General features: G+C 59.3%; 48 protein-coding genes (3 of these 48 only partly in view). 20 read left to right on the top strand and 28 right to left on the bottom strand.

The window, feature by feature from the left end; all coding sequences use genetic code 11:
- Positions 1 to 811: the 3' portion of a DegQ family serine endoprotease gene (locus AB3G35_RS21055; RefSeq protein WP_083369602.1), read on the top strand. It extends 611 nt beyond the left edge of the window; only the last 811 of its 1422 coding nucleotides appear in the window; the start codon falls outside the window, past its left edge; its stop codon occupies positions 809 to 811.
- 139 nt (positions 812 to 950) lie between these two features.
- Here AB3G35_RS21055 and AB3G35_RS21050 read toward each other — a convergent pair whose 3' ends face one another.
- The 12 genes from AB3G35_RS21050 to arcD (AB3G35_RS20995) all read right to left on the bottom strand — a co-directional run bounded on the left by AB3G35_RS21050 (position 951) and on the right by arcD (AB3G35_RS20995) (position 15505).
- Positions 951 to 1439, bottom strand: coding sequence for an RDD family protein (locus AB3G35_RS21050; protein ID WP_016782051.1), 489 nt, complete (start codon positions 1437 to 1439; stop codon positions 951 to 953).
- 94 nt (positions 1440 to 1533) lie between these two features.
- A complete protein-coding gene (locus tag AB3G35_RS21045; RefSeq protein ID WP_016782052.1) occupies positions 1534 to 1746 on the bottom strand; it encodes a cold-shock protein in 213 nt (70 codons plus the stop codon).
- A gap of 376 nt (positions 1747 to 2122) precedes the next feature.
- Entirely contained in the window at positions 2123 to 3247 is a 1125-nt protein-coding gene (gene gcvT / locus AB3G35_RS21040; protein ID WP_095040041.1) for a glycine cleavage system aminomethyltransferase GcvT, read from the bottom strand.
- A gap of 17 nt (positions 3248 to 3264) precedes the next feature.
- On the bottom strand, positions 3265 to 4641 hold the full coding sequence (locus AB3G35_RS21035; protein ID WP_106117192.1) for an L-serine ammonia-lyase: 1377 nt from the start codon (positions 4639 to 4641) through the stop codon (positions 3265 to 3267).
- 152 nt (positions 4642 to 4793) lie between these two features.
- Entirely contained in the window at positions 4794 to 7652 is a 2859-nt protein-coding gene (gene gcvP / locus AB3G35_RS21030; RefSeq protein WP_369782055.1) for an aminomethyl-transferring glycine dehydrogenase, read from the bottom strand.
- Positions 7653 to 7662: 10 nt separating this feature from the next.
- Positions 7663 to 8046 carry a glycine cleavage system protein GcvH gene (gene gcvH, locus AB3G35_RS21025; RefSeq protein ID WP_086798446.1) on the bottom strand — a complete coding sequence of 128 codons (384 nt, stop codon included), beginning with the start codon at positions 8044 to 8046 and terminating at the stop codon, positions 7663 to 7665.
- 458 nt (positions 8047 to 8504) lie between these two features.
- Complete coding sequence (locus AB3G35_RS21020) at positions 8505 to 10013, bottom strand: sigma-54-dependent transcriptional regulator (protein ID WP_083369863.1); 1509 nt, start codon at positions 10011 to 10013, stop codon at positions 8505 to 8507.
- Positions 10014 to 10197: 184 nt separating this feature from the next.
- The gene (locus tag AB3G35_RS21015; RefSeq protein WP_016782057.1) at positions 10198 to 10557 is read right to left on the bottom strand and encodes a DUF5064 family protein; all 360 of its coding nucleotides are present in this window, start codon (positions 10555 to 10557) and stop codon (positions 10198 to 10200) included.
- A gap of 55 nt (positions 10558 to 10612) precedes the next feature.
- Positions 10613 to 11542 (bottom strand): carbamate kinase, encoded by a 930-nt coding sequence (arcC, locus tag AB3G35_RS21010; RefSeq protein ID WP_016782058.1) that lies wholly within the window; start codon positions 11540 to 11542, stop codon positions 10613 to 10615.
- Between the two features lie 157 nt (positions 11543 to 11699).
- Positions 11700 to 12710: an ornithine carbamoyltransferase gene (locus AB3G35_RS21005; RefSeq protein ID WP_016782059.1), complete on the bottom strand. Its 1011-nt coding sequence runs from the start codon at positions 12708 to 12710 to the stop codon at positions 11700 to 11702.
- 77 nt (positions 12711 to 12787) lie between these two features.
- Positions 12788 to 14044, bottom strand: coding sequence for an arginine deiminase (arcA, locus tag AB3G35_RS21000; protein ID WP_016782060.1), 1257 nt, complete (start codon positions 14042 to 14044; stop codon positions 12788 to 12790).
- Positions 14045 to 14077: 33 nt separating this feature from the next.
- Entirely contained in the window at positions 14078 to 15505 is a 1428-nt protein-coding gene (gene arcD, locus AB3G35_RS20995) for an arginine-ornithine antiporter (RefSeq protein ID WP_029611554.1), read from the bottom strand.
- A 454-nt stretch (positions 15506 to 15959) separates the two neighbouring features.
- On the opposite strand from arcD (AB3G35_RS20995), the gene arcD (AB3G35_RS20990) reads away from it, so the two are divergent.
- Positions 15960 to 17387 (top strand): arginine-ornithine antiporter, encoded by a 1428-nt coding sequence (gene arcD / locus AB3G35_RS20990; protein ID WP_369782051.1) that lies wholly within the window; start codon positions 15960 to 15962, stop codon positions 17385 to 17387.
- A gap of 152 nt (positions 17388 to 17539) precedes the next feature.
- Here the strand turns inward: arcD (AB3G35_RS20990) and AB3G35_RS20985 are convergent, their stop codons facing one another.
- From AB3G35_RS20985 to gap, 7 genes are all read right to left on the bottom strand, one after another.
- On the bottom strand, positions 17540 to 17941 hold the full coding sequence (locus AB3G35_RS20985) for a YbaN family protein (protein ID WP_016782063.1): 402 nt from the start codon (positions 17939 to 17941) through the stop codon (positions 17540 to 17542).
- A 57-nt stretch (positions 17942 to 17998) separates the two neighbouring features.
- Complete coding sequence (locus AB3G35_RS20980) at positions 17999 to 18607, bottom strand: biliverdin-producing heme oxygenase (protein ID WP_095029877.1); 609 nt, start codon at positions 18605 to 18607, stop codon at positions 17999 to 18001.
- 112 nt (positions 18608 to 18719) lie between these two features.
- A complete protein-coding gene (locus AB3G35_RS20975) occupies positions 18720 to 21317 on the bottom strand; it encodes a TonB-dependent receptor (RefSeq protein WP_095004595.1) in 2598 nt (865 codons plus the stop codon).
- 118 nt (positions 21318 to 21435) lie between these two features.
- Positions 21436 to 22404, bottom strand: coding sequence for a FecR domain-containing protein (locus AB3G35_RS20970; RefSeq protein WP_016782066.1), 969 nt, complete (start codon positions 22402 to 22404; stop codon positions 21436 to 21438).
- A gap of 51 nt (positions 22405 to 22455) precedes the next feature.
- Entirely contained in the window at positions 22456 to 22974 is a 519-nt protein-coding gene (locus AB3G35_RS20965) for an RNA polymerase sigma factor (RefSeq protein WP_106117187.1), read from the bottom strand.
- Between the two features lie 235 nt (positions 22975 to 23209).
- On the bottom strand, positions 23210 to 23674 hold the full coding sequence (locus AB3G35_RS20960; RefSeq protein ID WP_016782068.1) for a methylglyoxal synthase: 465 nt from the start codon (positions 23672 to 23674) through the stop codon (positions 23210 to 23212).
- Between the two features lie 4 nt (positions 23675 to 23678).
- Positions 23679 to 24680 (bottom strand): type I glyceraldehyde-3-phosphate dehydrogenase, encoded by a 1002-nt coding sequence (gene gap / locus AB3G35_RS20955; protein WP_086798440.1) that lies wholly within the window; start codon positions 24678 to 24680, stop codon positions 23679 to 23681.
- A gap of 209 nt (positions 24681 to 24889) precedes the next feature.
- Here gap and edd point away from each other — a divergent pair, with 209 nt between their 5' ends.
- The 4 genes from edd to AB3G35_RS20935 all read left to right on the top strand — a co-directional run bounded on the left by edd (position 24890) and on the right by AB3G35_RS20935 (position 29979).
- Positions 24890 to 26716: a phosphogluconate dehydratase gene (edd, locus tag AB3G35_RS20950; protein WP_016782070.1), complete on the top strand. Its 1827-nt coding sequence runs from the start codon at positions 24890 to 24892 to the stop codon at positions 26714 to 26716.
- Positions 26713 to 27669: a glucokinase gene (locus AB3G35_RS20945; RefSeq protein WP_016782071.1), complete on the top strand. Its 957-nt coding sequence runs from the start codon at positions 26713 to 26715 to the stop codon at positions 27667 to 27669. The genes edd and AB3G35_RS20945 overlap by 4 nt, the downstream gene beginning before the upstream one ends.
- 128 nt (positions 27670 to 27797) lie before the next feature.
- Positions 27798 to 28529, top strand: a complete 732-nt coding sequence (locus tag AB3G35_RS20940; protein ID WP_016782072.1) for a response regulator — start codon at positions 27798 to 27800, stop codon at positions 28527 to 28529.
- Positions 28519 to 29979 carry an ATP-binding protein gene (locus AB3G35_RS20935; protein WP_029611556.1) on the top strand — a complete coding sequence of 487 codons (1461 nt, stop codon included), beginning with the start codon at positions 28519 to 28521 and terminating at the stop codon, positions 29977 to 29979. The genes AB3G35_RS20940 and AB3G35_RS20935 overlap by 11 nt, the downstream gene beginning before the upstream one ends.
- Here AB3G35_RS20935 and AB3G35_RS20930 read toward each other — a convergent pair.
- Complete coding sequence (locus AB3G35_RS20930; RefSeq protein WP_106117185.1) at positions 29948 to 30595, bottom strand: AP2 domain-containing protein; 648 nt, start codon at positions 30593 to 30595, stop codon at positions 29948 to 29950. The two genes, AB3G35_RS20935 and AB3G35_RS20930, sit on opposite strands and share 32 nt — an antisense overlap.
- A gap of 351 nt (positions 30596 to 30946) precedes the next feature.
- Here AB3G35_RS20930 and AB3G35_RS20925 point away from each other — a divergent pair, with 351 nt between their 5' ends.
- The 6 genes from AB3G35_RS20925 (at position 30947) to AB3G35_RS20900 (ending at position 37625) form a co-directional block, all read left to right on the top strand.
- A complete protein-coding gene (locus AB3G35_RS20925) occupies positions 30947 to 32236 on the top strand; it encodes an ABC transporter substrate-binding protein (protein WP_029611557.1) in 1290 nt (429 codons plus the stop codon).
- Between the two features lie 105 nt (positions 32237 to 32341).
- Positions 32342 to 33250 (top strand): carbohydrate ABC transporter permease, encoded by a 909-nt coding sequence (locus tag AB3G35_RS20920; protein WP_016782076.1) that lies wholly within the window; start codon positions 32342 to 32344, stop codon positions 33248 to 33250.
- The gene (locus tag AB3G35_RS20915) at positions 33243 to 34079 is read left to right on the top strand and encodes a carbohydrate ABC transporter permease (RefSeq protein WP_016782077.1); all 837 of its coding nucleotides are present in this window, start codon (positions 33243 to 33245) and stop codon (positions 34077 to 34079) included. The genes AB3G35_RS20920 and AB3G35_RS20915 overlap by 8 nt, the downstream gene beginning before the upstream one ends.
- Before the next feature lie 3 nt (positions 34080 to 34082).
- On the top strand, positions 34083 to 35243 hold the full coding sequence (locus AB3G35_RS20910; RefSeq protein WP_083369600.1) for an ABC transporter ATP-binding protein: 1161 nt from the start codon (positions 34083 to 34085) through the stop codon (positions 35241 to 35243).
- An 83-nt stretch (positions 35244 to 35326) separates the two neighbouring features.
- The gene (locus tag AB3G35_RS20905; protein ID WP_029611558.1) at positions 35327 to 36664 is read left to right on the top strand and encodes a carbohydrate porin; all 1338 of its coding nucleotides are present in this window, start codon (positions 35327 to 35329) and stop codon (positions 36662 to 36664) included.
- A gap of 97 nt (positions 36665 to 36761) precedes the next feature.
- Positions 36762 to 37625: a D-hexose-6-phosphate mutarotase gene (locus AB3G35_RS20900; RefSeq protein WP_016782079.1), complete on the top strand. Its 864-nt coding sequence runs from the start codon at positions 36762 to 36764 to the stop codon at positions 37623 to 37625.
- 163 nt (positions 37626 to 37788) lie between these two features.
- Here the strand turns inward: AB3G35_RS20900 and AB3G35_RS20895 are convergent, their stop codons facing one another.
- Positions 37789 to 43068: a SpvB/TcaC N-terminal domain-containing protein gene (locus tag AB3G35_RS20895; protein ID WP_106117183.1), complete on the bottom strand. Its 5280-nt coding sequence runs from the start codon at positions 43066 to 43068 to the stop codon at positions 37789 to 37791.
- Positions 43069 to 43480: 412 nt separating this feature from the next.
- Positions 43481 to 44341 carry a MurR/RpiR family transcriptional regulator gene (locus AB3G35_RS20890; RefSeq protein ID WP_169845242.1) on the bottom strand — a complete coding sequence of 287 codons (861 nt, stop codon included), beginning with the start codon at positions 44339 to 44341 and terminating at the stop codon, positions 43481 to 43483.
- Positions 44342 to 44546: 205 nt separating this feature from the next.
- Between AB3G35_RS20890 and zwf the strand changes: the two genes are divergently transcribed.
- Genes zwf through AB3G35_RS20875 form a run of 3 tightly spaced genes read left to right on the top strand, consistent with a single transcriptional unit; the run spans position 44547 to position 47399 of the window.
- On the top strand, positions 44547 to 46016 hold the full coding sequence (gene zwf / locus AB3G35_RS20885) for a glucose-6-phosphate dehydrogenase (protein ID WP_095040032.1): 1470 nt from the start codon (positions 44547 to 44549) through the stop codon (positions 46014 to 46016).
- Positions 46003 to 46716 carry a 6-phosphogluconolactonase gene (pgl, locus tag AB3G35_RS20880; protein WP_106117182.1) on the top strand — a complete coding sequence of 238 codons (714 nt, stop codon included), beginning with the start codon at positions 46003 to 46005 and terminating at the stop codon, positions 46714 to 46716. The genes zwf and pgl overlap by 14 nt, the downstream gene beginning before the upstream one ends.
- The gene (locus AB3G35_RS20875; protein WP_169845150.1) at positions 46713 to 47399 is read left to right on the top strand and encodes a bifunctional 4-hydroxy-2-oxoglutarate aldolase/2-dehydro-3-deoxy-phosphogluconate aldolase; all 687 of its coding nucleotides are present in this window, start codon (positions 46713 to 46715) and stop codon (positions 47397 to 47399) included. Before pgl ends, AB3G35_RS20875 begins: the two co-directional genes overlap by 4 nt.
- 181 nt (positions 47400 to 47580) lie before the next feature.
- On the opposite strand, the gene AB3G35_RS20870 is transcribed toward AB3G35_RS20875, so the two are convergent.
- Both AB3G35_RS20870 and AB3G35_RS20865 read right to left on the bottom strand, forming a co-directional pair.
- Entirely contained in the window at positions 47581 to 48774 is a 1194-nt protein-coding gene (locus tag AB3G35_RS20870) for an aminotransferase class V-fold PLP-dependent enzyme (protein WP_095040030.1), read from the bottom strand.
- A 12-nt stretch (positions 48775 to 48786) separates the two neighbouring features.
- A complete protein-coding gene (locus AB3G35_RS20865; RefSeq protein ID WP_016782086.1) occupies positions 48787 to 49023 on the bottom strand; it encodes a DUF3820 family protein in 237 nt (78 codons plus the stop codon).
- A 208-nt stretch (positions 49024 to 49231) separates the two neighbouring features.
- Between AB3G35_RS20865 and AB3G35_RS20860 the strand changes: the two genes are divergently transcribed.
- Positions 49232 to 49699, top strand: a complete 468-nt coding sequence (locus AB3G35_RS20860; protein WP_083369599.1) for a PA2169 family four-helix-bundle protein — start codon at positions 49232 to 49234, stop codon at positions 49697 to 49699.
- 120 nt (positions 49700 to 49819) lie between these two features.
- On the opposite strand, the gene AB3G35_RS20855 is transcribed toward AB3G35_RS20860, so the two are convergent.
- Both AB3G35_RS20855 and AB3G35_RS20850 read right to left on the bottom strand, forming a co-directional pair.
- Positions 49820 to 50290 (bottom strand): MaoC family dehydratase, encoded by a 471-nt coding sequence (locus tag AB3G35_RS20855; protein ID WP_016782088.1) that lies wholly within the window; start codon positions 50288 to 50290, stop codon positions 49820 to 49822.
- A 77-nt stretch (positions 50291 to 50367) separates the two neighbouring features.
- The gene (locus AB3G35_RS20850) at positions 50368 to 51312 is read right to left on the bottom strand and encodes an alpha/beta hydrolase (RefSeq protein WP_016782089.1); all 945 of its coding nucleotides are present in this window, start codon (positions 51310 to 51312) and stop codon (positions 50368 to 50370) included.
- 222 nt (positions 51313 to 51534) lie between these two features.
- Between AB3G35_RS20850 and fadD2 the strand changes: the two genes are divergently transcribed.
- Together fadD2 and fadD1 are read left to right on the top strand one after the other, a co-directional pair.
- The gene (fadD2, locus tag AB3G35_RS20845) at positions 51535 to 53223 is read left to right on the top strand and encodes a long-chain-fatty-acid--CoA ligase FadD2 (protein ID WP_095040028.1); all 1689 of its coding nucleotides are present in this window, start codon (positions 51535 to 51537) and stop codon (positions 53221 to 53223) included.
- 329 nt (positions 53224 to 53552) lie between these two features.
- On the top strand, positions 53553 to 55244 hold the full coding sequence (gene fadD1 / locus AB3G35_RS20840; RefSeq protein WP_016782091.1) for a long-chain-fatty-acid--CoA ligase FadD1: 1692 nt from the start codon (positions 53553 to 53555) through the stop codon (positions 55242 to 55244).
- Positions 55245 to 55515: 271 nt separating this feature from the next.
- Here fadD1 and AB3G35_RS20835 read toward each other — a convergent pair whose 3' ends face one another.
- Positions 55516 to 55896, bottom strand: a complete 381-nt coding sequence (locus AB3G35_RS20835) for a hypothetical protein (protein ID WP_016782092.1) — start codon at positions 55894 to 55896, stop codon at positions 55516 to 55518.
- A 281-nt stretch (positions 55897 to 56177) separates the two neighbouring features.
- Between AB3G35_RS20835 and AB3G35_RS20830 the strand changes: the two genes are divergently transcribed.
- Together AB3G35_RS20830 and def are read left to right on the top strand one after the other, a co-directional pair.
- On the top strand, positions 56178 to 57131 hold the full coding sequence (locus AB3G35_RS20830; RefSeq protein ID WP_016782093.1) for a YihY/virulence factor BrkB family protein: 954 nt from the start codon (positions 56178 to 56180) through the stop codon (positions 57129 to 57131).
- A gap of 2 nt (positions 57132 to 57133) precedes the next feature.
- Positions 57134 to 57671 carry the 5' portion of a peptide deformylase gene (gene def, locus AB3G35_RS20825; RefSeq protein ID WP_086798432.1) on the top strand. It continues 2 nt past the right edge of the window, so the window shows 538 of its 540 coding nt (coding positions 1-538); its start codon is at positions 57134 to 57136; the stop codon is cut by the window's right edge — 1 of its three bases falls inside, at position 57671.
- On the bottom strand, positions 57627 to 57671 hold the 3' end of the coding sequence (locus AB3G35_RS20820) for a GNAT family N-acetyltransferase (RefSeq protein ID WP_169909384.1). 402 nt of this gene lie beyond the right edge of the window; 45 of the gene's 447 nt are visible here — the last part of the coding sequence; its start codon lies beyond the right edge, outside the window; the stop codon is at positions 57627 to 57629. The genes def and AB3G35_RS20820 overlap by 47 nt on opposite strands.

Genomic DNA, 57671 nt, shown 5'->3' with positions numbered 1-57671 from the left:
GCCGTTTATCCAGACTGACGTGCCGATCAACCCGGGCAACTCGGGTGGGCCGCTGTTCAACCTGGCGGGTGAAGTGGTGGGGATCAACTCGCAGATCTACACCCGCTCGGGCGGCTTTATGGGCGTTTCCTTCGCGATCCCTATCGATGTGGCGATGGACGTGGCCAACCAGCTCAAGGCCGGTGGCAAGGTTAGCCGTGGCTGGTTGGGCGTGGTGATCCAGGAGGTCAACAAGGACCTGGCCGAATCCTTCGGCCTGGAAAAACCTGCCGGTGCCCTGGTGGCCCAGGTACTGGATAACGGCCCGGCGGCCAAAGGCGGCCTGCAAGTGGGCGATGTGATCCTGAGCATGAATGGTCAGCCGATCGTCATGTCGGCGGATTTGCCCCATCTGGTGGGCGCACTCAAGGCTGGCAGCAAGGCGACCCTTGAAGTGATTCGTGACGGCAAGCGCAAAAACCTCGACCTGACCGTTGGCGCCATCCCTGATGACGCGAAAGACATTGCTTCGGGTAACGGCGCTGAGCAAAGCAGCAACCGCCTGGGCGTGTCTGTGGCAGACCTGAGCGAAGAGCAGAAGAAAGCCAACGACATCAAGGGTGGCGTGATCATCACTGATGTACAGGACGGCCCTGCGGCCCTGATCGGCCTGCAGCCTGGTGACGTGATTACTCACCTGAACAACCAGGCCATCAGCAATGGCAAGGAGTTCACTGAAATCGCCAAGGCATTGCCGAAGAACCGTTCGGTGTCGATGCGGGTTCTGCGCCAGGGGCGTGCCAGCTTCATTACCTTTAAGCTGGCGGAGTAAGCAGCACACCCGGGTGGGAGGGGGTTCGCTCGCGATGTAGGCAGCGCGGTTTTTCAGTTGAACCGCGCCGATGCCATCGCGGGCAAGCCCGCTCCCACAAGGGCAATAAAAAACCCGTATCGCGAGATACGGGTTTTTTTTATTTCTTCTGTTTGGGGATGCGCACCAACTGCGTGTTGGAATACATGTCATGCCAGGTGCGGTTTTGCTTGTCGAAGATCGACCAGATAAAGCCCAGCCCCAGGCACAACCACGAGCCGATGGACACGATAAACCGTAGCAGGGCCTGCCACAGGCTGATGGCCGTACCGTCGGCGTTCTGCACGCGAACCCCCCACACCTGCATGCCCAGGGTTTGCCCGGAATGGGTCCAGAATTTGGCAAAGAAGCCGAACAGCACAAAAAACAGGATGGTCGACAACAGCGGGTCACCATCCAGTGCGCCTGCTTCTGACAGCTCGCGCATTTTGGCCTCACCAATAAAGCTCATCATGATCAGCTTGTAGATAAAGGTGGTGACGATCAGCAGGGCGGTACACAGCAGAAAGTCATAAAACATGGCTGCCAGGCGGCGCCCCAGGCCAACGGCGGGAAAGTCGCCTTGCGGGCTAAGCGGTTGTTTCGACATGGCAGGGTCTCGTCAAGGAAAACCGCCATCTTACGGAATAAAGCACATAAAAAAGCCTCTGATGTCACCATCAGAGGCTTTTTGTGTACGAGATTTAAGCTTCTGCTTGAACTTCGTCAGCCTGCAGGCCTTTTTGGCCCTGAACCGAGATGAAGGTCACTTTCTGGCCTTCCTTCAGGCTTTTGAAGCCGTTGCCCTGGATGGCACGGAAGTGCACAAACAGGTCCGGACCGCTTTCAGGGGTGATGAAACCAAACCCCTTCTCGTCGTTGAACCACTTGACCGTACCGCTCTGACGTTGTGACATTTCTTAATTCCTTGACGCTAACAATTAATGACAGTCTCTCTCACAGGAAAGAGTACTGGTGCTGGGTTGCAGGAAAGTAAGAGACGCAGAACGGGTGTAGCAAACTTAGAGCTACTGCCCAGGTCACGATTCCAGCGACCCATGCAAACACAGTGGGCAAACTCTACGAAACTGCAATTAAAAAAACAAGCCCCTTAAATACGACGTGCGCAGGCGATTTTTTAATGCGCTTAAGGCAGTGGCAAAGAACCTGGCGTTATAGAAGTGTTCAATTATTTTCGCGTATTAAAGACAGTTTTCACTATCGAAAGTTTGCCCTGTTATGTGGCAGTTGCATGGCCGCCTGCACCGTGAACATGCAACTGCACAGTTGAAGTTAGCCTCTGTAATAACGTTGTGCGACAAATGGCATCTTCGACACTTTCATTGGTACGCGCTTGCCCCGCACGATTGCCCACACTTCAGTGTCCACAGGGGTGAATGCCAGATCCAGATAACCCATCGCCAAAGGCGCGCCCAGGGTCGGACCAAAGCCGCCGCTGCACACTGTGCCGATCACTGTGCCTTCGGCATCGACAATCTCTGCGCCTTCACGCACCGGGGTGCGCTCCTGGGGCAACAGGCCCACGCGTTTGCGCGCCACGCCGTTTTGCTGTTGGGCAAAGATGTTTTCGGCACCCGGAAAACCACCCGCCCGCGGGCCGTCAGCACGACGGGCCTTGGAGATGGCCCAGAGCAGGCTGGCTTCGATTGGCGTGGTGGTGTCGTTCATGTCGTGGCCGTAGAGGCACAGACCGGCTTCCAGACGCAGCGAGTCCCGTGCGCCGAGGCCGATGGCCTGCACTTCGGGCTCGGCCAGCAGGCGGCGGGCCAGTTCTTCGGCGCGCTCGGCGGGTACTGAAATCTCAAAGCCGTCTTCACCGGTGTAGCCCGAGCGGCTGACATAGCAGTCCGCGCCCAGCAGGGTCACCGGGGCAAACTGCATAAAGGTCATGTTGGCCACTTGCGGTGCCAGGCGTTGCAGCACGTTGACCGCTGCCGGGCCTTGCAGGGCGAGCAGGGCGCGTTGTTCAAACAGCGGCTGGATCTGGCAGTGGGCACCCAAGTGTTTGCGCAGGTGGGCCAGGTCCTGGTCCTTGCAGGCGGCGTTGACCACCAGGAACAGCTCGTCATTGCCCAGATTGGCGACCATCAGGTCATCGAGGATGCCGCCCTGTTCATTGGTGAACATGGCATAGCGCTGCATGCCCACCGGCAGGTCGATGATATCCACCGGCACCAGCGCTTCCAGGGCCTTGGCCGCGTCGGCGCCGGTCAGGCGGATCTGGCCCATGTGCGATACATCGAACAGGCCGGCTTGTTCACGGGTGTGCTGGTGCTCTTTCATCACCCCCAGCGGGTACTGCACGGGCATGTCATAGCCGGCAAACGGCACCATGCGCGCGCCCAGTTCAAGGTGCAGTGCGTGCAGCGGGGTTTTAAGCAGTTGTTCGGTGGACATTCGAGACTCCTTGAAAATCAGCACTCAATAATGTTGACAGCAAGACCGCCGCGGGCGGTCTCCTTGTATTTGCTTTTCATGTCGGCGCCGGTCTGGCGCATGGTGCGGATCACCTTGTCCAGTGAGACAAAGTGCTGGCCGTCGCCACGCAGGGCCATGCGCACGGCGTTGATGGCCTTGACCGAGCCCATTGCGTTGCGCTCGATGCAGGGCACTTGCACAAGCCCGCCAATCGGGTCGCAGGTCAGGCCGAGGTTGTGTTCCATGCCGATCTCGGCGGCGTTTTCGACCTGTTGAACGCTGCCGCCCAGCACCTCGCACAACGCGCCGGCGGCCATCGAACAGGCCACGCCGACCTCACCCTGGCAGCCGACTTCGGCGCCGGAGATCGAGGCGTTTTCCTTGTACAGAATGCCGATGGCGGCGGCGGTGAGCAGAAACCGCACCACGCCGTCCTCATTGGCGCCGCCGATAAAGCGCATGTAGTAATGCAGCACGGCAGGAATGATCCCGGCCGCACCATTGGTGGGCGCGGTAACCACGCGTCCGCCGTTGGCGTTTTCTTCATTCACCGCCAGCGCATACAGATTGACCCAGTCCAGTACCGACAGCGCATCGCGCAACGCTGCTTCGGGGTTGGAACAGAGCTGGCGGTGCAGCGCCGGGGCGCGACGCTTGACCTTCAGGCCGCCGGGCAAAATGCCTTCATTGCGACAGCCCGCACTCACGCAGTCCTGCATCACCTGCCAGATGTTCAGCAGGCCGCTGCGGGTTTGGGCTTCGGGGCGCCAGGCGCTTTCGTTGGCCATCATCACTTCGCTGATCGACAGGTGATGGGTGACGCATTGGCGCAACAGGTCCTTGGCGGTTTTGAACGGGTACTTCAGCACGGTGCTGTCTTCGACGATGCGGTCTGCGCCTGCCGCGCCTTCATCCACCACAAAGCCGCCGCCGATCGAATAGTACTCGCGGCTGCGGATCTGAATGCCGGCGGCATCCAGAGCCCGGAAAATCATGCCGTTGGGGTGGTAGGGCAGGGGTTTGCGAATCATCGCCAGGTGCGATTTTTCGATGAAATCGATGGGGTGTTCGCCCAGCAGATTCAGGCGCCCGCTGCTGCGAATCGCGGCCAGTCGCTCGGCCACGGTTTCGGTGTTGACGGTGTCCGGGTGCTCGCCTTCAAGCCCCAGCAAAACGGCCTTGTCGCTGCCGTGGCCTTTGCCGGTGGCGCCGAGGGAGCCATAGAGTTCAACTTTTACGCAGGCTGTGGCTTGCAGCAGCTCATCACGGCGCAGACCTTCGGCAAAACGCGCAGCAGCACGCATGGGGCCGACGGTGTGGGAACTGGAGGGGCCGATGCCAATCTTGAACAGGTCGAACACGCTTAAAGACATGGGGTTCTCCGGTTTCTTATTGTGTAATGCAACTTCGATCTCTGTGGGAGCTGGCTTGCCTGCGATAGCATCACTGCGCTGTGGCTGCAAAACCGCATTGCCTGTATCGCGAGCAAGCCCGCTCCCACATCAGATCTCCATGACCCGGCTGCTTACGCCTCCTGATAGCTTTCGATCGACGGGCACGCGCACACCAGGTTGCGGTCGCCAAATACGTTGTCGACGCGACCGACCGGTGGCCAGTACTTGCCTTCGATCAAGGACGCTACCGGGTACACCGCCTGCTCGCGGCTGTACGGGTGGGTCCATTCGCCCACCATCTCGGCAGCGGTGTGCGGGGCGTTTTTCAGCGGGTTGTCTTCCTTGTCCAGGCCGCCGCTCTCAACTTCGCGGATCTCTTCGCGGATGTAGATCATGGCGTCACAGAAGCGGTCCAGTTCCTCCTTGGACTCGCTTTCGGTCGGCTCGATCATCAGCGTGCCTGCCACCGGGAACGACATGGTCGGGGCGTGGAAGCCAAAGTCGATCAGGCGCTTGGCCACGTCATCGACGCTGATGCCGCTGGTTTCCTTGAGCGGGCGCAGGTCGAGGATGCATTCGTGGGCCACCAGGCCATTGCTGCCCGAGTACAGCACCGGGTAATGCTCTTCAAGACGGCGGGCGATGTAGTTGGCGTTGAGGATGGCCAGCTGCGATGCGCGCTTGAGGCCTTCGCCGCCCATCATGCGGATGTACATCCAGGTGATCGGCAGGATGCTGGCGCTGCCGAAAGGCGCTGCGCAGACCGCGCCTTCCTTGCGCTCCATTGCCGCGTGACCCGGCAGGAACGGCGTGAGGTGCGACTTGACGCCAATCGGGCCGACGCCCGGGCCGCCACCGCCGTGGGGGATGCAGAAGGTCTTGTGCAGGTTGAGGTGGGACACGTCGCCGCCGAACTTGCCCGGTGCGCACAGGCCCACCATGGCGTTCATGTTGGCGCCGTCGATGTACACCTGGCCGCCGTTGTCATGAATGATGCCGCAGATTTCGCGGATGCCTTCTTCGAACACGCCGTGGGTCGACGGGTAAGTGATCATCAATGCGGCAAGGTGGTCGCGGTGCTCGATGGCCTTGGCGCGCAGGTCTTCAATATCGACGTTGCCGCGAGCGTCACAGGCAGTGACCACCACGCGCATGCCGGCCATGTTGGCGGTGGCCGGGTTGGTGCCGTGGGCCGAGGACGGGATCAGGCAGATATCGCGACGCTCGTCGCCACGGCTATGGTGATAGGCACGAATGGCCAGCAAGCCGGCGTACTCGCCCTGGGAACCGGCGTTCGGTTGCAGGGAAATGGCGTCGTAACCGGTGGCCGCACACAGCATGGCTTCCAGCTCGGTGGTCAGTTGCTGGTAGCCCTGGCTCTGCTCGGCAGGCGCGAACGGGTGCAGGTTGCCGAATTCGGCCCAGGTGACCGGGATCATTTCGCTGGCAGCGTTGAGCTTCATGGTGCACGAGCCCAGCGGGATCATGGTGCGGTCCAGCGCCAGGTCCTTGTCGGCCAGCTTGCGCAGGTAGCGCATCAGCTCGGTTTCGGAGTGATAGCGGTTGAACACCGGGTGGCTGAGGATCGGCGACTGGCGCAGCAGGGCGGCGGGCAGGGTGCCCGTTACGCTGGCGGCCAGTGCGTCGAAGTCCGGCAGGGTCTGACCATCGGCGGCGAGCAACGCCCACAGCGCAGTGACGTCGGACTGGCTGCTGGTTTCATCCAGCGACAGGCCCAGGCGCTGGTTGTCGACGACCCGCAGGTTGATCCGCTGAGCGTGCGCCTTGGCGTGCAGGGCGGCGGTGTTGTCACCGGTGTTGAGGGTCAGGGTGTCGAAGAACTGCTCTTGCTCGACCTTCAGCCCCAGATCGCTCAGGCCCTGGGCCAGGATCGCGGTCAACTGGTGAATGCGTCGGGCGATTTGGCTCAGGCCTTTGGGGCCGTGGTACACGGCGTACATGCTGGCGATGTTGGCCAGCAGCACTTGTGCGGTACAGATGTTGCTCGTGGCCTTCTCGCGGCGGATGTGTTGCTCGCGGGTTTGCATGGCCAGGCGCAGTGCCGGCTTGCCGTGACGGTCAACCGACACACCGACCAAGCGGCCCGGCATGTCGCGCTTGAACGCATCGCGGGTGGCGAAGTAGGCCGCGTGCGGGCCACCGAAGCCCAGTGGCACGCCAAAACGCTGGGCGCTGCCGATGGCCACGTCTGCGCCGAACTCGCCCGGCGGGGTCAGCAGGGTCAGGGCCAGCAGGTCGGCGGCAACAGCCACCAGGGCGTTGGCGGCATGGAAGCGCTCAACCAGTTCGCGATAGTCGAACACGTCACCGTTGCTTGCGGGGTATTGCAGCAGGGCGCCGAAGAAGACCGATACGTCGCTCACTTCGCGCTCGTCGGCAACCACTACTTCAATGCCCAGTGGCTCGGCACGGGTGCGCAGCACGTCCAGGGTTTGCGGGTGACAGTGGCTGGAGGCGAAAAAGCGGTGGCTGGTTTTGTTCTTGCTCAGGCGTTTGCAGAAGGTCATGGCTTCGGCAGCGGCGGTGGCTTCGTCGAGCAGCGAGGCGTTGGCGATCGGCAGGCCGCTGAGGTCGCTGATCAGGGTCTGGAAGTTGAGCAGCGCTTCGAGACGGCCCTGGGAAATTTCCGGCTGGTAGGGCGTGTAGGCGGTGTACCAGGCAGGGTTTTCCAGGAGGTTGCGCAGGATCGGCGAAGGCGTGTGGCAGTTGTAGTAGCCCTGGCCGATATAGGTTTTGCACAGCTGGTTTTTGGCTGCGATTGCTTTGATCGAAGCCAGGGCGTCGGCTTCGCTTTGCCCGGCCGGCAGGTTGAGCACGCTGGTGCCCTTGATGCTGTCCGGGATCACGCTGGCGCTGAGGCCTTCCAGGGAATCAAAGCCCAGAGTGGCGAGCATCGCCTGCTCATCGGCCTGGCGCGGGCCGATGTGGCGCGCGATAAATTCATTGGCAGTGCTGAGATTGATGGTCATGGCGGGCTTCTCAGTTGTCGTCTTGGGCTTTGATCAGGCGGTCGTAGGCGTCCTGATCGAGCAATTGGCCTACAGCGTTGGCATCGGCGGGCTTGAAGCGGAAGAACCAGCCTTCACCCAGCGGGTCTTCGTTGACCAGCTCCGGGCTGCTGTCGAGCGCCGGGTTCACTTCGAGCACTTCACCGTCCAGGGGCATGTAGACGCCGCTGGCAGCCTTGACCGATTCGACAGTGGCGGCTTCTGCGCCCTTGTCGTAGGCCTGTAGCTCGGGCAGTTGCACAAACACCACATCACCCAGAGCGTTTTGCGCAAACGCGGTAATCCCCACAGTTACGCTGCCGTCGGCTTCGGTGCGCAGCCATTCGTGGTCTTCAGTAAAACGCAATTCGCTCATGGAAACTCCTCAGGGCCAGACATGTCTGGTGGTCACAGGTAAATGCTCGTGCAGATCGAGCTTATGCCAGAGTTCATAGCAAGATGGTTGCCAGTTTATAAATATCGTTATTTATCAATGGTTTAAGTTGTGTTCGGAACGCTCGGGCAAAGGGCTGTGTAGCGAAATCGCTACAGTCTTTGCGGCAAGAAAAAATCCAAGAGGATCAAAGCCTTGCGCAGCATGGCTGGAGAGGGTGTGTATCGAATTCGTTCCGGTGGAGTGAATTCGATACAAGGTTTGCGGCTGCCAATGAACGGGAGCACAAACTCCGTAGCAGCTGCCGAAGGCTGCGTTCGGCTGCGCAGCAGTCGTAAAATCAGCAATCGCGGTGTTTCATATGCACCGCAGATCCCGGTTTTACGACCGCTTCGCGCTCGAACGCAGCCTTCGGCAGCGGCTACAAGGTTTTGTATCCGTCAGGCTTTGCCCGGAATACCGTATTTGCGCAGGCGATGGGCGATGGCGGTATGACTGGTCTGCAGGCGGCTGGCCAACTGGCGGGTGGAGGGGTAGCTGACGTAGAGCTTCTCCAGCAGGGCCTTTTCGAAGGTTTCGACGGCGTGTTCCAGGGTCTCGACCTCGCCGTCGTTTTGCCGGGCCACCGAGGTGCCGGCGATATCCAGGTCGCCAATATCCACCAGCGAACCCTCGCAGATGGCGGCGGCACGAAAGATCACGTTCTGCAACTGGCGCACGTTGCCGGGCCAGCGGTTGCCCAGCAGCGCCGGGTAAGTGCCTGGGGCCAGGCGGCAAGCCGGGCGCTGGATCTGAGTGCAGGCCTGCTGCATAAAGGCGCGGGCCAGCAGCAAAATATCCTGGCCGCGCTCGCGCAAGGGCGGCACTTCGATATTGAGCACGTTGAGACGGTAGAACAGGTCTTCGCGAAAGGTGCCTTCGTTGACCATTTTTTCGAGGTTGCGGTGCGTGGCGCTGAGGATGCGCACATTGACCTTGACCTCACGCTCGCCGCCCACCCGGCGAAAGCTGCCGTCGTTGAGAAAACGCAGCAGCTTGGCCTGCAAATAAGGCGACATTTCGGCGATTTCGTCGAGAAATACCGTGCCGTTGTTGGCCAGTTCCATCAACCCCGGCTTGCCGCCGCGTTGCGCGCCGGTAAAGGCGCCGGGGGCATAGCCGAACAGTTCGCTTTCGGCCAGGTTTTCCGGGAGTGCCGCGCAGTTGAGGGCCAGGAAGGGGGCGCCAAAGCGGTCGCTGATGGCATGGCAGGCGCGGGCCACCAGCTCTTTGCCGGTGCCGGTCTCGCCCTGGATCAGCAAGGGCGCATCAAGCGCCGCCACGCGCTGCGCACGGGCTTTTAGGGTGCGAATGGCAGGGGAGTCACCCAGCAGGGCGTCAAAGCCTTCTGCGTGATCGTGGTGCAGCGCTGCCAGGCGCTCGCCGATGCGGCTTGGCTGGTACAGGGTGAGCAGGGCGCCGGCATCGGTGATCGGCGTGGCATCGAGCATCAGCGGGTGGCCGTTAAGGGTCACTTCGCGCAGAGGCAGGCGAAAGCCGTTTTCCAGCAGCACGTCGAGCAGGCCGGGGTCGCTGAACAACTGGCCGATACTTTCGCCGGTCGGCTCGTGGCCGTACAGCGCCACCAGCGCCGGGTTGGCCAGCAGCACATGGCCCTCGCTGTCGAGCGCCAGTACCGGGTCGGTCATGGCGGCGAGCAGGGCGTCCAGCTGCAGGTGGCGGCGCTGGCCGGGGAGGATGTCGACCACCGTTACCGCTTGCACGCCGTGGACGCCGAAGAGCGCCTCGCGCAGCTCGTCGAGTACTTGCGGGCTGAGGGTGGGTGCGTCGATATAGACGTTGGGCGGGACCATCTCCACCGCATCCAGATTGAGGTTACGTCCGCCCAGCAACGCCAGGACTTCCTGGGTGATGCCAACACGGTCGATAAAACTGACATGGATACGCATGGGAACGGCAAACATTTATGGCCAGCAGGGATGGCCAGTATGCCTTGGTGGGGGGGATTGGTGAAATTCCGTGGGAGCGGGCTTGCTCGCGATGGCATCACCCCGGTGCATCAGATCAATCGAGGTGTTTGCATCGCGGGCAAGCCCGCTCCCACAAAAGTGCAGCCATCAGCCAGTGGCTGAATCAGTCCAGATGGTCGAGCTTGATCGGGTCGCCCGGCTTGTGGTTGAGCTGGGCCATCACGTCGGCGAACATCTTGTCGTAGTAACCGTGCATCGAGCGGATGTCAGCGGTTTTGGGAATGCCATGTTTCACGGCAATCTGGAATGCATCATGGGCAAAGTTGTAGGCCATGTCCTTGGGCAGCGTGAAGGACTCCTTGAACTCCTTCTGGTTGATCTGACCGTGCATGTCGAACTGCATCGACTTGCCTTCCTTGGGATCCTGAACGACCTGGTAATCGATCTTGATGTCATACCCAAAGTCGCTCGGTTGCAGCGGTTCGCGATGGATATGCAGGTGACCGGGTTCGAACGAGGCCATAGGGTACTCCTTGGTGCAATGGGAAAAGGGCAGGCCCCGAGGCCTGCCCCGGGGTTCAGAAGTAGGTGATACCCGGTTTTTCGGTGCTGACCCGAGTACCGGCCTTACCTTGAACGATTGCTTCGATATCCGCCAGTGCGCCGATCACTGCGGTCTTGCCGGTTTTACGCGCAAACTCGCAAGCAGCTTCAACTTTAGGGCCCATCGAGCCCGAGGCAAAGCCGAGTTTTTCCAGCTCGTCGGGGTGGGCGTGGGAGATGCCTTTCTGGGTTGGCTTGCCCCAGTCGATAAACGCCGCATTCACGTCAGTGGCGATCACCAGCAGGTCGCTGTCCAGCTGCTGGGCCAGCAGCGAGGACGCCAGGTCCTTGTCAATCACCGCTTCAATGCCGCGCAGCTTGCCGTCTTCGCCGTACATGGTGGGGATGCCGCCACCGCCCGCGCAGATCACGATGGTGCCTTTTTCCAGCAGCCATTTGATCGGGCGAATTTCGAAGATGCGCTTGGGTTTTGGGCTAGGCACCACGCGGCGGAACTTGTCGCCGTCCGGAGCAATGCTCCAGCCTTTTTCGGCGGCCAGACTCTTGGCCTCGCTTTCGGTGTAGACCGGGCCGATCGGCTTGGTCGGCTTCTGGAAAGCCGGGTCCTTGGGGTCGACTTCAACCTGGGTCAGCAGGGTGGCAAACGCGGCTTCCTGTGGCAGCAGGTTGCCCAGTTCCTGTTCGATCATGTAGCCGATCATGCCTTCGGTTTCAGCACCGAGCACGTCCAGCGGGTAAGGGGCGACGGCCGTGTAGGCGGCGGCTTGCAGGGACAGCAGGCCGACTTGCGGGCCATTACCGTGGGCCACGACCAGTTCGTTGCCGTGGGCAATGCGGGCGATTTGGGCGGTAGCGGTCTGGATGTTTTCGCGCTGGTTCTCGGCGGTCATGGGCTGGCCGCGACGCAAGAGGGCGTTACCGCCCAGTGCAACGACGATACGCATAGAAGATGTCCTTTTAAAAGTGTGGGAGCCGCGTGGGTGGGAGCGGGCTTGCCCGCGATGGCATCGCCTCGGTGCATCAGACGGATCGAGGTGTTTGCATCGCGAGCAAGCCCGCTCCCACGGTAGTCATGGGTTCACATGACTACCGTGGCCAGGCTTAGATATCAGCCAGTGCCGCGACCAGAATCGCCTTGATGGTGTGCATGCGGTTTTCAGCTTGCTCAAAGGCGATGTTGACTGGGGACTCGAACACTTCCTCGGTCACTTCGATGCCGTTTTTCAGGTTTGGATGGTGCTCGGCCACGTCTTTGCCGACTTTGGTTTCACAGTTGTGGAACGCAGGCAGACAGTGCATGAACTTCACGCGTGGGTTTTCTGCCGCTTTGATCATGTCGCTGTTGACCTGGTATGGCAGCAGCAGCTTGATGCGGTCGTTCCAGGCTTCAACCGGCTCGCCCATCGATACCCAGACGTCGGTGTGGATAAAGTCCACGCCTTTGACCGCAGCTTTAGGGTCTTCGGTCAGGGTGATCTTGGCACCGCTTTCCTTGGCGAATTCCTGGCACTGCTTAACGAACGACTCTTCTGGCCACAGGCTTTTTGGTGCGGCAATACGCACGTCCATGCCCAGTTTGGCGCCGATCAGCAGCAGCGAGTTACCCATGTTGTTGCGGGCATCGCCCAGGTAGGCGTAGCTGATGTCGTGCAGCGGCTTGTCGCTGTGTTCGCGCATGGTCAGCACGTCGGCGATCATTTGGGTCGGGTGGAACTCAGCGGTCAGGCCGTTGAACACCGGAACACCTGCGTACTTGGCCAGCTCTTCGACTACGGCTTGTTCAAAGCCGCGGTATTCGATGGCATCAAACATGCGGCCCAGAACGCGGGCGGTGTCTTTCATGCTTTCCTTGTGGCCGATTTGCGAAGACACAGGGTCGATATAGGTGACGTGTGCACCCTGGTCGTGGGCGGCCACTTCGAATGCACAACGGGTACGGGTCGAAGTTTTTTCGAAAATCAGCGCAATGTTTTTGCCTTTCAAGTGCGGCTCTTCAGTACCGGTGTACTTGGCGCGCTTGAGATCGCGGGACAGATCGAGCAGGAAGTGCAACTCACGTGGTGTGTGGTGCACCAGGCTCAGAAGGCTGCGGTTTTTCATGTTAAAAGCCATGGTGATCTCCTTGGTTTCGGGTTAACCGGCTTGCCCTGCCCCTTTTAGGGGCCAGGGCAAGCAATCAAATGGGTTTATTAATAGTCGACTGGATCGCGGATGATCGGGCAGGTCATGCAGTGACCGCCGCCACGGCCGCGGCCCAGTTCGGAGGCGCTGATGGTGATGACTTCAACGCCAGCCTTGCGCAGCAGGGTGTTGGTGTAGGTGTTGCGGTCGTAACCGATCACGACGCCAGGCTCCAGAGCCACCACGTTGTTACCGTCATCCCACTGCTCGCGTTCTGCCGCGAACGAGTTGCCGCCAGTTTCGACGACACGCAGTTTTTTCACGCCCAGGGCCTTGGCTACCACGTCGAGGAAGTGGCCTTCCTCGCGTCGCACGTCCACGCCGCCCTGTTTCTTGTCGTCCGGGTATACCGAGAACGCAACGATCTGGTTCACGACTTCAGGGAAGATGGTCACCAGGTCGCGGTCGCAGAAGCTGAACACGGTGTCCAGGTGCATCGCCGCGCGGGACTTGGGCATACCGGCCACGATCACCCGCTCTACGGCGCCGTTTTTGAACAGGTTTTGTGCCAGTTGGCCGATGGCCTGGCGCGAAGTCCGTTCGCCCATGCCGATCAGGACCACGCCGTTGCCGATTGGCATTACGTCGCCACCTTCAAGGCTGGCGTTGCCGTGGTCCACCGTCGGGTCGCCGTACCAGATCTGGAAGTCGGCGTTGGTGAACTCGGGGTGGAACTTGTAAATCGCGGTGGTCAGCAGGGTTTCCTGACGACGCGCCGGCCAGTACATCGGGTTCAGTGTCACGCCACCGTAGATCCAGCAAGTGGTGTCACGGGTGAACTGGGTGTTGGGCAGCGGTGGCAGGATAAAGCTGGTGTGACCGAGGAAGTCACGGAACATCTGGATGGTCTTGCCACCGAAGCTGTCCGGCAGGTCGTCTGCCGACACGCCGCCGATCAGGTACTCGGCAATTTGGCGCGGCTCAAGGCTTTTGAGCCAGGATTTGACTTCGTTGACCAGGCCCACACCCACCTGATTGGGGGTCACTTTGTGGTCCAGGATCCAGTCCAGGGCTTCTGGAATGGCAACGATATCGGTCAGCAGGTTGTGCATTTCCAGCACATCGATGCCGCGGTCGCGCATTTTGGTGACGAAGTCGAAGTGGTCACGCTTGGCCTGGTTGACCCAGAGCACGTCATCGAACAGCAGCTCATCGCAGTTGCTTGGGGTCAGGCGCTGGTGAGCCAGGCCTGGGGAACACACCATAACCTTATGCAGCTTACCGGCTTCGGAATGCACGCCGTATTTCACTTTTTCCGTGGTCATTACAGTCATCCTCCAAAGTACACAAACAGGTTGTTACAGGGTCAGGAAACCGTCGTAGAGACCATAGGCAGCCACCAGGGCGCCGATCACGACTGCGGCAAAAATCACTTTCTCGATGTTGGTGAATACAGGTTGGCCACTTTCACGCTTGGCCTTGGCGAACAGAATCGCGCCAGGTGCGTACAGCAGGGCCGAGAGCAGCAGGTACTTGAGGCCGCCGGCATAGATCAGCCAGATGGCGTAGATCAGCGCGATACCGCCGATGATCAGGTCTTTCTTGCGCTCTGCCAGGGCGTTCTCGTAAGTCTCGGCGCGTACCGCCAGCAGGAAGCCGTAGGCTGCAGACCAGAGGTAAGGCACCAGGATCATCGAGGTCGCCAGGTAGATCAGCGACAGATAAGTACTGGCCGAGAACAGGGTGATGATCAGGAACAGCTGCACCATCGCGTTGGTCAGCCAAAGGGCGTTGACCGGTACATGGTTGGCGTTTTCCTTTTTCAGGAAGGCCGGCATGGTGTGGTCCTTGGCCGCCGAGAACATGATCTCTGCGCACAGCAGTACCCAGGACAGCAGGGCACCCAGCAGCGAGATGATCAAGCCGACGCTGATCAGTACCGCACCCCAGTGACCGACCACATGCTCAAGCACGGCCGCCATCGAAGGGTTTTGCAGTTTTGCCAGTTCAGGCTGAGTCATGATGCCCAGCGACAGCACGTTCACCAGTACCAGCAACAGCAGCACGGTGATAAAGCCGATCACGGTGGCCCGACCCACGTCCGAACGTTTTTCGGCACGGGAAGAGAAGATGCTTGCGCCTTCGATACCGATGAACACCCATACGGTGACCAGCATCATGTTGCGCACCTGGTCCATCACGCTGCCCAGATCCGGGTTTTTCACGCCCCAGATGTCACTGGTGAAGATGTCCAGTTTGAACGCGAAGAGGGCAATCAGGATAAACAGCACCAGCGGCACGACCTTGGCAACGGTGGTTACCAGGTTGATGAACGCTGCTTCCTTGATCCCGCGCAGTACCAGGAAATGCACGGCCCAGAGCAGGATCGAGGCGCCGATGATGGCCGCCGGGGTGTTGCCTTCGCCGAAGATCGGGAAGAAGTAACCCAGGGTGCTGAACAGCAAGACGAAGTAGCCGACGTTACCCAGCCAGGCACTGATCCAGTACCCCCAGGCAGACGAGAAACCCATGTAATCGCCGAACCCGGCCTTGGCGTAGGCATACACGCCGCCGTCCAGGTCAGGTTTGCGATTGGCGAGGGTCTGGAACACAAAAGCGAGGGTCAACATACCGACTGCGGTAATTGCCCAACCGATCAGGATTGCACCGACATCAGCGCTGGCGGCCATGTTTTGTGGCAGCGAAAAAATACCGCCGCCAATCATTGAGCCGACTACCAGAGCAACCAACGCACCCAGTCGCAGTTTTCCAGGAGTATCAGACATTTGTAGTGACTCCAATCTAGGAGAAGTGAGGCTTCAAAGTTAAGTCCATTGATATTTAAGCCATTTGACATAGATCAGGGCATTACTACATTCCATTGTTGATAGAGCGGGGAAGGTCGCGATCACGCATTTTTATGACGCTTCCTGAAAGCCTTACTCCAGAGATGTTTTCAGGTATTAACACGTTCGTTACCCACGGTGTCGTGGGGATTGAAGCTAGCCAGTATTTCCAGATTTGCAAATGTCATCTTCAAGTTTCATGAACCCCTCCATGAAATTAAATCGTCACCTATATATGAACGGTTTTTTAGGTTTCAATAGGCAAAATGCTTATCAGGGAGCGCAGGCTTATTGCGTCGATCTATTAAACGTGTGGGGCGTGCATATATTTAGTCAGTGAACATCTGTAGCCTGATATTCATGAGTTTTAACTTGGCAGTTCGGCGAGGTGACGATGTCGCAACAGACGCAAAAGCTTAGGCTCAACGCCCTGATCGCGTTGGTTGTGGGTTCGATGATTGGCGGCGGGATTTTTTCGTTGCCACAAAATATCGCCGAGCATGCTGCCGGCGGTGCCGTGTTGATAGGTTGGGCAATCACCGCAGTGGGCATGCTGGCGCTGGCCTTTGTGTTCCAGACCCTGGCCAATCGCAAGCCGGAACTCGACTCGGGGGTGTATGCCTACGCCAAGGCGGGCTTTGGTGACTACATGGGTTTCTCGTCTGCCTGGGGGTACTGGATCAGTGCCTGGATGGGCAACGTCGGCTACTTCGTACTGCTCTTCAGCACCCTGGGCTATTTTTTTCCGGTGTTTGGCCAGGGCAACACGCCAATGGCCATCGGTTGCGCATCGTTGCTGCTGTGGGGCGTGCATTTCCTGGTGCTGCGCGGGATCAAGGAAGCGGCGTTTATCAACCAGTTGACCACCGTGGCCAAAATCGTCCCTATCGTGATGTTTATCGTGCTCGCGGCGGTGGCCTTCAAGGTGGATATTTTCACCCGGGATTTCTGGGGCACACAAACGCCGAGCCTGGGCAGCGTGATGGACCAGGTGCGCAACATGATGCTGGTCACGGTCTTCGTATTTATCGGCATTGAAGGGGCCAGCGTGTATTCCGGGCGTGCAGAAAAGCGCTCGGATGTGGGCAAGGCTACGGTTATCGGCTTTCTTGGCGTGCTGGCCTTGCTGGTGCTGGTGAACGTGCTGTCCCTGGGGATCATGAGCCAGCCTGAGCTGGCCAATCTGCAGAACCCGTCGATGGCCGGGGTGCTCAAGCATGTGGTGGGGGAGTGGGGCGCGATCCTGATCAGTATCGGCCTGGCGATCTCGCTGTTGGGGGCGCTGCTGTCGTGGGCACTGCTGTGTGCCGAGATCCTCTATGCCACGGCGCGGGACAACACCATGCCGGCGTTCCTGAAAAAGGAAAACGCTAACCATGTGCCGGTCAATGCCTTGTGGCTGACCAACTCGATGATCCAGATTTTTCTGGTGATCACCCTGGTGTCTGCGGGCACCTACACCAGCCTGATCTATCTGGCGTCGTCGATGATCCTGGTGCCGTACCTGTGGTCGGCGGCTTATGCGGTGTTGCTTTGCGTGAGGGGCGAGACTTACGAGCGGGCGGGCAGGCGGCGGGTCAAGGACCTGCTGGTGGGCGCTGTGGCACTGATCTATGCGATGTGGCTGCTGTATGCGGCGGGGCCCAAGTACTTGCTGCTCTCGGCGTTGCTGTATGCCCCGGGGGTTTTCTTCTTTGCCAAGGCCAAGCGCGAGCAGGGTCAAGTGCTGTTCAAGCCGTGGGAGAAGGTGATTTTCGCGATGGTGGTGATCACGGCAGTGGCGGCGGCGTATGCGCTGTATAGCGGGGCAATATCCTTGTGATGTGTCTTTCGTAGCAGCTGACGAGCGGAGCGAGGCTGCGTTCGGCGGCGAAGCCGTCGTAAATCAGGCAACTTCGTCGTGTCAGGTTAAAGCGGTATTCTGGTTTTACGACGGCTTCGCCGCCGGACGCAGCCTCGCAGGCTCGTCAGCTGCTACGAAGGGCTTGGCAAGCGCTCTGGCCGCGACCAGATCCACAGGTTACCCATGCTCATGCCGGCAATCGCCAGGAACACTGGCCAGTTGTGATCCAGCACATACAGCATCAACCCGGCACACAGCAGCATGCTCACGGTGGCGCTGATCTTGGCGTTGCGCTTGATGATCTTGCCGTTGCGCCAGTTGCTCAGGATCGGCCCGAACAGGCGGTGGTTCTCCAACCAGGCACTCAGGCGCGGGGAGCTTTTGGTCGCAGCCCAGGCGGCGAGCAGAATGAATTCGGTAGTGGGCAGGCCGGGAATCACGATGGCGATCAGGCCAATGCCCAGGCTCACATAGGCCAGCAAGCCGAACAGGATTCGGGCGATTTTCGACGAAGATCGGGTTTGGCGGGTCATAAGCTCAGGACGCATAAAAGGACACCCGACCAGCGTGCGCTGGCCGGGCCTGTCAGCTTAAGCCAGTTCTGGCTGAGCAGCGTAGGCGTGTTCCAGTAATACGGTAAAACGCTCAAAGGCCGCTACTGCACCTTTGTCGAGGTCGGCTTCTTCTTCGGCAGTCAGTTCCAGGCCGTCGAGGGTGCGGATAAAGCTTTTCCAGCCTTCGGCACGGCCACCGGCAGGCTCGCCCAGGTGGCGGGCACCGAAGGTGTCGCTCAGGCCCAGGCCTACGGCACGCTTGATCAGGAACGCAGCACCCAGCTTGGAACCCTCGGATACGAAGATCCAGCCCAGGGCTTCGGCCTTGCTTGGCGAATTGACCGCGCCGGCAACCGGAGCAGGCACTTCGGTATTGAGGTCAGCCAGGTCGGCCTTGGCTTGCTCGGCGCGGCAGCGCTCTGGCAGGTCAGGGACGATTTGTTTCAGGGCCGGGTCGGTGTACAGCGCCTTGAGTTCCGACTGGAACAGGTACTGGGCCACGACAAAGCGGGCGAAGCTGGCCACGTCATCAAATGGCTTGTGTGCCTTGACCAGTGCGTCGAGCTTTTGATGCGGCTCGTTGGTGATCTGGTTCAGACGTTGGGAACGCAAGGCCGGGCGTGATGCGGAATCAGCAGTGGTCATGAAAATATCCTTGAGAATGAGATGCGCTTTGTAACTAGACGATCAGGAAGACGCATCACAGTAAAAAATCCTCACTGCGCAGAGCAAAAGCCTGCGCAATGAGATGGGTCGATCAGATATCCCATACCAGGTTGATCGAGAAGTTGCGGCCCGGAGCCGTCAAGCGCTCCATATTGGCCGGGTTCAGCACGCCGGCTTCACCCACGCTGTCGTAGCCGCGCACGTCATCCCAGTTCCAGTATTTCTTGTCGGTCAGGTTGTACAGGCCGGCGTTGACGGTGACGTCCTTGGTGACTTTATAGAAGCCGGTCAGGTCGACGACGCCATAGCCCGGCGACTTGAACTGCTTGCTGGTGCCATCGGGGGCGAAGTAGCTGGTGTCGTCAACCTGATCCTTGCTCTTGACCAGGGTCCAGCTCACCAGTGCGCCGTAGTTCTGCTGCTCGTAGCCCAGGCCCATGACGGCGGTCAGCGGGTTGACGCTGTTGATCGGCTGGCCGGTGTCTTCGTTGCGGCCGTGGGCATAAGCCACCGAACCACGGGTGTAGAGGCCCTGTGGCGCGCCGAAAGCGTCCAGGTTCAAACGGCCCTTGACCTCGGCACCCTTGATGGTGGCGTGCTTGATGTTGTTGGCCTGGAACTTGAGATCGTCGTAGCCGGGGGTGATGGCATCTTCATTGATGAAGTCGCGGTATTTGTTATAGAACACCGCCACGTCGAAGGAGCCAGCGTCAAAGTTGCCGCGCAGGCCGGTCTCGTAGCTTTTGCTTTTTTCCGGCTCCAGGTCCGGGTTCGGCTCTACCGAGTAGCCCGCCTGCAGGTTGTCAAAGCGGCCATACAGTGCTTTGGCGGTCGGGGTGCGGAAACCCTCGGCGTACTGGCCGTACCAGGTGTAGTTGTCGTTGAACGCGTAAGTGATGCCCAGTTTTGGCGACAGGCGATGCCAGGTTTTGTCGTCATCGCTGACGGTGCCTTTCTGGTCGCTGTTGACGGTGTTGAGGAATTCCTGGGTGATATGCGGCGTCAGCTTGGTGTAGTCGTAGCGCAGGCCCGGCATAAAGGTCCAGTTGTTCCAGCTGATCTGGTCCTGGGCGAACAGGCTGTAGGTGTTGATGGTCGGGTCCGGGAAGTCGCTGGACTTGACCAGATAGTCTTTCGGGCTGTCGGCGCCCACGGCGGTGCAACCACTGCCTACTGCCAGGCAGGTGCCCGAGCCGCTGCGCGAACCGGTGACTTTCTGGTGCTTGATAGTGGCACCGTAGGTCAGCAGGTGATCGGTGTCAGCAATATGGAAAGCCTTGTCCGCCTGGGCATCCAGTACCCACGTTTTTTCTTCGTAGGTAGTGTTGCGCGAACGCATCACATGACGGCTGAAGGGGAAGTAGTCTTCCAGGGTGTTCTGGTCAGTCTTGGCGATCTGGTAGTTCAGGCTCCACTTGAAGTGGTCAGCCACGGCGGTGTCCAGCGCCATGCTGTTTTCCAGGCCAAAACGCTCGCGGCTGATGGTGTCCTTGCCGTTGCGCGACAGGTACATGCCCAGCGGCTGGCCATTGTTGAACGGGCCACCGACGGCGCTTTTTTCATTGATGTCGAGGCGGTCCTTGTACTTCTCGTAAGTGAAGCCCAGACGGTCGTCATCGTTGTAGTTCCAGCCCAGCTTGGCCAGTACGTTGGTGGTTTTCGTGTCTTCCGGGTTGGCCGCGGTGCGGGACAGGCCGGTGCCGCCGTGATCGCCGTAGGACTCGGTTTCATGGCCGTCGCGCTGGCTCAGGTGCAGCAGGCCGTCGAAGTCGCCGGAGCGGCCGGCCACGGTGCCGGACTTCAACCAGCTGCGATCGGCCGAGCTGTAGCCGGCCTTGAGGCGGGCGCCGACGTCCTGGCCCGGCTTGATGATGTCATTGGGGTCGAGGGTAAAGTAGCTGACGGCGCCGCCGATGGCATTGCTGCCGTACAGCACGGACGCCGGGCCACGCAGGATTTCGACGCGCTTGATGATTTCCGGGTCGACGTAGTTGCGCTGGGTCTTGGCGTACGGGCCGTTGAAGAACGAGTTGGGGATCTCGACGCCGTCCACCTGGGTCAGGATCCGGTCGCCGTCGATGCCGCGGATGTTGTAGTTGCTGATGCCGCCACGCTGGCCGGCGCCGCCTACCGAGACACCCGGCTCATAGCGCACCAGGTCCTTGATGGTGTTGACGTTATCGCGGTCCATATCCTGGCGGTCATGGACGGTGATGGTGCTGGGCACCGAGTTCACGTCCTGCTCCTGGCGGGTGGCGCTGATGGTCACTTGTTGCAGGGCCAGGGTGCCGGAGGAGCTGCTGCGCTTTTCCAGCACGATATTGTTGCTGGCCAGTTTGCGGTATCCCAGGTTGGTGCCGATCAACAGGCGGTCCAGGGCTTTTTCCGGGGTAAGCGAGCCGCGTACACCGGGCGAGGACACATTCTGCGCCAGCTCTGCCGGCAGGCCGACCTGCCAGCCGGTGACAGCGCTGAAGTCATTCAGGGCAGAGGCCAGTGGCTGCTGAGAGATCGCAAACTTGTAATTGCCCACGGAGCGCGTCGCCGGCTGCTCATCGGTCGCCGCCAGGACTGGAGCCGCCTGTACACCGGCCAGAAGCATGGCGGCGGTCAACAACGACAACGTGCACTGCTGCAAACCGCCCTTGCGGGCGTTGGATGAGGTCCGGCTGTTGAAACGAGTGGGCATTGATAGCGCTCCGTGGTGAACGAATCTTATAGTTGCGAAGCTGACTCAAAATGCGAATCAGTTGCATTGACTACAACGAGACGTATGACCTTAGGCTATCGAGTAAAAAAACCTACTTTTAATTAAGAATTACCAAAGCCGGAAATTCTGAAAGGCTACTTGAGGTGATGTGGGCCAGTGAACGGACGATATCCAGCGGCTGATCCAGCCGGTAGTTGCCGGTGACTGCCACGTTGGCGAGTTTGTCGTTGTTGTTGACGATCCAGCCGGGGTAGTAGCGCCGCACTTCGTCCAGCACCTTGCCCATCGGGCAGTTTTCAAACACCAGGCGCCCCTGTACCCAGGCCAGGTCGGTCTGGGGGTTGAGCCGGGCGGTCTTGCTGAAGCCGTTGGGGCCAATGCGCACGCTGTTACCGGCCGAGAGGCGCATTTGTGCGCCGGCACTATTGACCCGTAAATCGACATCGCCGCGTTGCACCCGAACCTGCGCCTCGCCGTTGAGGTAGCTCACCGCAAAGGCGGTGTCGCGCACGCTGACGCGCACGGGGCCGGCGTCGAGTACCAGCGGGAACTCCAGATCGGCGGGGATCTCGAAGTACGCTTCGCCCTGATACAGGCGCGCGCTGCTCTGGGCATTGACCACCTTGCTGGAAAACGCCGAGTTGGTGTTAAGCAGCACTTTGGAGCCATCTTCAAGTTGCAGGCGCTGGCGCTCGCCCACCACGGTCAAGTGATCGGCTTGCAGGCGTAACGGGACATTGCTGTAGCTGCCGACGCTGATAATCACCACTGCGGCGGTTGCCAGGTGCTTCCAGTGCCGCCCGATGCGCCGCAGCAGGCTGGGCGTGCGGCGGATTTGCAGGTTTTGCGCGGCGGCCAAAAGCGGTTCGCCGTTCCAGATCGCGTTGGCCTTGGCAAAGGCCTGGGCATGGGCAGGGTCGGCATTGAGCCAGGTTTCGAAGGCGCGCTTTTGTTCGTCGCTCGCACACTCAAGGGTAATCAGCCAGTCCAGAGCCTGATCCATGGCGCTGTCCTGCAGCACGTCGTGCGCCAGTTCTGGCACGGCAGATTTGTGAGTGTCCGTCACGGATGTTCCTTGGCAGTTTCAGAGCGTTCTTACAGGCATCGCCGGTCAAGGTTAAGGGCGATTGAGTCTGTCGGCTACCCCGATGCAGATTGCCATGATCAGTTTGAGTTCCTTTTGAACCGTGCTCAAGGAAACGTCAAGCTCTTCGGCAATCTCTTGATAACTGCAGCCGTGCAGGCGGCTGAGGATGAAAATCCGTTGTTGACGGGCGCTTAACTGGCTCAGGCTCACACTCAGGCGCTCCAGCAATTGCGCGGCTTGATGGGCTTCTTCGGGGGTGCTGAGGGGGGAGGCAACGCCTTCGATAACCTCGTTGGGCACATCTTCGACCACGGTGCGTGACTGGATGCGCCGGGCGCGCAGGTGATCCAGCGCCAGATTGCGTGCGGTCTGGAACACAAAGGGCTCAAGGTGCTCGACGGTACGCTCGCTCAAGGCCCGGGTTACGCGCAGGTAAGTCTCCTGCAGCAGGTCTTCGGCGGTGCTGTGGTTGTTGACCATCCGCTCCAGCGTGCGCAGCAGGGATACCCGTTGGGTAAGGAAGACTTGATTGAAGTGGGACTGGCTCACAGTGCTACCCGACCGATTTTTAGCGAATGATAATGCTTATCATCTGTGCTATTGGTCAAGTACTGTTTTGCAAAGCTGTGATTATCTTGTAGCAGCTGCCGAAGGCTGCGTTCGGTTGCGAAGCGACCGTAAATCCTGAATGCACGGTATGTCTGAACCACCGCATAACATGATTCCACGACTGCATCGCAGCCGGACGCAGCCTTCGGCAGCTGCTACACAATAGATGCCAGATTCAGGCACGGCCCTTGAGGTACGCGCTGTAGTCCGGGATGCGGTGTTCGTGGGGCTGGCTCATCAGCGGGCTGCTGAGCAGGTAGTCGGCGCTGCATTCATTGCACGCCACGGGGATGTTCCACACTGCCGCAACCCGCAGCAGTGCCTTGATGTCCGGGTCGTGGGGCTGGGGCTCAAACGGATCCCAGAAGAACACCAGCATGTCGACCCGCTGCTCGGCGATCCGCGCCCCCACTTGCTGATCGCCGCCCAGGGGGCCGCTGATCATGCTTTCGATCGGCAACCCCAGGCGCTGGCCCAGCAGCAGCCCTGTGGTGCCGGTGGCGCACAGGTCATGCTGGCTGAGCTGCGCTTTATGGCGCTCGGCCCAGTCCAGCAAAAAGCCCTTGCAGTGATCATGGGCCACCAGGGCGATGCGCTTGCGCGCCGCCAGGGTGGCCGTGGTGAAGCTGATACCGATCATCGCGTCACTCCGCGTTGTGCAGCGCCAGGCAGTTATCAAGCATGCGGTTGGAGAAGCCCCACTCGTTGTCGTACCAGGCCAGCACTTTAAGCAGCTTGCCGCTGACTTTGGTGTGGTTGGCATCGAAAATCGACGACAGCGGGTTGTGGTTGAAGTCGCTCGATACCAGCGGCAGGGTGTTGTAACCCAGTACTTTGGAGTGCTGGCTGGCTTCCTTGAACAGCGCGTTGACTTCAGCTGCGGTGGTTTCGCGCTTGAGTTCAATGGTCAGGTCGACCAGCGACACGTTGATCACCGGTACCCGCACGGCCATGCCGGTGAGCTTGCCGGCGAGTTCGGGCAATACCAGGCCCACGGCTTCGGCGGCGCCGGTTTTGCTCGGGATCATGTTCTGGGTGGCCGAACGTGCGCGGTACGGATCCGAGTGGTAGACGTCGGTCAGGTTCTGGTCATTGGTGTAGGCATGGATGGTGGTCATCAGGCCGTTTTCAATGCCGAACTCGCGGTGCAGGATTTGCGCCACCGGTGCCAGGCAGTTGGTGGTGCAGGAAGCATTGGAAATAATTTGATGGGATTGGCGCAGAATGTCGTGGTTGACACCGTAGACCACCGTCGCATCGGCATTTTTGCCGGGAGCGGAGATAATCACCTTACGGGCGCCAGCGGTAATATGCGCTTGTGCCTTGCTGCGTTCAGTGAACAAACCTGTGCATTCGAACACCACATCGATGTTCAGTGCCGCCCACGGCAGTTCGGCCGGATTGCGAATGGCGGTCACGCTGATGCGGTCACCATTGACGGTCAGGCTTTCCTGATCGTGTTCGACATTGGCGTCGAACGTGCCATGAACCGTGTCGTATTTGAGCAGATGGGCATTGATCGTACTGTCACCCAGATCGTTGATGGCGACGATCTGCAGGTCCTGACGGTAGCCTTGGGTATACAGTGCGCGCAGGACGTTACGGCCGATACGGCCAAAACCATTGATTGCGATTCGTAGAGTCATGGAAAGCGCCTGCCATCGATTTGTTGTTGGAATTACAAGATTATTCGCATAAAAATAGAAAACAAGCCATTTAAGTGGCAATATTTTGTTTTATCTACAACGAGTGACCTGAATCAACGGGTCCGAATGATTGAAGTCGCTCCCCGGAGCCCTTCGGTCAGCATAGGACACGCACAGGTCGCCACATCCGTTAGCCTGGAGTTCAACACATGCATCCCCGCGTTCTTGAAGTCACCGAGCGTCTTATTGCCCGCAGTCGTGCCACCCGCGAGGCGTATCTGGCGCTTATTCGTGGCGCTGCCGGCGACGGCCCGCAACGCGGCAAGCTGCAATGCGCGAACTTCGCCCACGGCGTGGCAGGGTGTGGCACTGAAGATAAAAACAGCCTGCGGATGATGAACGCGGCCAACGTGGCAATTGTTTCGTCATATAACGACATGCTCTCGGCGCATCAGCCGTACGAGCACTTTCCAGAACAAATCAAAAAAGCCCTGCGTGAAATTGGCTCCGTGGGTCAGTTTGCAGGTGGCACGCCAGCCATGTGTGACGGCGTGACCCAGGGTGAGCCGGGCATGGAACTGAGCTTGCTGAGCCGTGAAGTGATTGCCTTGTCCACGGCCGTGGCGCTTTCCCACAACATGTTCGATGCAGCGCTGATGCTGGGTATTTGCGACAAGATCGTGCCGGGCCTGCTGATGGGCGCACTGCGTTTTGGTCACTTGCCGACCATCTTTGTGCCGGGCGGGCCGATGCCGTCGGGCATTTCCAACAAGGAAAAAGCCGACGTGCGTCAGCGCTACGCCGAAGGCAAGGCCAGTCGCGAAGAGCTGCTGGAGTCGGAGATGAAGTCCTACCACAGCCCCGGCACCTGCACGTTCTACGGCACCGCCAACACCAACCAGTTGCTGATGGAAGTCATGGGCCTGCACTTGCCGGGCGCCTCTTTCGTCAATCCGTACACGCCATTGCGTGATGCACTGACTCGCGAAGCCGCCCATCAGGTTACCCGTCTGACCAAGCAAAACGGCGATTTCATGCCGCTGGGCGAGATCGTGGACGAGCGTTCGCTGGTCAACTCCATCGTGGCCCTGCACGCCACCGGCGGCTCGACCAACCACACCCTGCACATGCCGGCGATTGCCATGTCGGCGGGTATTCAGCTGACCTGGCAGGACATGGCCGACCTGTCCGAGGTGGTGCCGACCCTGTCCCACGTGTACCCGAACGGCAAGGCCGATATCAACCACTTCCAGGCCGCTGGCGGCATGGCGTTCCTGATTCGCGAACTGCTGGAAGCCGGGCTGCTCCACGAAAACGTCAACACGGTGGCGGGCTATGGCCTGAGCCGCTACACCCGCGAACCGTTCCTGGTGGATGGCGAACTGGTCTGGCGCGAAGGCCCGATTGAAAGCCTCGACGAGTCGATCCTGCGCCCGGTAGCCCGTGCATTCTCTGGCGAGGGTGGCCTGCGGGTGATGGAAGGCAACCTGGGCCGTGGTGTGATGAAGGTTTCGGCAGTCGCGCCGGAGCATCAGATCGTCGAAGCTCCGGCGCGGGTGTTCCAGGACCAGCAGCAACTGGCCGATGCGTTCAAGGCCGGCGAGCTGGAGCACGACTTTGTGGCCGTGATGCGTTTTCAGGGGCCGCGTTCCAACGGCATGCCCGAGCTGCACAAGATGACGCCGTTTCTGGGTGTGTTGCAGGACCGCGGCTTCAAAGTGGCACTGATTACCGACGGGCGGATGTCAGGCGCATCGGGCAAGATCCCGGCAGCCATCCATGTAAGCCCCGAGGCTTCGATTGGCGGCGCCCTGGCGCGGGTGCAGGACGGCGACATGATTCGCGTGGACGGGGTAAAAGGTACGTTGCAACTGCTGGTGGATGAGGCAGAATTTGCCGCGCGCACCCCGGCTGTCGGCACTCTGGATAATGCCGTTGGCACCGGGCGTGAGTTGTTTGCGTTTATGCGTCAGGCCTTCAGTTCGGCCGAGCAGGGCGCGAGCACCTTTACCTCGTCCCTGGAAAACCTTAAATGAAGCTCGCTCTGGTCGGTGATATAGGCGGTACCAACGCACGTTTTGCGTTGTGGGAAAACGACCAGTTGCATTCGGTCAGTGTGTTGCCCACGGCAGACTTCGCCTGCCCGGAAGATGCCATCAAGCTGTACCTGGACACGCTGCAACTGGCCCCGGGCTCTGTAGGCTCGGTGTGCCTGTCGGTGGCCGGTCCGGTGAGTGGCGATGAATTCCGCTTTACCAACAACCATTGGCGCTTGAGCCGTTCGGGCTTTTGCCAGGCGCTGCACATCGACAATCTGCTGCTGATCAACGACTTTAGTGCGATGGCCCTGGGCATGACCCGCTTGCAACCCGAAGACGTGCGCCAGGTTTGCCCGGGCATTGTCGACCCGACGCGTCCGGCGGTCGTGATCGGGCCGGGCACCGGGTTGGGGGTGGGCACCTTGCTCAACCTCGGCGAGGGCCAGTTTATGGCCTTGCCGGGGGAGGGCGGGCACGTTGACCTGCCCATGAGCAACCCGCGTGAAGTGCAGTTGTGGCAGCACATCTACAATGAGATCGGCCATGTCAGTGCCGAGAGCATTTTGAGCGGCAGCGGCTTGCCGCGGGTCTATCGGGCGATTTGTGCGGTGGATGGCCATACGCCGGTACTGGACAGTGACCGCGCCATTACCGCTGCAGCTTTGGCGGGTGATCCTGTAGCGCTGCAGGTTCTGGAGCATTTCAGTTGCTGGCTGGGGCGTGTGGCGGGCAACAATGTGCTGACCATTGGCGGGCGTGGCGGGGTGTATATCGTCGGTGGTGTGATTCCGCGCTTTGCCGATATCTTCCTGGCCAGTGGTTTTGCCCGCAGTTTTGCCGACAAGGGCTGCATGAGTGACTACCTCAAGGGTATTCCGGTGTGGCTGGTGACGGCACCTTACCCTGGCCTGATCGGCGCAGGGGTGGCGTTGCAGCAGGCGTTTGGCTGATAGCAGCGCTTTACTGTGGGAGCGGGCTTGCCCGCGATTCAGACGCTGCGGTCTGTCAGGTAAACCTCTGCGGTTCCATCGCGAGCAAGCCCGCTCCCACAGGGGTTATAACAATAAGGAACACCACTGTGAGCACACCCGGCAAATCCATTTTGCTGGTCGATGATGACCAGGAAATTCGAGAGCTTCTTGATATCTATCTCACCCGCGCCGGTTTTCAGGTGCGCACTGTGGGCGATGGTGGCGGTTTTCGCGAAGCACTGGACAGCGCGGCGAGCGATCTGCTGATCCTCGATGTCATGTTGCCCGATGAAGACGGCTTCAGCCTGTGCCGCTGGGTGCGCCAGCATCCGCGCTTTGCCCAGGTCCCGATTATCATGCTGACCGCCAGTTCCGACGAAGCCGACCGCATCATCGGCCTGGAGCTGGGCGCCGACGATTACCTGGGCAAGCCCTTCAGCCCGCGTGAATTGCTGGCGCGGATCAAGGCGTTATTGCGCAGGGCGCAATTTGCCGCTCCGGCCTCGGGCAACGAAGTGCTGGCTTTTGAAGAGTGGCGGCTCAATACCGTCACCCACCGGCTGTTCCACACCGATGGCGAAGAGGTCATCCTGTCGGGGGCCGATTTCGCCCTGCTCAAGCTGTTCCTGGACAACCCCCAGCAGATTCTCGACCGCGATACCATCGGCAATGCCACCCGTGGGCGTGAGCTGATGCCCCTCGATCGCATCGTCGACATGGCGGTCAGCCGCTTGCGTCAGCGTCTGCGCGACACCGACAAGCCTCCTCGGCTGATCCGCACCATCCGCGGCAGCGGTTATCAGCTGGCGGCCCAGGTCTCGACCGCCAATGAGCTTTAAACCCCTGCGCCAATGGCATATGCCACGCTCACTGCTGGGGCGCATGTTGTTGCTCACCTTGCTGGCCATTTTGCTGGCGCAAACCCTGTCGAGTGCCATCTGGCTGTCGCAGTTGCGCACCACCCAGCTCGAAGGCCTGGTCAACAGTGCGCGTAGCATGGCGCACTCGATGAACGCCACCGTGACCTATTTGCGTTCCTTGCCGCTGGCCTATCGCCCGCTGGTGCTGGACCAGCTGCGCAGCATGGGCGGTACGCGGTTTGTTGTCAGTCTCAATGACAAGCCGCTGGACATGCAGGTGTTGCCGATCACCCAGCGCAAGCAAGCGGTGCTGGATGCGGTGGATCAGGTGTTGCGCGAGGCCGTGGGGCCCAATGTCGATATGTCGGTAAGATTTGTCAGCCCCCAGGACCTGCGGATTTTCAATGCCGGCCTCAAGCTCGACGAGCTGCCCCGTTCCTGGGCGCACTTTGCCTTGACCCTGGAGCCGGTCAACCCGCCGGTACTGGTGACGCAAATCCAGATGGTGCCCGGAGAGTGGTTGTATATCGCCTCCCTGCTGCCCCAGCCCTATACCAGCCTTGAAGAAGAAGGGCTGCCCGCGCTGCAAGTGTGGTTTATTGTGCTCAGCAGTGTTTTTTTACTGCTGTTCATCGGCCTGCTGGTGCACTGGCAAAGCCGCCCGCTCAAGCGTCTGGCCCGGGCTGCCCGGGATATGTCGCTGGGCGAGGACGAGGTCAAGCCGGTCGAGGTGGGCGGGGGCAGCGAAGTGGTTGAGGTGGGGCGTGCCCTTAACACCATGCGTGCCCGCATCAGCCGCTACCTGACGGAGCGCAGCCAGTTGTTCAGCGCCATTTCCCATGACCTGCGCACGCCCATCACCCGCCTGCGCCTGCGCGTCGAGCTGCTGGAAGACGAGCAACTGCAATACAAGTTCGGCCGTGATCTGGATGAGCTGGAAATGCTGGTCAAGGGCGCGCTGCAATGCGTGAAAGACACCGATATTCACGAAAATATCGAGCCCGTGGACTTGAATCACCTGCTCGATTGTTTGATCGAACCTTATTTGCGCCCCCAGGGAAATGGTCGCGTGACGCTACAGGGGCGAGCCTTGCGCCCTTATCCCGGCAAACCTCTGGCGCTGCGGCGCTGCATGGGCAACCTGATCGACAACGCGCTCAAGTACGGCAAAAACGCCCACTTGCGGATCGATGACAATGAGCAGGCGTTTGTGCTCACCGTTGACGATGAGGGGCCAGGGGTGCCCGAGCAACGTCTGGAGCAGGTCTTTGAACCGCACTTTCGCCTGGCCGGACAACAACAGGGTTACGGCCTGGGACTGGGGATTGCCCGCAGCATTGCCCATAGCCACGGCGGCGAAGTCAGTTTGCAAAACCTGCGCGCCGGCGGGTTGCGGGTTACTTTGCACTTGCCGCGAAATGGCGATTGATCGACAGGCTGGCCTGCTCGGGGCTGATGGGCAGCAGGGGCTCCTGATGGGTGCTTGAGCACTTTTCAATCGCCGGTTTGGCCGGGCGGGGTGTGTTCATGGCGGCATTGATCCGGTTTTCGCGCACGCGCCTGCTGGTCTGGCTGAAGTGCTGTTGCAGCTTTTCCATCGCCACGTCATAGGGTTCGTTGCACAGGCTCAGTTGTCGCTCACGCTCTTGCAGCGCCAGCTGTTTGGCCTGCTCCTCGCCATAACGATCCACACGAAAGCTCTTGCTCAGGTTGTAGCCGTGAATCCGGGTGGTCGCGCGCCAGTAGTCAATATGGTTGGACTGCACCCGGTAGACCCCCGGGTGGCCACTGGTGTTGTGGGGCATCAGGCGCTGGCGGCTTTCGTAGGTGAACACCTGGGGCATTTTCAGCACCAGTTGGTTACGCAGGCTTTCGGCCGCTTCCAGGGCTGCGGCCTCGCCGCCGTAGTCGGCGAAGTTGAACAGGTGGATATGCACTTTGCCTGAGCGCTGAATATCCAGTTTCCAGGCATAGGGGCAACCGTCGTGGTGTTTGAGCAGGCAAATAAAGCAGTGGTTGCGGGGCGCAGCCTGATGTTTTGGCATGAGTCACATCTCCTGATGGGGACCTGCATCCGTTCTTGAATTGTGGCGACGTGTTGCAGACTCGCTGAAGTTATTTTCAGGTTCAACGTGGGAAAACGACTTCGGGATGCGTCCTACATGCAACGCGGAAATTGCTTTGCCAGGTTGTAGGCACCGCTTCAGGGGTTTTGAGAATGCACATCTGGACTCAGTCGAAGTTTTTTTGGAACCAGGGGCTCGCCGAGCCGCTATGTCACCAGCTTGTGACATTTGCCCGTCTGTTCGTTACGCGCGGGCCGCCCCTGATGGATAAACTCTTTGGCAGCGCAAGCAAAAGACTTGCACAGCTATAACAACAAGAAAGGTCTCGACATGAATTCATTCAATCGCCTCGCCGTTGTCATTTCGCTTGCCACACTGTTCCCCCTGGGTGCTTATGCTGCCGCCCCTGCCGACTCCAAAGGCACGGTTGAAGTGGTGCATTGGTGGACATCCGGTGGTGAAGCCAAAGCGGTTGATGTACTGAAAAAACTGATCGAAAAAGACGGTTACACCTGGCAGGACAGCGCTGTAGCCGGCGGTGGTGGTGCTGCGGCCATGACCGTGCTCAAGACCCGCGCCGTATCGGGCAACCCGCCGTCAGCGGCACAGATCAAGGGCCCCGACTTGCAGGAGTGGGGCGCACTGGGTTTGTTGACCAACCTCGATGAGGTGTCCAAGGCCAATAACTGGGACGCGATGCTGTCCAAGACCGTATCCGACACCATGAAATATAACGGCCACTATGTGGCGGTGCCGGTGAACATCCATCGGGTGAACTGGTTGTGGATCAACCCTGAAGTGTTCAAAAAGGCCGGTATCGACAAGGCTCCTGCCACCCTTGACGAACTTTTTGCTGCGGGCGACAAGCTCAAGGCCGCCGGCTTTATCCCCCTGGCCCACGGTGGCCAGCCCTGGCAGGACAGCACGGTGTTTGAAGACCTGGTGCTGAGCGTCATGGGCCCTGAAGGCTACAAAAAAGCCTTCGTCGACCTTGATGAAAAAACCCTCACCGGCCCGCAGATGGCTGAAGTGTTCAGTAACCTGAAAAAGCTTCAGGGCTATATGGACCCGGATGGCACTGGCCAGGACTGGAACCTGGAAGCGGCCAAGGTGATCAACGGCAAGGCCGGTATGCAGATCATGGGCGACTGGGCGAAAAGCGAATGGGCGGCGGCGGGCAAAAAGGCCGGCACTGATTTCGAGTGCGTGCCGTTCCCGGGCACCCAGGGCAGCTTCACCTACAACATCGATTCGCTGGCAATGTTCAAGCTCTCGGCGAAAAACAACACGCCGGGCAATATCGCCGCGCAGAACGACGTGGCCAAAGTCGCGCTTGAGCCTGAATTCCAGTACGTGTTCAACCAGAACAAGGGCTCGATCCCGGTTCGCAGTGACCTGGATATGAGCAAGTTCGACAGCTGTGCCCAGGCCTCCGCCAAAGACTTCGCCGAAGCCGGCAAAACCCACGGCCAGTTGCCGAGCATGGCGCATAACATGGCCACCTCGCTGGCAGTGCAGGGCGCGATTTTCGACACGGTGAGCAACTTTATGAGCGACAAGAATGCTGATCCGGCCACGGCCGGGAAAAAGCTCTACTCGGCCATCAAGTCGGCACAGTAATTCGTTGAGTTGACCCGCCACGCCTTGCGCGTGGCTCCCCCCTTGTCCCTGGTTGTGCGGCATCTGCATTGGCAGATGCCGGCATACCCTGCCGGGAGTATTTCGATGAGTTCCGTGGCTGTGTTCAGCAAGGCCTCGCCCTTTGATGCGCTGCAGCGCTGGTTGCCCAAGCTGGTTTTGGCACCGAGCATGCTGATCGTGTTGGTCGGCTTTTATGGCTACATTTTTTGGACGTTTTTGCTCTCGTTCACCAACTCCAGCTTTATGCCCAGCTACCAGTGGGTCGGCCTGCAGCAATATGCACGGTTGATGGCCAACGACCGCTGGTGGGTTGCCAGCAAGAACCTGGCGGTGTTTGGCGGCATGTTTATCGTCATCAGCCTGGTGATCGGCGTGTTCCTGGCGATACTGCTCGACCAGCGGATCCGCAAGGAAGGCTTTATCCGCACCATTTATCTGTACCCGATGGCGCTGTCGATGATCGTTACCGGTACAGCCTGGAAATGGCTGCTCAACCCGGGGCTGGGCCTGGACAAGATGCTCCGTGACTGGGGCTGGGAAGGTTTTCGCTTTGACTGGCTGCTGGATCAGGACCGGGTGGTGTACTGCCTGGTGATCGCGGCGGTGTGGCAGGCCTCCGGGTTTGTCATGGCGATGTTCCTGGCCGGGTTGCGCGGGGTCGATCAGTCGATCATTCGTGCCGCCCAGGTCGACGGCGCAAGTTTGCCGACCATCTACCTGCGTATTGTCTTGCCGAGCCTGCGCCCGGTGTTTTTCAGCGCCTTCATGATCCTCGCGCACATTGCCATCAAGAGTTTCGACCTGGTGTCGGCGATGACCGCCGGTGGCCCGGGTTACTCCTCGGACTTGCCCGCGATGTTCATGTATTCGTTCACCTTCAGCCGTGGGCAAATGGGTGTGGGTTCTGCCAGTGCGATCATGATGCTGGGGGCGATCCTGGCCATCCTCGTGCCGTATCTTTACTCCGAGCTGAGGAACAAGCGCCATGATTAATACTCAGCGTTTTACCTTCAGCCGTGTGGCGATCTACGCCACCCTGATCCTGGCGGCAGCGGTGTACTTGGTGCCACTGGTGGTGATGCTGCTTACCAGCTTCAAAAGCCCCGAAGACATCCGCACCGGCAACCTGCTGAGCTGGCCGCAAGTGATCGACGGTATCGGCTGGATCAAGGCCTGGGACACGGTGGGCGGTTATTTCTGGAACTCGGTGAAAATCACCGTGCCAGCGGTACTGATCTCGACCTTTATCGGCGCCATGAACGGTTATGTCTTGTCGATGTGGCGTTTTCGCGGTTCGCAGCTGTTTTTCGGCCTGCTGCTGTTCGGTTGCTTCCTGCCGTTCCAAACCGTGCTGCTGCCGGCCTCGTTCACCATCGGCAAGCTGGGCCTGGCCAATACCACCACCGGCCTGGTGCTGGTGCATGTGGTGTACGGCTTGGCCTTTACCACGCTGTTTTTCCGCAACTACTACGTGAGCATCCCGGATGCGCTGGTCAAGGCTGCGCGGTTGGACGGTGCAGGCTTTTTCACGATTTTCGGGCGCATCCTGCTGCCGATGTCGGTGCCCATCGTCATGGTCTGCCTGATCTGGCAGTTCACTCAAATCTGGAACGACTTTCTGTTTGGTGTGGTGTTTGCCAGTGGCGATGCGCAGCCGATTACGGTGGCGCTCAACAACCTGGTCAATACCAGCACCGGCGCCAAGGAATACAACGTGGACATGGCTGCGGCCATGATCGCGGGGCTGCCGACGCTGCTGGTCTACATCTTTGCGGGCAAGTATTTTCTGCGCGGGCTGACGTCCGGCGCGGTCAAGGGGTAAGGCATGGCGACTCTCGAATTACGCAACGTAAATAAATCCTACGGCAAGGGTTTGCCCGACACGCTGAAAAACATCGAGCTTAAAATCGATGACGGCGAGTTCCTGATTCTGGTCGGGCCTTCGGGCTGCGGCAAATCGACCCTGATGAACTGCATTGCCGGCCTTGAGACCATCAGTGGCGGGGCGATCCTGGTGGACGACGCCGACATCAGTGGCATGAGCCCCAAGGACCGTGATATCGCCATGGTGTTTCAGTCCTATGCGCTGTACCCGACCATGAGCGTGCGCGACAACATCGCCTTCGGCCTGAAGATCCGCAAGATGAGCGCTGCAGCCATTGATGAAGAGGTGGCGCGGGTGTCCAAGCTGCTGCAGATCGAACACCTGCTGGGCCGCAAGCCCGGCCAGTTGTCCGGTGGTCAGCAGCAGCGGGTGGCCATGGGCCGGGCGCTGGCGCGGCGGCCGAAGATTTACCTGTTTGACGAGCCGTTGTCCAACCTCGACGCCAAGCTGCGGGTCGAGATGCGTACCGAAATGAAACTGATGCACCAGCGCCTGAAAACCACCACCGTCTATGTGACCCACGACCAGATCGAAGCCATGACCCTGGGCGACAAGGTGGCGGTGATGAAGGACGGCATCATTCAACAGTTCGGCACCCCGAAGCAGATCTATAACGACCCGGCCAACCTGTTTGTGGCCAGCTTTATTGGCTCGCCGCCGATGAACTTTATCCCTCTGCGCTTGCAACGCCGCGACGGGCGTCTGCTGGCCCTGCTCGACAGCGGCCAGGCGCGTTGCGAGCTGCCGCTGGGCATGCAGGACGCAGGGCTGGAGGACCGCGATGTGATCGTGGGCATCCGCGCCGAGCAGATTGTGCTGGCCCCAGCCGAGGCCAATGGCCTGCCGGTGATTCGCGCCGAGGTGCAGGTTGTCGAACCGACCGGCCCGGACACCCTGGTTTTTGTATCCCTCAATGGCATCAAGGTGTGCTGCCGCCTGGCCCCCGACGATGCACCTGCGGTCGGCCAGAGCCTCAATTTGCAGTTCGATCCTGCCAAAGTGCTACTGTTTGATGCGAATACGGGTGAGCGTCTGGGGGCGATGAGCTCGCCCCAGGCTCAAGGCCGGGCTGATAACGTGGCGCAATTCAAGGGTCGTTAAGTCAACAGGGAGCCTGTTACCGGGCCTCCTTGAGTGGTGCCGCGTTAAACAAAGCCAATAAGAAAACAACGAGGATTTAAGGGATGACTAACAGAATGACCCGTACCCGTCTGGCTTGCCAGCTGTCGGCCATTGTGGCGCTGAGCCTGGGTGCAAGCAGTGTCTACGCTGACGAAGCGTTCAGTGCCGATTCGAAATGGATGACCGGCGACTGGGGCGGTGAGCGCACCAAGCTGATCGAGCAGGGTATCGACATCAAGGCCGATTATGTCGGTGAAGTGGGTGCCAACCTGCATGGCGGCTACAACGACGACAAGACCGCGCGCTACAGCGACCAGTTTGGCCTGGGCGTAGCCCTGGACCTGCAAAAGCTGTGGGGCTGGGACAACACCCAGGCCAAGATCCAGCTGACCAACCGTAATGGTCAGAACATCTCCAATGACCGTGTCGGTGATCCACGTGCCGGCACCTTGAGTTCTTCTCAGGAAGTCTATGGCCGTGGCCATATGGTGCGCCTGACCCAATTGTGGATTCAGCACCAGTTCCTCGATGGCAAGCTGGACGTCAAGGCCGGTTATTTCGGCGAAGGCGAGGACTTCAACACCTTCCCGTGCGAATTCCAGAACCTGGCGTTCTGTGGCTCGCAAGTGGGCAACTGGGCCACCAACCTCTGGTACAACTGGCCGGTCAGCCAGGCGGCACTGCGGATCAAGTACAACATTACCCCTGAGCTGTACGCGCAAATCGGTGCCTACAACCAGAACCCGTCGCAACTGGAGCACGGCAACGGCTTCAAGCTCAGCGGCAGTGGCACCAAGGGCACCGTATTGCCGGTTGAACTGGTGTGGTCGCCCAAGGTCAACGACCTGCCGGGCGAATACCGTGTCGGTTACTACAAGAGCACTGCGCCTGCCGATGACGTGAAGGTCAATATCACCACTGATGGTGAAGACTACCGCGTACGCGACAGCAAGCACGGTTACTGGTTTGTCGTGCAACAGCAGCTCACCAGCCACAACGGTGACGCCGCGCGCGGTCTGCATATCGCGGCCAACGCCACCTTCCACGACAAGGCCACCAATATCGTCGACAATTACCAGTCGCTGATGTTCGTGTACAAGGGCCCGTTCGATGCCCGGCCCAAGGATGACATCGGCATTGGCGCCGCCCGTATCCACGTTAACGACGACGTGAAGAAAAGTGCCGAGCTGATTAACGCTTCCATTGGCGCCACCGACTACAGTGACCCGCTATACACGCCGCTGCGCAACACCGAGTACAACTACGAACTCAACTACGGCTTCCATGTGACCAACTGGCTGACGGTGCGTCCAAACCTGCAGTACATCACTCACCCGGGTGGTGTGGACCAGGTAGACAACGCATTGGTGGCCGGACTGAAAATTCAGTCGACGTTCTAAATGCGCTAAGCTCCTTGTTTTCCCAGCGGATAGCCTTGGCTATCCGCTTTTTTTCGGGGCTGCACACCTCGGCGCATGAATTTCAGGACTGCGGCACATGCATGAGCATCCGCTTCACCGTTTTTTCAAATCCAGGCGTGAGCAGCCGATTTTCCAGTGGGAGCGCTTTCAGCAGCGCGATGTACTGGTGATCGACCATCCACATTGCCAGGCGGTGTTCAGCCGTCAGGGCGCGCAGTTGCTGCACTTCAAGCCAACCGGGCAGAAACCCTGGCTGTGGTGCGCTGCCAAGTGGCCGCAGGTGGGTGCGATCCGCGGTGGAGTACCGATCTTCTGGCCCTGGTACGGTCGCCACCCCAGTGAGAACGCATGGCCATCCCACGGCTGGGCGCGCTTGATCGACTGGAAACTGCTCGACAGCAGCAGCGACGAAGAAGGTGTGAGCCTGCACTGGCGCTTGCAGTTGTGCGATTGGCAGGTGGATTTGCATGCGCGCCTGGGCGAAGAAATGGAGTTGCGCCTGAGTACTGAACACCAGGACGACGAACCCTGCCAGGTGAGCCAGGCGCTGCGCGCGTATTGGCGTATTGGTGATGTTGCCGAGGTAGCGCTGTCTGGCCTGGACGGGGTACACGGCTACGACCAGTTGAACCGTGAGGTCTGCCAGCAGAAGGGTGAATTGCGGGTTGCGGGGGGGTGTCAGCGGGTATTCCAGCATGAGGGGGAAATGCAGCTCAATGATCATGCCTGGCAACGGGCCTTGAGCATCGACACGGGTGATCAGGGCAGTACAGTGGTCTGGCATCCTGGCAAGCGGCCGTTGCTGGGCGTGAGCTGGAACGAAGTGATGGGTTTTGTGTGCGTGGAGTCCACCAGCGGCGGCACCCATAACCAGGCCCTTGCCCCGGGCGAGCAGGCGCATTTGAGCTTGCAGGCGCGGGCGGGGTTGGTGGAGGCTTGAGGCGCTACTGGCTCAAGGTGTAATTGCTCAATGCTAAACTGAGCCGTTCTTTCAGCCCTGATCACTTGTGTAATCAGGGCTGAAAAACGTGTACACGCAGCTGTAAATATCGCTTTAAATATAGAACCGCCCTTTTTGCGGCACGCCTTGACGACACTCACCGTTAAAGTGGAGGGTTGGCACTGTTCAGGATCCCCAGGGTTTTGACCGGGAAGGCCAGCGCCTGTGTGGGATCGCTGCCCGTGAAGGCCACCTTGAACGTCACCTCGAGGGTGCAGCCGTCAGCCAGTTGCTGCAGATAGGCGGCGCCGGCGACTTTGCGCAAGTAACCTTGATTGACCTCGGTACCGTTCACTAAAGCGGCAGTCCATAACGTCAATATGTGCGGTGAACCATCGGCTTTCTGACCTTCCAGGCTCAGCCAGACTTTCTGGCCGATAGCGATAAAAGGCCAGGTGAGGATATCGACATTGACCCCGTTGGGGGCCAGCGAAATATCCAGTATTCCGCCAGTTTCCTTTTCCACAAAGATTTTATTGCTGATCTGCGCCATGGGAAGCGTGGCGATGTTCAGGTTCAGCACCTCCGATTGGAGAAGCCCGCCAGCACGGCTCACCCTGTAGCTCACTTCAACGGTTCTGCCCAGGTTGGCCCCTACCGCGTTCTTCGGTATGTCAAACAACACCCCTCCGCTCAAGTTGCCCGGTTTTTCCGCCAGGGCCGGGGTGCCTGCCCCGGCCACGCCTGTCCAGCTCAGGGTGATGATGTCGCTGGCGAGCATGCCCAAGTATTCAACCCGCACGGTTGCGCCTTCCTCCACTTGCATGGGGTCAAGGTGATTGCCGTTGGCCTGCAGCACCCTGGCGGCTTTGGGGTGTGCTGCGGCTTCTTCATACAGATCGTTTTCATCCTCGGCGATGCTGTACCAGGTCAGGTAGGTCTGGCGGCGCCAGTAGCCACTGGCGGTGATGGTCTGGGTAGGGCGGCCCAGGGGGTCGTAGAACTGCTGGTCGCAGTAGCCGAACAGGCGGAAGGACTCATCGTTGATGTAACGATGATGGTTGGCGAAGTAAGGCCGATAGACGCGAACCGCCAAGCCTTTGTTGTTGTATTCCACCCGTTCGCTGACGCGCCAGCGCTCGTTGGCCTGCACCTGTTGCGGCTCGCCTGCGAGGGTCTGCAGGTTGCCTTCGTCGTCGACGGCGTAAGCCAGGCCCGCCTCGACTTTTTGTTTGCTTTGCAAGGCGCGGCCAAAGCCATCCGCGGCGCTGATCTGCATCCGTACTTGCCGTTGCAGGTCGCCCGGGTAACGGTCAGCCTGCAGCACTGCCGACCAGGCCGGTTCACGAGGCAAGGCCAGCAGGGCCTGGCAGGTCGGCGCAGGCAGCTGATCTGGCGGGTACTCACCCTTGGCCAGGCGCGCTCGCGCACTGGCGCGCAAATAGCCGCCGGGCATCAGCACGCCCAGCTCCACGCCATTGGGCAGCAGGGTTTGCGCCGCCTGGCCCATCCAGCTGCAGGGCTCGTAGAACATGGCCGCGGCCATATCGCCCATGACCGTGCTGTCGGCGATGGCATGGTGTGCGCTGGCAGGTACCCATGTATGGCTGGCCATGTTGGCAAAGCCCACATCGATGGCGGCCTGGCTTGCCTCATCCCATTCCGTGCCCCAGAAAGTGGTCAGCACCACGCGGCCCATCGCGTCATAACGGGCTTCGCTGACATTTTGGTTGGGGTCGCGAATCCATTTGGCCTGCAGCGTGCTGTAGGTATAGATCACGTCAGTGATGCCGCTGTCAGGCGCCGTGAATCGATCAGGCAGCAACCACAGGTTGTCATAACTGACTCGGGAAGGGGTGACCCACACCACCGGCTTTTGTTCGAGCAGCAGGTTGAAGTGTTCGACGCCGGCGAAGGTTGAATAACCCGTGCGTGACGCCCACAGGTTGATGCCGGTATCGACGGTATTGCTCGCCGGGCGCCATTGGCCGACGTCTGTATAGCCCGCCGCTGCGAGCCGGGCGTTGACCTGCTCCGGGGTGGTACCCAGCAGGTTGGTTTCTGCGCCCTGATCATCTTTCACCACATAGGCTTGCAGGGCTGTGGCGTCCAGCTCGGCCTGTTCACTGTATTCAGGCAACGCATCAAAGTTGACTGTTCCGTCCGCGCAACCCTGGTACTGCACGCGGCTCTGGCCCGCGAGGATGCGCTGGCCATTCAAAGGCGTTGTGCCCAGTGGCGATTGCGGGCCAATAAAGGCTTCGTAGCCGATCTGCTCAATTGACGGGATAACGTAGGCGGTCTGTTGGCTGCGGTAGGGCAGACCGAGGCGCAGGTAGTCGGTCTGCCTGACATGCAGCAACCGCACCTGTGATTCACTCAGGTAGAAGCACTGTTGGGCATCATCTCGGGCATCTTGCCACCAGCGCCGCAAGTGGGCGTGCTCGACATTATCGGGGTAGGGCGGGAGGATGCCGGCCCGACGCGCACAGGCAACGGATACGCTGTGTGTGACGCTGCCATAGTCATCGATGGCCAGATTGATCTGGTGCTGGCACAGCGGGTCATCGGCCTGGCGCTCGTAGTTCAGGCTGCGCTGCTCGAAGGCCACAGGCAGCATGATGCAGTAGCGGTCGGTGTCGCTGCGGGCCTGCAGCAGGCGTACGCCATAGCGGTTTTGGGTCACGCTGTAAGGCACGGGGTTGCCGTCTGCGCCGAGGGTCTCGGTACGCAATACCGAACCGCTCAATGTGCGGGCCGCGTCATGCAGGGTCGAGGCGTCCCAGTCCGTGTGGAGTTGCTCGGTGCCATCAATGCGTTGGGTACACAGGGTGTCGCCCAGCGGGGCCAGCCGTTCATCACCGTCCCAGCCATCGTCTGCTGGCATGTGCAGGGCCTTGCCCGTATGGAACCAGGTCTTGCTCAGTACCGGCGCAGTAAACCCCTGGCCTTCGGCGCTGGCGGAGGATGTCTCGGTATCAGTTTGCAGCAACAGGCCGAAGCCGCGAAATTCCCGCTCCGCGCCATCGTAGTAGGCGTGCCGGTAGCTGAAGAACTGCGCCAGATGGTTGCCGGTGATCTGGTCCAGTTGGTGCTGCTCACTCACGACATGGATTGGAAAAGGCATTTCGGCGTTTGCCTGGGACGGGTCTGGCAGTTGGGCTTTCTCGTCCAGCCATTCCTGGGCCGAGGAGCGATAAACAACTTCGCCCGAGGTGCCCATGTTGTTGTCGGTGGCACACAGCAGATACGGTTTGTGGCCAGCCACAAAATCGCAGCGCCAGTGGTCGGGGGCAAGTGCCGGCAAGTGTGTGTGGCTGGTCACCACCAGGCTGGAGCAGCCCAACCCCTGCAGGTCGGCCACGCTGATGCTGGTCAGCGAGTCGTAGCGCAGCCCGGCAGGCAAGGCGAGGGTGACAGGCGGCGCGAAGCCGTGCCCGCTGAGGTTCATAAAGACCTGCACCGAACCGCTTTGCCAGTACAGGATATCGGCCGCGCCGGAACCATCCAGGTCGGCAAGGCGGATATGGGCCGGGTTGAATTCGCCGGCAAACTCGAGTTTGCCAAAGTTGACCGGCTCACCGAATCGTCCGCCTCCCAGGTTTGGCCAGCAGCTCACACCTTGCGCGCAGATGCGTACCAGGTGCTGTTGCCCCGAGCCCAGCAGATCACTGAACGCCACCAGATCGTAGCGTTCGTCGCTGACCACCGGCAGGGATGTTTCACCTGGCTGGCGAGCCACCTGCAGCGGGCTGTCGAACCCGCGGCTTTGCTGATTGGCATACAGGCGCACGCTACGCGTGCCGATCATCGCCAGATCGGACAGGCCGCTGCCCATCAGGCTGGCCAGTTGCGACTGCGGGCTGAAAAACTCGCTGGGGAAGGCCGCGAAAGGTGTGAAGTGCCGCCATTGCCGATGGCTGTCCAAGGTGAAAAACCCCGCAAGTGCAGGCTGGGCCAGCAACCAGTCGAGCTGGCCGTCGCCAGTGATATCTGTAAGCGCCTGGATCGTGGATGAGCCCAGGTTAGCCACGGGGATATGTTCGAGCCGCTCGCGGGGCGCATACGTCACGGCGTCTTGATGCTGGCCCGGCACTGGGTCGCGGATGGGGCGCCGGTAATACCAGGCGTTTTGCAGGCAATAGAGGATCCCGGCCAGGCCGTCACCGTACAGATCCACCAGTTGATAAAGCCCGGCATCAATACCCGGATCCTGCCGGGTGGACTGCGCGGCAAAAAACGGCGAGAAACTTGCGGACTCGCCAGTGAGGGTAAATGTGCTGTAGGCAAACTCCAGGGGCGGGTTAAATTGCGCATCCGCCCCGGCATATCCAATCACATGGGCAGCCGTCAGCAAGGAGGCTGCCGGCTGCTGGTTGTATTCCAGTTGCAGGCGCTGAACCAGCACGGGCTCGTCTTGCAGCAAGACCGGGCCGCTGTTGCCCGGGCCATCAGCGCACCAGTGAAACATCAGTACCTGATGGCACAGGCGCAGCGTGCGCTCTTCGAACCCGTAGCGGTAATTGCTGGTCGGGTCGGCGCGAAGCGGCCACTCGCTACCCGGGGTGCGAGGGTAAAGGGGCGTGGTCGTCAGTCGGGTGTCGGCCTCGCCATAATCAAACACCAGATCGAACAACCATTCGGGCACTACCGTTTGTTGCAGTACATAAGGCACCCGATCGCCCGTCAGGTTGCCGTAACGCGCGCGTTGCAGGTAACGATGGGTACTGCTGTCACGCCCTTGCCAGGCAACGGCGGTCGGGCCTGTCAGAGTGTTCAGGGATTTATCGTTTTCAGATAGGTATTCGTACAACACATGCTCGCCATTGGCGGCGACGGACTCTTCAAGAAACCACTCGGCCACCCAGGTCGAGGCACCCTGGCGATGTTGCAGACGCGCGTTTTCATTGTGGCCATACACATGGGCGGAGCCATCGGCGAGCTGAATCAGCCAGAACGAACCGGTTGCGCCAACATAATGCTCGAGGGTGCTGAATTCGCCTTCCACCCGTGGTCGGTAAGCGGTGACGGCATAGTTGCCGGTCAACGGCCGGCCGCGAAAAGCCGAGGCAGTACGCGTTGCGGGCTGGCCGCTGGCATTGCGCACCGGTAGCAGCACATCGCCGGAGGGGGACAGGTAAACCGGCTCGGCCATTTTGCCATTGCTGTCGGGTTCGTACTGGGGGGTGCCCTTGCTGGTTTGCCGACTGATGCAGGGGCGGTTGATTGACCAGCCCTGGCCGAACTCGGTGCGCCCGCCGGCGCTGCTGTAACTCAGGCTCAGGGCCGGGGCATAACCGCGCCCGGCGGTTATGGGCAAGGGGATGGCCACCGAGGCAGCCCCGGTCATGCCAACCGCTGCCCAGCCTTTGCCGAGGCTTTGAATCGCCCCGCCGCCTTTGGGCAGTGAGGGTGCAGAAATGCTGAGCGGTTCTTGAGCCATGATGATGAACTCCTGCAGGGCGAGAATTGCTTGAGGAACGGGACGCAACGGAAGGGGTGCAGGAGTGGCCGGGAGCCATGAACGGATGTTGGCAGTTGTTTGCCCGGCAATCGGAGCGTGGGTTGCCTGCTTTTTTATCAGGCAGGCAGACGCTGTAAACCGAACGCCGGGCAAGTGCCCAGGACGTTACCGTCTCGTTTGACCCTGCTGCAAAATGGCCCCGAGGAGTTCACGATAGGGCTGATTACAACACTTGTAACCTGTCAGATCTGACAGTAAAGAAGAGGGCAGAACGCGCCAATTAGCCTGCTTTCTTATAAAGCTGGGCATGGCGCCTACGACAGGGGCAGAAGAGGGCGTAGCCGATTGTCGGACAGACGAATGCGGCTACAAGGGGGCGGGGCAAATACTGTCAGTTGAATTCATCACCGACCGGGTAGCGGCTGGCGTTGAGGCTTTCTTTGATTTTGCGCAGGTGCGGCTGGAAGTCCACGCCACGACGCAGGGTCATGCCGGTGGCCAGTACATCCAGTACGGTCAGCTGAATGATGCGCGAAGTCATGGGCATATAAATGTCGGTGTCTTCAGGCAACGGGATATTCAGGCTCAGGGTACTGGCCTTGGCCAGTGGCGAATTTTCCGCGGTCAGACCCAGCACCGAGGCACCGTTGGCGCGGGCAATGCGCGCCACTTCCACCAGTTCACGGGTGCGACCGGTGTAGGAAATAATCACGAACAACTCACCGGTATGTGCCACCGAGGCGATCATGCGCTGCATCAGCACGTCGGCGTGGGCGGTGACGGCCAGGTTGAAGCGGAAGAACTTGTGTTGCGCATCCAGCGCCACCGGAGCAGATGCACCCAGACCAAAAAAGTGGATCTGCCGGGCCTGGATCAGCAAGTCGACAGCGCGGCTGATAAGGTTGGGGTCCAGTGCCTGGCAGGCACTGTCCAGCGAGGCGATGGCGCTGCCGAAGATTTTTTGTGTGTAGGCAGCCGGATTATCGTCAGCCTCGACGGCACGGCTCACGTAAGCTGCGCCGCTGGCCAGGCTTTGTGCCAGTTGCAGCTTTAATTCGGGGTAGCCGCTGACGCCAAATGAACGGCAGAAACGGTTGACCGTCGGCTCGCTGACCGATGCCGCCTGCGCCAGCGCAGCGATGCTGAACCGGGTCGCCTGCTGCGGGTTCTGCAAAATGATTTCGGCCACTTTGCGCTCGGCCTTGTTCAGGTCTTCGAGGCGGCCCTTGATCTGTTCGAGTAAATTTCGCACGCGGTCCATTTATGATCCTTGGGTCAGCGATGCAAGAACCGGGCTAAAGCGGTTCTGAGAGGTGGCCTATCCTACTGGTGGCCCGGGACGACCACTAGCAGGAATCTGTATTTTCAGAAAATGTTGTGTTTATTACTACATTTTTCCTTGAGTGATACCTTGAAAAAAGGTATTTGTAGCTTAACTTGATAAAAGAACAAACATCATGCCTTCGATTACGGTTGAACCGTGCACCTTTGCCTTGTTCGGCGCCCTTGGCGATCTGGCCTTGCGCAAGCTGTTTCCTGCCTTGTACCAACTGGACCGTGCCGGCCTGCTGCACGCCGATACGCGCATTCTCGCACTGGCTCGTGAGCCGGGCGACGCCTCCACGCACCTGGCACATATTGACAGCCAGCTGCGCCAGTACCTGGGCGAAAAGGACATCGAAGTCGAGGCGCTGAAGCGCTTCCTGGCTCGCTTGAGCTATCTGCATGTGGATTTTTTCAAGACTGAAGATTACCTCGCGCTGGCTGAACTGGCCGGCACCGAGCAGCGCCTGATCGCTTATTTCGCCACACCGGCGGCAGTGTACGGCGCCATTTGCGAGAACCTGTCCGCCGTCGGTCTGGCTGAAAACACCCGCGTGGTGCTGGAAAAACCCATCGGCTCGGACCTGGAGTCCTCGCGCAAGGTCAACGATTCCGTGGCGCAGTTCTTCCCCGAGAACCGCACCTACCGGATCGACCACTACCTGGGCAAGGAAACCGTACAAAACCTGATCGCGCTGCGTTTTGCCAACAGCCTGTTCGAGACCCAGTGGAACCAGCGCTACATCTCCCACGTTGAAATCACCGTGGCCGAGAAAGTCGGCATCGAGGGCCGCTGGGGCTACTTCGACAAGGCCGGCCAACTGCGCGACATGATTCAGAACCACCTGTTGCAGCTGCTGTGCCTGATTGCGATGGACCCGCCGGCTGACCTGTCGGCTGACAGCATTCGCGACGAGAAGGTCAAAGTGCTCAAGGCCCTGGCCCCGATCAGCGCCGAAGGCCTGACCACTCAGGTGGTGCGCGGCCAGTACATTGCCGGTTACAGCGAAGGCCAGTCGGTGCCGGGTTACCTGGAGGAAGAAAACTCCAACACCCAGAGCGATACCGAGACTTTTGTCGCGCTGCGCGCCGATATCCGCAACTGGCGCTGGGCAGGTGTGCCGTTCTACCTGCGCACTGGCAAACGCATGCCGCAAAAACTGTCGCAAATCGTCATCCACTTCAAGGAACCGTCGCACTACATCTTCGCTCCGGAGCAGCGCCTGCAGATCGGCAACAAGCTGATCATTCGCCTGCAACCGGACGAAGGTATTTCCTTGCGGGTGATGACCAAGGACCAGGGCCTGGACAAAGGCATGCAACTGCGCAGTGGCCCGTTGCAACTGAATTTTTCCGACACTTATCGCAGCACACGGATTCCGGATGCCTACGAGCGTCTGTTGCTTGAAGTCATGCGCGGCAACCAGAACCTGTTTGTACGCAAAGATGAAATTGAAGCGGCATGGAAATGGTGCGACCAGTTGATCGCCGGCTGGAAAAAGTCTGGCGATGCGCCCAAGCCGTACGCGGCGGGTTCCTGGGGACCGATGAGTTCCATTGCACTGATTACGCGGGACGGGAGGTCTTGGTATGGCGATATCTGATTTGAAACTGCCTGAAGGTGTGCATGCGCACACCTTCAAGAACCCGGCTGTCATGGCCGAGGGGCTGGCAAGCAGCGTTGCCGGGCAATTGAACCAGGCTATCGCCGAGCAGGGCATTGCCACGCTGGTGGTGTCCGGCGGTCGCAGCCCGGTGGCGTTTTTTGAAAGCCTGGTCAAGCAGCCGGTCGACTGGTCGAAAGTGGTTGTCAGCCTGGCCGATGAACGCTGGGTGCCGGTGGAACATGCTGACAGCAATGCCGGCCTGCTGAAGAAGCACTTGCTGCAGGGCCCGGCTGCCAAAGCGCGCTTTGTCGGTTTGTACAACGCTGCCGCCACGGTTGAAAGGGCGGCGCTGGAGGCGGATCAGGGGCTGGCCGAGTTGCCGCCGATCGATGTACTGATCCTGGGCATGGGCGATGACGGGCATACCGCGTCGCTGTTCCCCAACAGCCCGAACCTGAGCGAAGCCTTGCAACTGGACAACCCGCGCCGTTGCTGGGCGATGCTGGCGCCCACCGTGCCGCACCAGCGCCTGAGCATGAGCCGCAGCCTGTTGGCCAGTGCGAAACACAAGGTGCTGTCGATCCAGGGCCAATCCAAATTGAACACCCTCAACGAAGCGCTGGGGGGCACTGATGTTGCCGCCTTGCCGATTCGTGCCTTTCTGCAACCTACGTTAGAGATTTACTGGTGCCCATGAGCCAAGGATCAGCTGCCATGACAATAAAAACTGCGAACGTATCGATGGCGGATAAAGTCGCCCTGATCGACCAACTGTGTGCCCAGGCACGCATCCTGCCGGTGATTACCATCGCCCGTAAGCAGGACATCCTGCCGCTGGCCGATGCGCTGGCAGCCGGTGGTCTGACGGCGCTGGAAGTCACCCTGCGTTCCGAGTTCGGCCTTGAGGCGATCCGTGTGTTGCGTGATCAGCGACCTGAACTGGTCACCGGTGCCGGCACCGTGCTGGACCGCCACATGCTGGCGGCCGCCGAAGAAGCCGGTTCGCAATTTATTGTTACGCCGGGCATTACCCGTGACTTGCTCGAAGCCAGCGTGGCCAGCGATATCCCGCTGCTGCCGGGCATCAGCAATGCTTCCGGGATCATGGAAGGCTATGGCTTGGGTTACCGCCGTTTCAAACTGTTCCCGGCTGAAGTCAGCGGTGGCGTGGCGGCTATCAAGGCGCTGGGCGGACCTTTCGGCGAAGTGAAATTCTGCCCGACCGGCGGTGTTGGCCCGGCCAATATCCGCAACTACATGGCGTTGAAAAACGTGATGTGCGTAGGCGGCAGCTGGATGCTGGACAGTGAATGGATCAAGAACGGCGATTGGGCCCGGATCCAGGAATGCACCGCCGAGGCGCTGGCCTTGCTGGATTGATGTTTTAGCGACGAACTTGTTGTGTGTTCTACGGTTTTTGGTGCGCTTGGTCGGCGCACCTTTTTTTTTGCCTGAACACTACACACCAACTGTGGGAGCGGGCTTGCTCGCGATGATATCGCTGCGGTCTATATGAAAAACCGCGTCGTTAGCATCGCGAGCAAGCCCGCTCCCACAAGGGTTATGCATGAGCTTGCGAAAGCTCGCGCAACGCCCGTACCAGCTGGTTGATGTCTTCCAGCGTAGTGGCAAACCCTACGGTAATGCGTATACAACTGCCGCACGCCGAGCCATTGCGCGCTACGGTGAACAGGTTGTAATCCTTGAGCAGGCGTTCAGCCATCGGCTGCTGATCCTGCACATGGGTAAAGCGCAGTGAGGTGATCGCGCAGTACAGCCGCGGATCATCACTGACCAGCACTTCAATGCCCTCAATCTTGCGCGCCTCGCTGACCCACAGGTTACGCAGGTAGTTGAGCCGGGCCCCCTTGCCTCTGGCGCCGCCCATCTCATGGTGTTCCTGCAGCACCTTGGTCAGGGTCAGCCAGGCCGGGATGTTGACCGTGCCATACACGGCGCGGTTGCGCACATCCGGCTCGGGGTAGCGCTCGTTGCCCATATCGGGGTCGATGTCACCCAGGCGCTGCGGGTCGATATACATCAGGCCCAGGGTCAGTGGTGCGCCAATCCATTTGTGCAGGTTGAAACCGGCAAAGGCCACGCCCAGTGCCGGCAGGTCCAGTTCGATCTGCCCCAGGGCATGGGCACCATCGAGAATCACGTCCACCCCATGCTCTTTTGCCGCCGCAACAATCGCTTCCACAGGCATGACCAGGCCGGTGCGATGGGTAACGTGAGTGAGGGCCATCAGCTTGATCCGCGGGTTGCGCTCAAACGCCTGGCGATAGCTGGCCACCAGGCTTTCAAACGTGGCGGGGTGGGTGTGGGAAATTTCGATAATTTCAAGGCCGCGTTGGCGTGCAACCCCACGCATGGCGTACTCGACGCTGTGGTATTCCAGATCGCTGATCAGCAACTGGTCGCCCGCTTGCAGGCCGTTGTAGTTGCGGATCAATGATTGCAGGCCATCTGAGGCGCAAAAGGTCAGCGCCAGGCCGGCAGGGGCCACACCGAGCAGCCCGGCCAGCGAATCGCGAATTTCCAGGCCCTGGGTGGTATCGAAGTGCTGGCGCACAGGCACCGAGTTGTGGCGGTTAATAAAGTCGATATTGCGCTGGTAGTCCTGTGCCACTTCGCGAGTCATGCGCCCGAAGTAGCCGTTTTCCAGATTGATCGGCCCCATAGCTATGTCGTAACGCTGGGCGATGGCGTGCCAGAAGTGTTCGTCGCGGGCGTTGTCTTCAATCCTTGGCATGGGGCAACTCTATTAATGGCGAGGTTTGGGTTTTGAGTGTTTGGCGCGCAACGGGTCGAGCAGGTCCGACAGGCCGTTGTGATCGATCTCTTGCATCAGGGCCAGCAAGCCGCCCAGCTCTCCATGGGGGAACCCCTCGCGGGCAAACCAGTTGAGGTACTGGCCAGGCAGGTCGGCAATGATTCGGCCTTTGTATTTGCCAAAGGGCATTTCACGGGTGACCAGCAGTTCGAGTTTTTCGGGGTTCATGCAGTGGCCTTCAAGTGCGTACAGGCATGGGATGAAAAATACAGGCAATTTGCATGAAGGCCAATTGACAGATCATGCATAAAAACCGGATACAGATTTTTCGTTATTTATTAACTTATTGATTTTTAAGGATTTTATTTAATTCAAAAACTGGCACGAGCCCTGCAATCTCTATTGCACGATCCTCAACCTTGTAAGGAATTGAACAATGACTGATCTCAATAAAGAAGCCATTAGCGTCCTGAACGATTTGATCGAAACCAGCAAAGACGGTCAGGAAGGGTTTAAATCCTGTGCCGAAGATATCAAGCACCCGGAGCTCAAGGCGCTGTTTGCCAAGCGTTCGGCTGAATGTGCAACCGCCGCTGCCGAACTGCAGGCTCAGGTGCGTGCCCTGGGAGGCGACCCGGAAACCAGCACCAGTGTGGCAGGTGACTTGCACCGCCGTTGGGTGGACGTCAAATCGGTGTTTACCGGCAAGGACGAAGAAGCGGTGCTCAACGAAGCCGAGCGCGGCGAAGACCATGCGCTAAAAGCTTACAAAGAAGCGCTGGAAAAAATCAGCAAGCACAACCTGGTGGGTATTCGTGATCTGGTCGAGCGTCAGTATCACGGCGTGCAACGTAACCACGATCAGGTCAAGGCACTGCGCAATCAGGCCCGTGCCCGTGCATGATTAGCTTGACGCTGTAGATCCACACATGTGGGAGCGGGCTTGCTCGCGATGCAAACAACTCGGTGAATCATATTAACCGAGCTGATGCAATCGCGAGCAGGCCCGCTCCCACATTCATTTTTAGCCAATGCTGATCGCTGGCAATACCGGCAGGGTCACGGTCTGCTGCTTGCGCGGAGCGATGATTTCGGCTTCGCCATCCACCACGATTTCATCACGCTGGTTGAACACGCGAGTGGCAATGCGCACGCGGAACTTGGGCATTTTTTCCAGGATTTCCAGGCGTACGGTGAGGGTGTCACCGATTTTTACCGGCTTCTGAAAGCTCATCTGCTGGCCGACATAGATGGTGCCCGGGCCAGGCAGCTCGCAGGCCACGGCGGCACTGATCAACGCACCGCTGAACATGCCGTGGGCAATGCGTTCTTTGAACATGGTCGCGGCGGCGAACTCAGGGTCAAGGTGCACCGGGTTGTGGTCGCCGGACATGGCCGCAAAAAGCTGAATGTCACGCTCTCCGACGGTTTTGCTGTAGCTGGCAGTCTGGCCGACTTCGAGGGCTTCGTACGGGGTGTTGGTAACCTGAGTCATCTAGCGCATGTCCTGTGACGAGTGTTTGGTTTTAAGTCTATGATTTTAAAAGCTTTTTAATTGAAAGTCTGTTTTGCTCATTCGCTGCGTGCAGGCCGTGTGCGGCTCAAGGCCTGGTTGAGCCAGGCAATGACATCAGCCATGACTTCGTCGCGATTGGTTTCGTTGAAGAGTTCGTGCCGCGCCTGCGGGTACAAATTAAGTTGCAACTGACGATTGCCGGCACTTCGCAAAGCGTTGGCCAGATCAGTGAGACGCTTGCCTTCACTCACCGGATCACATTCGCCACCCATTATCAGTAAAGGCAGGCCCGGATCGATCTGAGCGAGATTGGACGCTTTGCTGATTTGCTGCAACCCGCCAAGCAGATCGATCCACAGTTGGTTGGTGCAGCGAAAGCCGCACAGCGGGTCGCTGGCGTAAGCATCGACCTGGACCGGGTCCCGGCTGAGCCAGTCATAAGGCGTGCGATTGGGTTTGAAGGCTTTATTGAACGAGCCGAATGACAACCACTCGATCAACGCACTGCGCCCCTTTGGCCCCTGGCGCCAACGCTCGAAACGGGCAATCAGGCTGGCGGCACGATAGAGCGCCACCGGCTGGAAGTTGGAGGCGCTGAGTATCGCCCCTTGCAGGCTGGCGCCGTGATGCATCAAGTACGCCTGTGCGATATAGCTGCCCATGCTGTGCCCGAGCAGGAAAATCGGTACGCCGGGATGGCTCTGGCTGATATGCCGGCTCAGGCTGGCCACGTCGCTGACCACCGTGCACCAGCCGTCGTGGTCGGCAAAGTAGCCGAGGGTGCCATGCCCGGCCGTCTTGCCGTGGCCGCGCTGGTCATGGGCATACAGGGCAAAACCGGCATCACCCAGCGTCTGGCCCAGGCAGGCATAGCGGCCACTATGTTCGGCCATGCCATGAGCCAATAGCACAATGGCCTTGGGCGTGCCAGCGGGCAGCCACTGGTGAACGAACAGACCGCTGCGGTCATTCGTTTCCAGCCAAAAAGTCTCGGCGGTCATGGCAATTCCTTTACATGTTGTCGTAGCAGTGTATAGCGCATTTGCGCTGCAGCCACTTAACAGGCCATCGCGTAGCAATAAGATTCAAGATGTAAATGGCGAAGATCGCTGTATTTGCCTACTACTTGATAACTGTTAACGTCCGCATATTCCGCTTTTCATTGCTGTCTTCCAGTGAGTGAAAGACGCGGCCAGGCACACTCAGGTACGAGGATAAAAACAATGCAACCTGATTTCTGGAATGACAAACGTCCTGCCGGTGTACCGCTGGATATCGACATGACGGCCTTCAAGTCGGTCGTTGACGTATTTGAACGCTCCTGCAAGAAGTTTGCGGATCGCCCGGCCTTCAGCAACCTGGGTGTGACCATCACCTATGCCGAGCTTGAGCGCCACAGTGCCGCGTTTGCCGGTTACCTGCAGGAATACACCGATCTCAAGCCGGGTGACCGGATCGCCGTACAAATGCCCAATACGCTGCAATACCCGATTGCCGTGTTTGGCGCCATGCGTGCCGGGCTGATTGTGGTCAACACCAACCCGCTCTACACCTCGCGCGAGATGCGCCATCAGTTCAAGAGCGCCGGCATTCGTGCCCTGGTGTACCTGAACATGTTCGGCAAGCGTGTGCAGGAAGTGCTGCAAGACACTGAAATCGACTACCTGATCGAAGCCAGAATGGGCGACATGATGCCGGCCGCCAAAGGCTGGATCACCAACCTGGTGGTCGACAAGGTGAAAAAACTGGTACCGGCCTACTCGCTGCCCCAGGCCGTTTCCTTCAAGAGCGTGTTGCGCCGCGGTGCCGGGCAGGTAATCCGGCCGCTGGTGGTCGGGCTGGATGACACTGCAGTGCTGCAATACACCGGCGGTACCACCGGCCTGCCCAAGGGCGCGATGCTGACCCACGGCAACCTGATCGCCAATATGCAGCAACTGCGCGCGTGCCTGTCCCAGCACGGCGCGGATGGCCAGCCGATGCTCAAGGACGGGCGCGAGATCATGATCGGGCCGTTGCCGCTCTACCATATCTATGCATTCACGGCCAATTGCATGGGCATGATGGTCACGGGCAACCATAACGTCCTGATCACCAACCCGCGTGACATCAAGGGCTTTATCAAGGAGCTGAAAAACTGGAAGTTCACCTGCTTTTTGGGGCTTAACACCCTGTTTGTCGCGCTGATGGACCACCCGGACTTCAAGTCAGTGGACTTCTCCGGGCTCAAGATCACCAACTCGGGCGGTACCGCGCTGGTCAAGGCCACTGCCGAGCGTTGGGAAAAACTTACCGGTTGTCGTATCGTCGAAGGTTACGGCCTGACGGAAACATCGCCGGTGGCCAGCGCCAACCCCTGCGGCCAGCTGGCACGGCTGGGCACGGTGGGCATGCCGGTGCCGGGCACCGCCATGAAGGTCATCAGCGATGAGGGCGTTGACCTGGGCCTGGGCGAGCGGGGCGAGTTGTGTGTCAAAGGCCCGCAAGTGATGAAGGGCTACTGGCAAAACCCTGAGGCCACGGCCGAGGTGCTGGACGCCGAGGGCTGGTTCAAGACCGGTGACATAGCGGTGATCGACCCGGACGGCTTTGTCCGCATCGTCGACCGTAAAAAAGACCTGATCATCGTTTCCGGTTTCAATGTGTACCCCAATGAAATCGAAGACATCGTCATGGCCCATCCCCAGGTGGCCAATTGCGCGGTTATCGGGGTGCCCGACGAGCGCACGGGGGAGGCGGTCAAGCTGTTTGTGGTGCCGCGCGCAGGCGGGGTGACGGTTGAAGAGCTCAAGGCCTACTGCAAGGACAATTTCACCGGCTACAAGGTGCCCAAGCAGATTGTATTGCGTGATTCCTTGCCCATGACGCCGGTGGGGAAAATCCTGCGTCGTGAGTTGCGTGATACCGTCTGATTCTTACAGCCTGGCGACAGACGCCCGTATGCCGAAAGGCTGCGGGCGTTTTTTTATGTCTATGATAATGCTCTGAAAAGCCCGGTATAGAGGGTTCTCGAAGCTAATAGAGTATTTGCACTAATGATGACTTTGGATTGTCCTACAGTCAGGAATGTGACTCTAAACACGCTTGCAGGCTCTAGGCGGCCTTTGGCAAAGCTGCTACTCTCGGCGCGCTTTGTGACTTCAGGGTAAGAGCAAGTCAGAGCTTTCCATTATAAAAATCAAACAAATAAGAACCGCACCCGATGCGGTGAAGAATTCGCGACGCTGAGGAGTGGGCTTCCATGATTGAAGGCTTTTGGAAGGATAAGTACCCAGCTGGGATTGCTGCTGAGATCAATCCTGATGAATACCCAAATATTCAGACGGTACTGCGGGAATCTTGTCAGCGGTTCGCCGACAAACCGGCGTTCAGTAACCTCGGCAAAACCATCACCTACGGTGAGCTTTATGAGCAGTCCGGCGCGTTTGCAGCCTGGTTGCAACAGCACACCGACCTGCAGCCGGGCGATCGCATCGCCGTGCAGTTGCCCAACCTGCTGCAATACCCGATCGCTGTGTTCGGAGCCATCCGCGCCGGCTTGATCGTGGTCAACACCAACCCGCTGTACACCGCGCGGGAAATGGAACACCAATTCAAGGATTCCGGCGCCAAGGCCCTGGTGTGCCTGGCGAACATGGCGCACCTGGCCGAAAAGGTCGTGCCGCAGACTTCGGTCAAGTATGTGATCGTCACTGAAGTGGCCGACATGCTGTCGCCGTTCAAGCGCGTACTGATCAACAGCGTCATCAAGTATGTGAAGAAGATGGTCCCGGCTTATCACTTGCCGCAGGCCATCAAGTTCAACGATGTGCTGAGCAAGGGGCAGGGCCAGCCGGTCAAGGAAGCCAGCCCGGTAAGCAGTGATGTTGCCGTGCTGCAATACACCGGCGGCACCACCGGTGTGGCCAAGGGCGCGATGCTGAGCCACCGCAACCTGATTGCCAACATGTTGCAGTGCAAGGCGCTGATGGCTTCCAACCTCGATGAAGGTTGTGAAATCCTGATCACGCCACTGCCGCTGTACCACATCTATGCTTTTACCTTTCACTGCATGGCGATGATGTTGCTGGGTAACCACAACATACTGATCAGCAACCCCCGGGATTTGCCGGCGATGGTTAAAGAGCTGTCCAAGTGGAAGTTCACCGGCTTTGTGGGCCTTAACACCCTGTTCGTGGCGTTGTGCAATAACGAAGCGTTCCGCAAGCTGGACTTTTCGGCCCTCAAGGTGACGTTGTCGGGCGGCATGGCCTTGCAGCTGTCGGTGGCCGAGCGCTGGAAAACCGTGACCGGTTGCCCGATCTGCGAAGGTTACGGCATGACCGAAACCAGCCCGGTGGCCACGGTCAACCCGGCCCAGAGCATCCAGGTTGGCACCATTGGCATTCCAGTGCCTTCGACCTTGTGCAAAGTGATCAACGATGCCGGTGAAGAGCTGCCGCTGGGTGAAGTCGGCGAGCTGTGCATCAAGGGCCCGCAAGTCATGAAAGGCTACTGGGAGCGCCCTGACGCTACCGCCGAAATCATGGACAGTGAAGGCTGGTTGAAGTCCGGTGATATCGCCGTGATTCAGCCTGATGGCTATATCCGGATTGTCGACCGCAAAAAAGACATGATTCTGGTGTCGGGGTTCAATGTGTACCCCAATGAGCTGGAAGATGTCATGGCTTCCTTGCCTGGCGTGCTGCAGTCTGCGGCAATCGGTATTCCGGATGAGAAAACCGGTGAGCTGATCAAGGTGTTTATCGTGGTCAAGCCGGGCATGACCTTGACCAAGGATGAGGTCATGAAGCATATGCGCGCCAATCTGACGGCTTATAAAGCGCCCAAATTCGTCGAGTTCCGCGACAGCTTGCCGACTACCAACGTAGGCAAGATCCTGCGTCGTGAGTTGCGCGATGAAGAACTGAAAAAGCTGGGTCTCAAGAAGTAACCGGCCTGGATACGAAAAAGCCCCGCATTGCGGGGCTTTTTCATTTTGAAACGGCCAAGACCTGTTGTAGCAGCTGGGGAAAAAGTGATGGCTGAAAGCCCCTCACCCCAACCCTCTCCCGGAGGGAGAGGGCGCTGATCTATGGAGATTTTCAGGCCGCGTGCGGTCAGTCCCCTCGCCCTCCGGGAGAGGGTTAGGGTGAGGGGCTTTTGGTTGGGCTTGACCTGCAACAGAGTATCTACAGGTCGGCCACAGGTTTTGGCCCTTGGGTTTATTTCTGCAAGAACTGTGCGAAGTTAACACCAGTACCTGTAGGGCGAACGTCCTGCAAATAGGAATCCTTGTCCGCACTCAACTCCAGGCTCATGGTCGGCGTACGCTTGTGCGTCGCACGTACTACCATGCCTTCGCGCTTTTCACGCAGGAATGCAGTGGTCACCTTCAGGTGCAGCAGTTCGTCGGTGCTTGGGGTGTGCAGCAACAAATGCACCCATTCGTACTGGCCCACAGCCAGACGAGCCAGCGGAATATCGAACCACCAGATGTTCTTGTTGGTGTTCAGTGCGGCGAAATGGCAGTTGTTGACGCCGAGTACCGCGCCGCCGAGTTCCTGGTTTCTGCGGGCAATAGCCAGCTTTTTATCGAGTTTCATAACCTTCCTACAATTGCGGATCTTCAGCGCCATAGCCTGAATACGTCGCGTATTCTCGGGGGTTAGCGGGCAAACATAAAGCCCAACCTGCGCTGATCGACGAAATGATGGGCAGAAAATAAATGAAACTCGATGCCGGGCCACAGGGTCAATGTTGGGTTGGCCTTTTTACGGGTTTGGCGATCCGGTGTTTTCAAAGTCGCCAATTGGGCTACTTTTAGGTAAAACCCTTCGCTTGGAGGCGTGTTGACCTCATTAACGATGCGGCGAAAGGAGACGCTATGTTATTCCCAGGCTTGAACGGCCTGCCTTTGGGCAAAGTCTTGATCCGAACGGTCAAGGAATTTATCGACGATGAAATGTCGACCTACGCCTCGGCGCTGGCCTATCAAATGCTGTTTTCGTTATTCCCGTTCATTCTGTTCCTGATCGCATTGATCGGCTTTTTGCATCTGCCTGATTTCTTTACCTGGCTGCGCCTGCAGTCTGAACTGGTCCTGCCGCCGCAGGCGCTGGAGCAGGTCAACCCGGTGATCGACCAGCTGCAGCAATCCAAGGGTGGCCTGCTCTCGGTGGGTATCGTGATTGCGCTGTGGACGGCTTCGGCGGGTGTGCGCTTGATGATGAGTGCGATGAACGCCGCCTATGACGTGGTTGAAGGACGGCCCATTTGGAAGCGTTTTCCGCTGTCGATTTTCTACACCATTGGCATTGCCGGCATGCTGCTGGTGGCCGCCGCACTGATGGTGCTCGGGCCGCAAGTCATGAGCTGGCTGGCGGGGCAGGTGGGCCTTGAAGACTTTGTCGTGACGTTGTGGACCATCCTGCGCTGGCCGGCGATTATTTTGCTGATGATGGTAGCCGTGGCATTGATGTATTACGTGATGCCCGATGTGGAGCAGAAGTTTCGCTTTATTACGCCGGGCTCGGTACTGGCCGTGGTGGTCTGGATCGTGGCGTCTTTGGGTTTTGCTTTTTATGTCAAAACCTTCGCAGACTACAACGCCATGTATGGCAGTATCGGTGCAATCATCGTGCTGCTGCTGTACTTCTACATTTCATCGGCGGTGTTGTTGCTGGGTGCTGAAATGAATGCCGTGATCGAGCATATGTCGGCTGAAGGCAAGAACCCCGGCGAGAAGACATTCGATGAGTCTGACGATTCTGATCCCAAGCAGCATGTATCCGGCCTTGGCCGCGACCACTCCCTTAAAGCCACTTCAGATGAAACCTGACTATGATTCGTGAAATCCTGAAAATGGGCGATGAGCGTCTATTGCGCGTAGCCCGGCCGGTACCGGTTGAAATGTTCGACACGCCAGAACTCTGGCAATTGCTCGACGACATGTTGCAGACCATGGAGCACGCTGGCGGCGTGGGCCTGGCAGCGCCGCAGATTGGTGTTGACCTGCAATTGGTGGTCTTTGGTTTTGAGCACAGCGAGCGCTACCCGGATGCCGAGGCCGTGCCCCAGACCATCCTGATCAACCCCTTGATCACGCCCTTGAGCCCGGCGCTTGAGGAAGACTGGGAGGGCTGCCTGTCAGTGCCGGGCCTGCGCGGGGTCGTAGAGCGCTTTCACAAGATCCGTTACGAAGGTTTCACCCCTAAAGGCGAGCCAGTCGTACGGGTTGCAGAGGGGTTTCATGCGCGGGTTGTGCAGCATGAGTGCGATCACTTGATCGGTCGTCTGTACCCTTCGCGGATCAAGGACTTCAGCAAATTCGGTTTTATTGAGGTGCTGTTTCCTGATCTGGAGCCAGGCACGAAGGAGT

Source organism: Pseudomonas sp. WC2401, assembly GCF_041200115.1.
Taxonomy (GTDB): domain Bacteria; phylum Pseudomonadota; class Gammaproteobacteria; order Pseudomonadales; family Pseudomonadaceae; genus Aquipseudomonas; species Aquipseudomonas fragi.
This window is presented reverse-complemented; position numbering and strand designations above follow the sequence as displayed.

What these genes read in the sequence shown, in the direction of transcription:
- AB3G35_RS21050 (WP_016782051.1), bottom strand. Translation starts at nt 1,439, where the DNA reads ATGTCGAAACAACCGCTTAGCCCGCAAGGCGACTTTCCCGCCGTTGGC.
- AB3G35_RS21045 (WP_016782052.1), bottom strand. Translation starts at nt 1,746, where the DNA reads ATGTCACAACGTCAGAGCGGTACGGTCAAGTGGTTCAACGACGAGAAG.
- gcvT (WP_095040041.1), bottom strand. Translation starts at nt 3,247, where the DNA reads ATGTCCACCGAACAACTGCTTAAAACCCCGCTGCACGCACTGCACCTT.
- AB3G35_RS21035 (WP_106117192.1), bottom strand. Translation starts at nt 4,641, where the DNA reads ATGTCTTTAAGCGTGTTCGACCTGTTCAAGATTGGCATCGGCCCCTCC.
- gcvP (WP_369782055.1), bottom strand. Translation starts at nt 7,652, where the DNA reads ATGACCATCAATCTCAGCACTGCCAATGAATTTATCGCGCGCCACATC.
- gcvH (WP_086798446.1), bottom strand. Translation starts at nt 8,046, where the DNA reads ATGAGCGAATTGCGTTTTACTGAAGACCACGAATGGCTGCGCACCGAA.
- AB3G35_RS21020 (WP_083369863.1), bottom strand. Translation starts at nt 10,013, where the DNA reads ATGCGTATCCATGTCAGTTTTATCGACCGTGTTGGCATCACCCAGGAA.
- AB3G35_RS21015 (WP_016782057.1), bottom strand. Translation starts at nt 10,557, where the DNA reads ATGGCCTCGTTCGAACCCGGTCACCTGCATATCCATCGCGAACCGCTG.
- arcC (WP_016782058.1), bottom strand. Translation starts at nt 11,542, where the DNA reads ATGCGTATCGTCGTTGCACTGGGCGGTAACGCCCTCTTGCGTCGCGGC.
- AB3G35_RS21005 (WP_016782059.1), bottom strand. Translation starts at nt 12,710, where the DNA reads ATGGCTTTTAACATGAAAAACCGCAGCCTTCTGAGCCTGGTGCACCAC.
- arcA (WP_016782060.1), bottom strand. Translation starts at nt 14,044, where the DNA reads ATGACCACGGAAAAAGTGAAATACGGCGTGCATTCCGAAGCCGGTAAG.
- arcD (WP_029611554.1), bottom strand. Translation starts at nt 15,505, where the DNA reads ATGTCTGATACTCCTGGAAAACTGCGACTGGGTGCGTTGGTTGCTCTG.
- arcD (WP_369782051.1), top strand. Translation starts at nt 15,960, where the DNA reads ATGTCGCAACAGACGCAAAAGCTTAGGCTCAACGCCCTGATCGCGTTG.
- AB3G35_RS20985 (WP_016782063.1), bottom strand. Translation starts at nt 17,941, where the DNA reads ATGACCCGCCAAACCCGATCTTCGTCGAAAATCGCCCGAATCCTGTTC.
- AB3G35_RS20980 (WP_095029877.1), bottom strand. Translation starts at nt 18,607, where the DNA reads ATGACCACTGCTGATTCCGCATCACGCCCGGCCTTGCGTTCCCAACGT.
- AB3G35_RS20975 (WP_095004595.1), bottom strand. Translation starts at nt 21,317, where the DNA reads ATGCCCACTCGTTTCAACAGCCGGACCTCATCCAACGCCCGCAAGGGC.
- AB3G35_RS20960 (WP_016782068.1), bottom strand. Translation starts at nt 23,674, where the DNA reads ATGATCGGTATCAGCTTCACCACGGCCACCCTGGCGGCGCGCAAGCGC.
- gap (WP_086798440.1), bottom strand. Translation starts at nt 24,680, where the DNA reads ATGACTCTACGAATCGCAATCAATGGTTTTGGCCGTATCGGCCGTAAC.
- edd (WP_016782070.1), top strand. Translation starts at nt 24,890, where the DNA reads ATGCATCCCCGCGTTCTTGAAGTCACCGAGCGTCTTATTGCCCGCAGT.
- AB3G35_RS20945 (WP_016782071.1), top strand. Translation starts at nt 26,713, where the DNA reads ATGAAGCTCGCTCTGGTCGGTGATATAGGCGGTACCAACGCACGTTTT.
- AB3G35_RS20935 (WP_029611556.1), top strand. Translation starts at nt 28,519, where the DNA reads ATGAGCTTTAAACCCCTGCGCCAATGGCATATGCCACGCTCACTGCTG.
- AB3G35_RS20930 (WP_106117185.1), bottom strand. Translation starts at nt 30,595, where the DNA reads ATGCCAAAACATCAGGCTGCGCCCCGCAACCACTGCTTTATTTGCCTG.
- AB3G35_RS20925 (WP_029611557.1), top strand. Translation starts at nt 30,947, where the DNA reads ATGAATTCATTCAATCGCCTCGCCGTTGTCATTTCGCTTGCCACACTG.
- AB3G35_RS20920 (WP_016782076.1), top strand. Translation starts at nt 32,342, where the DNA reads ATGAGTTCCGTGGCTGTGTTCAGCAAGGCCTCGCCCTTTGATGCGCTG.
- AB3G35_RS20915 (WP_016782077.1), top strand. Translation starts at nt 33,243, where the DNA reads ATGATTAATACTCAGCGTTTTACCTTCAGCCGTGTGGCGATCTACGCC.
- AB3G35_RS20910 (WP_083369600.1), top strand. Translation starts at nt 34,083, where the DNA reads ATGGCGACTCTCGAATTACGCAACGTAAATAAATCCTACGGCAAGGGT.
- AB3G35_RS20905 (WP_029611558.1), top strand. Translation starts at nt 35,327, where the DNA reads ATGACTAACAGAATGACCCGTACCCGTCTGGCTTGCCAGCTGTCGGCC.
- AB3G35_RS20900 (WP_016782079.1), top strand. Translation starts at nt 36,762, where the DNA reads ATGCATGAGCATCCGCTTCACCGTTTTTTCAAATCCAGGCGTGAGCAG.
- AB3G35_RS20895 (WP_106117183.1), bottom strand. Translation starts at nt 43,068, where the DNA reads ATGGCTCAAGAACCGCTCAGCATTTCTGCACCCTCACTGCCCAAAGGC.
- zwf (WP_095040032.1), top strand. Translation starts at nt 44,547, where the DNA reads ATGCCTTCGATTACGGTTGAACCGTGCACCTTTGCCTTGTTCGGCGCC.
- pgl (WP_106117182.1), top strand. Translation starts at nt 46,003, where the DNA reads ATGGCGATATCTGATTTGAAACTGCCTGAAGGTGTGCATGCGCACACC.
- AB3G35_RS20875 (WP_169845150.1), top strand. Translation starts at nt 46,713, where the DNA reads ATGAGCCAAGGATCAGCTGCCATGACAATAAAAACTGCGAACGTATCG.
- AB3G35_RS20870 (WP_095040030.1), bottom strand. Translation starts at nt 48,774, where the DNA reads ATGCCAAGGATTGAAGACAACGCCCGCGACGAACACTTCTGGCACGCC.
- AB3G35_RS20865 (WP_016782086.1), bottom strand. Translation starts at nt 49,023, where the DNA reads ATGAACCCCGAAAAACTCGAACTGCTGGTCACCCGTGAAATGCCCTTT.
- AB3G35_RS20860 (WP_083369599.1), top strand. Translation starts at nt 49,232, where the DNA reads ATGACTGATCTCAATAAAGAAGCCATTAGCGTCCTGAACGATTTGATC.
- AB3G35_RS20855 (WP_016782088.1), bottom strand. Translation starts at nt 50,290, where the DNA reads ATGACTCAGGTTACCAACACCCCGTACGAAGCCCTCGAAGTCGGCCAG.
- AB3G35_RS20850 (WP_016782089.1), bottom strand. Translation starts at nt 51,312, where the DNA reads ATGACCGCCGAGACTTTTTGGCTGGAAACGAATGACCGCAGCGGTCTG.
- fadD2 (WP_095040028.1), top strand. Translation starts at nt 51,535, where the DNA reads ATGCAACCTGATTTCTGGAATGACAAACGTCCTGCCGGTGTACCGCTG.
- fadD1 (WP_016782091.1), top strand. Translation starts at nt 53,553, where the DNA reads ATGATTGAAGGCTTTTGGAAGGATAAGTACCCAGCTGGGATTGCTGCT.
- AB3G35_RS20835 (WP_016782092.1), bottom strand. Translation starts at nt 55,896, where the DNA reads ATGAAACTCGATAAAAAGCTGGCTATTGCCCGCAGAAACCAGGAACTC.
- AB3G35_RS20830 (WP_016782093.1), top strand. Translation starts at nt 56,178, where the DNA reads ATGTTATTCCCAGGCTTGAACGGCCTGCCTTTGGGCAAAGTCTTGATC.